The sequence below is a fragment of the Epilithonimonas hispanica genome (assembly GCF_003385395.1).
Taxonomy (GTDB): domain Bacteria; phylum Bacteroidota; class Bacteroidia; order Flavobacteriales; family Weeksellaceae; genus Epilithonimonas; species Epilithonimonas hispanica.
On sequence record NZ_QNUG01000024.1, the window covers coordinates 1 to 54,945 of the forward strand.

The 54,945-nt window shown below is 35.1% G+C and carries 41 protein-coding genes and 1 CRISPR repeat array; of the genes, 25 read left to right on the forward strand and 16 right to left on the reverse strand.

The genetic code is table 11. The annotated features are described in order from the left end of the window. Window positions 1-170: 170 nt before the first annotated feature. Together DRF58_RS11630 and DRF58_RS11635 are read left to right on the forward strand one after the other, a co-directional pair. Window positions 171-884, forward strand: a complete 714-nt coding sequence (locus DRF58_RS11630; RefSeq protein WP_116035621.1) for a 3-ketoacyl-ACP reductase — start codon at window positions 171-173, stop codon at window positions 882-884. Window positions 885-1,136: 252 nt separating this feature from the next. Beyond that, entirely contained in the window at window positions 1,137-2,705 is a 1,569-nt protein-coding gene (locus DRF58_RS11635; RefSeq protein ID WP_116035623.1) for a M20/M25/M40 family metallo-hydrolase, read from the forward strand. 99 nt (window positions 2,706-2,804) lie between these two features. Here DRF58_RS11635 and DRF58_RS11640 read toward each other — a convergent pair whose 3' ends face one another. Genes DRF58_RS11640 through DRF58_RS11650 form a run of 3 tightly spaced genes read right to left on the reverse strand, consistent with a single transcriptional unit; the run spans window position 2,805 to window position 6,757 of the window. Further along, entirely contained in the window at window positions 2,805-4,379 is a 1,575-nt protein-coding gene (locus DRF58_RS11640) for an MFS transporter (protein WP_123902402.1), read from the reverse strand. A 13-nt stretch (window positions 4,380-4,392) separates the two neighbouring features. Further along, complete coding sequence (locus DRF58_RS11645; RefSeq protein ID WP_116035627.1) at window positions 4,393-5,439, reverse strand: HlyD family secretion protein; 1,047 nt, start codon at window positions 5,437-5,439, stop codon at window positions 4,393-4,395. Between the two features lies 1 nt (window position 5,440). Beyond that, window positions 5,441-6,757, reverse strand: coding sequence for a TolC family protein (locus tag DRF58_RS11650; RefSeq protein WP_116035628.1), 1,317 nt, complete (start codon window positions 6,755-6,757; stop codon window positions 5,441-5,443). A 107-nt stretch (window positions 6,758-6,864) separates the two neighbouring features. Between DRF58_RS11650 and DRF58_RS11655 the strand changes: the two genes are divergently transcribed. After that, entirely contained in the window at window positions 6,865-7,650 is a 786-nt protein-coding gene (locus tag DRF58_RS11655; RefSeq protein WP_116035630.1) for an AraC family transcriptional regulator, read from the forward strand. Window positions 7,651-7,694: 44 nt separating this feature from the next. Here the strand turns inward: DRF58_RS11655 and DRF58_RS11660 are convergent, their stop codons facing one another. From DRF58_RS11660 to DRF58_RS18300, 3 genes are all read right to left on the reverse strand, one after another. Next, the gene (locus tag DRF58_RS11660; protein WP_116035631.1) at window positions 7,695-9,134 is read right to left on the reverse strand and encodes an FAD-dependent oxidoreductase; all 1,440 of its coding nucleotides are present in this window, start codon (window positions 9,132-9,134) and stop codon (window positions 7,695-7,697) included. Window positions 9,135-10,013: 879 nt separating this feature from the next. Beyond that, a complete protein-coding gene (locus DRF58_RS11665) occupies window positions 10,014-12,137 on the reverse strand; it encodes a Tex family protein (protein WP_116035633.1) in 2,124 nt (707 codons plus the stop codon). Between the two features lie 262 nt (window positions 12,138-12,399). After that, window positions 12,400-12,582: a hypothetical protein gene (locus DRF58_RS18300; RefSeq protein WP_123902403.1), complete on the reverse strand. Its 183-nt coding sequence runs from the start codon at window positions 12,580-12,582 to the stop codon at window positions 12,400-12,402. Between the two features lie 36 nt (window positions 12,583-12,618). Here DRF58_RS18300 and DRF58_RS11670 point away from each other — a divergent pair, with 36 nt between their 5' ends. The 5 genes from DRF58_RS11670 to cas2 all read left to right on the forward strand — a co-directional run bounded on the left by DRF58_RS11670 (window position 12,619) and on the right by cas2 (window position 20,719). After that, window positions 12,619-12,879 carry a helix-turn-helix domain-containing protein gene (locus DRF58_RS11670; protein WP_116035634.1) on the forward strand — a complete coding sequence of 87 codons (261 nt, stop codon included), beginning with the start codon at window positions 12,619-12,621 and terminating at the stop codon, window positions 12,877-12,879. 426 nt (window positions 12,880-13,305) lie between these two features. Then, window positions 13,306-13,947 (forward strand): DUF6266 family protein, encoded by a 642-nt coding sequence (locus tag DRF58_RS11675; protein ID WP_116035636.1) that lies wholly within the window; start codon window positions 13,306-13,308, stop codon window positions 13,945-13,947. 244 nt (window positions 13,948-14,191) lie between these two features. Then, complete coding sequence (gene cas9, locus DRF58_RS11680) at window positions 14,192-19,432, forward strand: type II CRISPR RNA-guided endonuclease Cas9 (RefSeq protein ID WP_116035638.1); 5,241 nt, start codon at window positions 14,192-14,194, stop codon at window positions 19,430-19,432. 3 nt (window positions 19,433-19,435) lie between these two features. Then, window positions 19,436-20,329: a type II CRISPR-associated endonuclease Cas1 gene (cas1, locus tag DRF58_RS11685; protein WP_116035639.1), complete on the forward strand. Its 894-nt coding sequence runs from the start codon at window positions 19,436-19,438 to the stop codon at window positions 20,327-20,329. A gap of 51 nt (window positions 20,330-20,380) precedes the next feature. Next, the gene (gene cas2, locus DRF58_RS11690; RefSeq protein WP_116035641.1) at window positions 20,381-20,719 is read left to right on the forward strand and encodes a CRISPR-associated endonuclease Cas2; all 339 of its coding nucleotides are present in this window, start codon (window positions 20,381-20,383) and stop codon (window positions 20,717-20,719) included. A 146-nt stretch (window positions 20,720-20,865) separates the two neighbouring features. Further along, window positions 20,866-28,535: a CRISPR direct-repeat array (repeat unit 47 nt; unit sequence GTTGTGTTGTATCTCAAAGATACTGAAAAATGAAAGCAATTCACAAC). A gap of 68 nt (window positions 28,536-28,603) precedes the next feature. Here cas2 and DRF58_RS11695 read toward each other — a convergent pair. Further along, a complete protein-coding gene (locus tag DRF58_RS11695) occupies window positions 28,604-29,503 on the reverse strand; it encodes an endonuclease/exonuclease/phosphatase family protein (protein WP_116035643.1) in 900 nt (299 codons plus the stop codon). A gap of 1 nt (window position 29,504) precedes the next feature. Beyond that, window positions 29,505-30,407 carry a magnesium transporter CorA family protein gene (locus DRF58_RS11700; RefSeq protein WP_116035644.1) on the reverse strand — a complete coding sequence of 301 codons (903 nt, stop codon included), beginning with the start codon at window positions 30,405-30,407 and terminating at the stop codon, window positions 29,505-29,507. A 330-nt stretch (window positions 30,408-30,737) separates the two neighbouring features. On the opposite strand from DRF58_RS11700, the gene DRF58_RS11705 reads away from it, so the two are divergent. After that, a complete protein-coding gene (locus DRF58_RS11705; protein WP_116035646.1) occupies window positions 30,738-31,031 on the forward strand; it encodes a GIY-YIG nuclease family protein in 294 nt (97 codons plus the stop codon). Between the two features lie 243 nt (window positions 31,032-31,274). Continuing rightward, on the forward strand, window positions 31,275-32,297 hold the full coding sequence (locus DRF58_RS11710) for a 3-oxoacyl-ACP synthase III family protein (protein WP_116035648.1): 1,023 nt from the start codon (window positions 31,275-31,277) through the stop codon (window positions 32,295-32,297). A gap of 199 nt (window positions 32,298-32,496) precedes the next feature. Here DRF58_RS11710 and DRF58_RS11715 read toward each other — a convergent pair whose 3' ends face one another. Genes DRF58_RS11715 through DRF58_RS11725 form a run of 3 tightly spaced genes read right to left on the reverse strand, consistent with a single transcriptional unit; the run spans window position 32,497 to window position 34,001 of the window. Continuing rightward, window positions 32,497-32,925: a MarR family winged helix-turn-helix transcriptional regulator gene (locus DRF58_RS11715; protein ID WP_116035649.1), complete on the reverse strand. Its 429-nt coding sequence runs from the start codon at window positions 32,923-32,925 to the stop codon at window positions 32,497-32,499. A gap of 8 nt (window positions 32,926-32,933) precedes the next feature. After that, window positions 32,934-33,569, reverse strand: coding sequence for a nitroreductase family protein (locus tag DRF58_RS11720; protein WP_116035651.1), 636 nt, complete (start codon window positions 33,567-33,569; stop codon window positions 32,934-32,936). A gap of 9 nt (window positions 33,570-33,578) precedes the next feature. Beyond that, on the reverse strand, window positions 33,579-34,001 hold the full coding sequence (locus tag DRF58_RS11725) for an organic hydroperoxide resistance protein (RefSeq protein ID WP_116035653.1): 423 nt from the start codon (window positions 33,999-34,001) through the stop codon (window positions 33,579-33,581). A 310-nt stretch (window positions 34,002-34,311) separates the two neighbouring features. On the opposite strand from DRF58_RS11725, the gene DRF58_RS11730 reads away from it, so the two are divergent. The 10 genes from DRF58_RS11730 (at window position 34,312) to DRF58_RS11775 (ending at window position 45,149) form a co-directional block, all read left to right on the forward strand. Further along, complete coding sequence (locus tag DRF58_RS11730) at window positions 34,312-34,884, forward strand: hypothetical protein (RefSeq protein ID WP_116035654.1); 573 nt, start codon at window positions 34,312-34,314, stop codon at window positions 34,882-34,884. A 169-nt stretch (window positions 34,885-35,053) separates the two neighbouring features. Beyond that, the gene (locus DRF58_RS11735) at window positions 35,054-35,620 is read left to right on the forward strand and encodes a YceI family protein (RefSeq protein WP_116035656.1); all 567 of its coding nucleotides are present in this window, start codon (window positions 35,054-35,056) and stop codon (window positions 35,618-35,620) included. A gap of 198 nt (window positions 35,621-35,818) precedes the next feature. Next, window positions 35,819-36,460: an alpha/beta hydrolase gene (locus DRF58_RS11740; RefSeq protein WP_116035658.1), complete on the forward strand. Its 642-nt coding sequence runs from the start codon at window positions 35,819-35,821 to the stop codon at window positions 36,458-36,460. A 359-nt stretch (window positions 36,461-36,819) separates the two neighbouring features. Beyond that, window positions 36,820-38,238, forward strand: coding sequence for an L-serine ammonia-lyase (locus tag DRF58_RS11745; RefSeq protein ID WP_116035659.1), 1,419 nt, complete (start codon window positions 36,820-36,822; stop codon window positions 38,236-38,238). Between the two features lie 249 nt (window positions 38,239-38,487). Next, a complete protein-coding gene (locus DRF58_RS11750; protein WP_116035661.1) occupies window positions 38,488-40,182 on the forward strand; it encodes a DEAD/DEAH box helicase in 1,695 nt (564 codons plus the stop codon). A gap of 153 nt (window positions 40,183-40,335) precedes the next feature. Beyond that, a complete protein-coding gene (locus tag DRF58_RS11755) occupies window positions 40,336-40,974 on the forward strand; it encodes a DUF47 domain-containing protein (RefSeq protein WP_116035663.1) in 639 nt (212 codons plus the stop codon). A 24-nt stretch (window positions 40,975-40,998) separates the two neighbouring features. Continuing rightward, entirely contained in the window at window positions 40,999-42,141 is a 1,143-nt protein-coding gene (locus DRF58_RS11760; protein ID WP_116035664.1) for an inorganic phosphate transporter, read from the forward strand. Between the two features lie 157 nt (window positions 42,142-42,298). Then, on the forward strand, window positions 42,299-43,270 hold the full coding sequence (locus tag DRF58_RS11765) for a polyprenyl synthetase family protein (RefSeq protein WP_116035666.1): 972 nt from the start codon (window positions 42,299-42,301) through the stop codon (window positions 43,268-43,270). Window positions 43,271-43,357: 87 nt separating this feature from the next. Continuing rightward, window positions 43,358-44,308, forward strand: coding sequence for a GSCFA domain-containing protein (locus DRF58_RS11770; protein WP_116035668.1), 951 nt, complete (start codon window positions 43,358-43,360; stop codon window positions 44,306-44,308). A 70-nt stretch (window positions 44,309-44,378) separates the two neighbouring features. Beyond that, complete coding sequence (locus tag DRF58_RS11775) at window positions 44,379-45,149, forward strand: TatD family hydrolase (RefSeq protein ID WP_116035669.1); 771 nt, start codon at window positions 44,379-44,381, stop codon at window positions 45,147-45,149. Between the two features lie 42 nt (window positions 45,150-45,191). On the opposite strand, the gene DRF58_RS11780 is transcribed toward DRF58_RS11775, so the two are convergent. The 5 genes from DRF58_RS11780 to hpt all read right to left on the reverse strand — a co-directional run bounded on the left by DRF58_RS11780 (window position 45,192) and on the right by hpt (window position 49,311). Next, on the reverse strand, window positions 45,192-46,442 hold the full coding sequence (locus DRF58_RS11780; RefSeq protein ID WP_116035686.1) for a DEAD/DEAH box helicase: 1,251 nt from the start codon (window positions 46,440-46,442) through the stop codon (window positions 45,192-45,194). A 91-nt stretch (window positions 46,443-46,533) separates the two neighbouring features. Continuing rightward, window positions 46,534-47,016: a DUF6438 domain-containing protein gene (locus DRF58_RS11785; RefSeq protein WP_123902404.1), complete on the reverse strand. Its 483-nt coding sequence runs from the start codon at window positions 47,014-47,016 to the stop codon at window positions 46,534-46,536. Between the two features lie 44 nt (window positions 47,017-47,060). After that, window positions 47,061-48,044, reverse strand: coding sequence for a GTPase ObgE (obgE, locus tag DRF58_RS11790; RefSeq protein ID WP_116035673.1), 984 nt, complete (start codon window positions 48,042-48,044; stop codon window positions 47,061-47,063). An 88-nt stretch (window positions 48,045-48,132) separates the two neighbouring features. After that, on the reverse strand, window positions 48,133-48,711 hold the full coding sequence (locus DRF58_RS11795) for an adenylate kinase (protein ID WP_116035674.1): 579 nt from the start codon (window positions 48,709-48,711) through the stop codon (window positions 48,133-48,135). Between the two features lie 45 nt (window positions 48,712-48,756). Then, on the reverse strand, window positions 48,757-49,311 hold the full coding sequence (gene hpt / locus DRF58_RS11800; RefSeq protein ID WP_116035676.1) for a hypoxanthine phosphoribosyltransferase: 555 nt from the start codon (window positions 49,309-49,311) through the stop codon (window positions 48,757-48,759). A 130-nt stretch (window positions 49,312-49,441) separates the two neighbouring features. On the opposite strand from hpt, the gene DRF58_RS11805 reads away from it, so the two are divergent. The 5 genes from DRF58_RS11805 (at window position 49,442) to murI (ending at window position 54,832) form a co-directional block, all read left to right on the forward strand. Next, a complete protein-coding gene (locus DRF58_RS11805) occupies window positions 49,442-50,488 on the forward strand; it encodes a PASTA domain-containing protein (RefSeq protein WP_116035677.1) in 1,047 nt (348 codons plus the stop codon). Between the two features lie 48 nt (window positions 50,489-50,536). Then, complete coding sequence (locus DRF58_RS11810) at window positions 50,537-51,604, forward strand: RluA family pseudouridine synthase (protein WP_116035679.1); 1,068 nt, start codon at window positions 50,537-50,539, stop codon at window positions 51,602-51,604. Window positions 51,605-51,656: 52 nt separating this feature from the next. Next, a complete protein-coding gene (locus DRF58_RS11815; protein ID WP_116035681.1) occupies window positions 51,657-52,592 on the forward strand; it encodes a PorP/SprF family type IX secretion system membrane protein in 936 nt (311 codons plus the stop codon). Between the two features lie 52 nt (window positions 52,593-52,644). Continuing rightward, entirely contained in the window at window positions 52,645-53,769 is a 1,125-nt protein-coding gene (hemW, locus tag DRF58_RS11820) for a radical SAM family heme chaperone HemW (RefSeq protein ID WP_116035682.1), read from the forward strand. Between the two features lie 232 nt (window positions 53,770-54,001). Next, window positions 54,002-54,832 (forward strand): glutamate racemase, encoded by an 831-nt coding sequence (murI, locus tag DRF58_RS11825; RefSeq protein ID WP_116035684.1) that lies wholly within the window; start codon window positions 54,002-54,004, stop codon window positions 54,830-54,832. Window positions 54,833-54,945 lie beyond the last annotated feature (113 nt).

The following is a 54,945-nucleotide window of genomic DNA, read 5'->3' on the forward strand; positions in this document are numbered from 1 at the left end:
TAATAATTCGTTAAATATTTGAATTTCAGAAACTTAAATATACGAATTATTACTTTTCATTGCAAATTTTATTTCATTTCTTATCCCGAACTCAGGTTATGTTAAATCATAACCTATAATATTGCTGTTAAACAATCCTTTGGTAAATTTGTGCCTCGAAATTAAAGAATATGAATTTAAAAGGTAAAAACGCCATCATCACAGGTGGTGGAAGAGGTCTTGGAAGAGCTGTTGCTCAGGCATTAGCGAATGAAGGCGTTAATATAGGGATCACAGGAAGAAACGAAAATTATCTCAAAATAGCAGTTAACGAACTGAGACAAACCGGGGTGAAAGTAGCTTACGCCGTTTTCAGCGTCGATAACGAATTAGAAGTAAAAGCAGGAATCGAATCTCTGGCAAACGAATTAGGCGGAATCGATATTTTGGTCAACAATGCAGGAATCGGTGACTTTGGAAGCATCGAGGAAATGGCTTCTGACGTTTGGGAACAAGTTATCAAAACCAATCTTTTCGGTGTTTATTACACAACCAAAGCGGTTTATCCCTATTTGAAAGAAAAAGGACAAGGTGACATTGTGAATGTCGCTTCCACAGCAGGATTGAAAGGCGGACCAAATATGTCGGCTTACGCAGCTTCCAAAGCGGCGGTTGTTTCTCTTTCGCAGTCGATGATGGCAGAATGGAGAAAGCAGAATATCCGCGTGATTACCTTGACTCCGAGCACGATTGCTTCCGATATGAGCATCAATGGCGGTTTGACAGACGGTAATCCGGATAAAGTTCTTCAGCCGGAAGATTTTGCAGAATGGGTGAGAGACATCCTGAAGATGAACAGACGCGCATTGATTGCGAACGGTTCTATTTTCTCGACTAATCCTTAGTTAGAATAAAGCAATTCTACATATCAACCCTTTCAGAGTTTCAAACTTTGAAAGGGTTTTGTTTTATATTAAGTTCTATTTAAGTATCTGTTATAAGGCTTCGACTCCGCTCAGCTTAACAACTTTCTCGATAGATATAAAGATGTCACCCTGAGCGGATTCGAAGGGTTTTTAGCTTAGGAATGGTTTCGTTATTTAATCTTTGCGTTTAAATACACTTATCCCTATCTTTATCGGAATCAAATAAAAGATATGAAGAGAAACTCAATTTTAGCAATGTCTGCTGTTTTCTTTGCAACGCAGATCACTTTAGTCAACGCTCAAAACAAATCCGAAGAAAAACTCAATCCAATCGTTCAAAGTTTTGTTAATGAAGCCAATGATAATTCCCAGTTGGAAAATATGGCTTTCGAACTTTTGGACGGCATCGGACCGCGTCTTGTTGGAACACCTGAGATGTTAGCTGCTAACAATTACACAGTAGATAAACTGAAATCTTGGGGAATCGATGCTAATCTTCAGCAATTCGGAACGTGGAAAGGTTGGCAGCGTGGAACTACACACGTAGATTTGGTTTATCCAAGAACCAAAACCTTGTCTGCAACACAATTGGCGTGGAGTCCAGCAACTAAAAAAGCAGTAGAAGCAGAAGCTCTAATCCTTCCAAAAGTATCTTCCAAAGCGGAGTTTGATAAATGGTTGCCTTCTGCAAAAGGAAAAATAGTTTTGATGGCACAATATCAGAAAATTGGTCGTTCTGATGAACAGATTAAAGAATTTGCAACACCAGAATTATATGAAAAACTAAAAGCTGAAAAAGTGCAGTCTAAAAAAGATTTCGCAAATTATATCAAAACAATCGGTTATGATAATACAACTTTGCCAGAAGCTCTGGAAAAAGCAGGAGCTGCTGGAATTGCCATTTCCAACTGGACAGGAATTCATAGTACCAACCGTGTTTTTGGAGCTAAGACCAAATCAATTCCAATGTTCGATATCGATTTAGAAGATTACGGAATGTTGTATAGAATGGCAGAAAAAGGTACAAAACCGAGAATTAAAGTAGATGCACAATCCAAAGTTCTACCAGAAGCTAAGTCTTTCAACACCATCGGAATGATAAAAGGCTCAGAAAAACCGAATGAATATGTGATTCTTTCTGCTCATCTCGATTCTTGGGATGGCGCGCAAGGTGCGACTGACAACGGAACGGGAACTTTGACAATGCTGGAAACAATGAGAATCCTTAAAAAATATTATCCAAATCCAAAACGTACCATTGTTGTTGGACTTTGGGGAAGTGAGGAACAAGGTCTGAATGGCTCAAGAGGTTTTGTTGCTGATAATCCGGAAATCATCAAAGGTGTGCAGGCGGTTTTCAATCAAGATAATGGAACGGGTAGAGTAGTAGATATCAGTGGACAGGGTTTCAAAGATTCTTATGCTTACATCGGAAGATGGCTGGATGCAGCACCTAAAAAAGTGAAAGACCAAATCAAAAGTACTTTTCCGGGAATGCCGGGAGGTGGCGGTTCCGACCACGCATCGTTTGTGGCAGCAGGAGTTCCAGGATTTTCTTTGAGTTCGCTTAACTGGGGTTACTTCGGTTACACTTGGCACACGACCAAAGATACTTATGACAAAATCGTTTTTGATGAGTTGAAAAATAATGTGATTCTGACCGCCACTTTAGCTTATATGGCTTCGGAAGACCCAGAGTTTGTAAGCAGAGAAAAGCGTGTGATGCCGAATGATGACAAAGGAACTGCTGTAAAATGGCCAGAAGCAAGAGAGCCGAAAAGAAGCAGTAAAGATTATTAATCTAAAAGAAAATTGATATTGGAGTTTAGAAATTAGATTTCAATCAAAAATAAATAAGAAAGCGACAAAATTTTTTGTCGCTTTTTTTGATTTTGAAATTTAGATAGGTAGTAATGGTCGGAAGTGTACATACACTTTTTTCTCTCGGATATAATAACAGACAAGCAAAAACAAAATCGCCATAGAAAACCAAATCATCAAAGAATAATAATCCATAATAGACCTTAGCAGAATCTGATTGTCCAGTTGTGCTTTGAATACTTTTTGTGTTACTAGTGGAACTGTTTTCTCCTCCAAACCATTATTTTCGAGATAAGCTTTAATTTGATTGATTTTATCCAGATAGTATTGATTGTTGTAATTGATATAATCCAAAAATCTGTTATAATGCAGATTGTAGTGGTAAACTGTAAAAAATTTAGTCAAAAAAGTGCTGGTTGTGTAGCCTAAGAATCTTATAACCAGCCCAAAAGCAGCGGCAGAAGGCGCAAGATAATAAGGAACAATACTGATGATAAACAAAATCGTAGGAACCATTATCAGTCCAACGCCCAATCCGTGTGCAAATAGCGGAATACTGTAGTAGCTTTCATTTCCTGCGTTATCCAGCATCTGTGTCATACAAATGTGATAAATCATCAATGAAACAAAACCGCACATCCAGAGCCAGATGACGTTCGATTGTTTGATTTGATGCCAAGCCGCCAAAGCCACACCAGCAATTATTCCGATGAGATTAAAGACAAACATATACGAGATATGCCTTGGGTCCATATGAAGCACATTTTTGTAAAAACTCCCGACATAGGTAAAAGAGAATCGCTCGATGTACATAAAGAACAAGAGCATTGCGCCCCACAGATATTGTTTTTGTTTAAAGATAGAAAGATCAATATAAGGTCTTTTTAAAGTTAACTGACGAACAGCAAATAACAATGTCGCCAAACCAACCATTACCGAAACCTGAATAATTTTAACACTTTCAAACCAATAATATTGTTGTCCATAGACACTCAGATAGCCCAATCCAATTAATATTACAGCCAGCAAAATAAAACTGCTCATATCCAACTGAATCAACGTGTGTCGATGAAATACTTTGGCAGAAGAGATGCAAACCAAAACAATGATTACGCTCACAGCAAACATCACCATCGATAGTTTATAGACAATGTCAAAATTATACTGGTCGATGAGGTCTGCGGTAATCAGGTTGTTAAAAGATGTCGTACAAAGCAACATCCCGAAGAACAAACTATAAGTAACTTCTTTTGCTCTGTAAGATTTCATAAATCTGATAGCCATCGACATATAGAGATTCACGGCACTCGCAAAAAGCATCCCTTGAACAAATCGGACAATGAAAACCACCAGCAGAATCTGAGAGGAAAACAGCAGATAACAACACAACAATTGGAACAACTGAAACTGGATAAAGTATTGCTTGGAAGTGAAGTAATTGTAGAATCTCCTTTCCAAACAATAGAATGATGCAAAGCCTGCATAGTAAAGCGAAATCGTAAACTGGATGTCATTGGGTTCTATACCGTAATAACCCGCAGCAACGTCTTCGTTCGCCATTGGTAAGAAAAACATAATCATGTTGGGTAGCAGCAATGTGAAAAGTATCATTTTTGCCAGCCAGTTCGGAACCCATTCTTTGAATAAAGTCATCTTTTATGTTGGATTAATGATGAGGGATGGTGACAGTCACATTCATCCCGGAAAGTATTTTGGAACGCCATTCTTTGCTGAGGTTAATGATTTCTATCTTAACAGGAATACGCTGGACTATTTTCACAAAGTTCCCAGTAGCGTTATCCGGAGGAAGTAAAGAAAAACTAGAACCAGTTGCCGGAGAGAAAGCCAATATCTTTCCTTCGAATTTCTCATCAGGATAAGCATCTACCGTGATAGAAACCTTGTCACCAATTCCAAAATGTGAAATCTGAGTTTCTTTAAAATTGGCCATAATCCATTTAGGGTTTTCATCGTTCACAATGTAGCAAAGGTGTTCTTCGTCGTCAATCATTTGTCCTTTTTCTATTTTACGCTTACCTAATCGCCCGTTATATGGCGCAGTAATTACGGTATAACTCACGTCCAGATTTTTACGTTGTTTTACTTCATTCAATCGTGATTTTTCTGCGCCAATGATGGCTTTTTCCTGATTAAGGTCTTCCGCTTTTTCTTTTGCAACTCTGTAATGTTGTTCTGCTTGTGATAAGTCACTTTTATAGATATTAAGGCTGGCTTCTATCTGTTCCAGTTTTTGTGCTGTGGCAGATTTTTCTTTGTACAGTTGCTTGTATCTTTCATATTCCAGATTTTCTTTCCACACTTTTACTTTGGCCGCTTCTATGGCTTGGTAAGCTTCTTGAGCTTCTGCTTCCAAGGTTTGTTTTTGTTGGTTCAAGACTTGGGTATTGGCATTTTGTTTTTGGAGTTCTGCACCTACTTGGTTGGCATCCAGCTTATATTCTCGGCTATCGATGATGAATAATGTGTCGCCTGCTTTTACGTTGTCATAATCAGTAAACCGTACTTCTCTTACATAACCACTCACTCTTGCAATCACAGGATTGATATATTCCACCACCTGAGCATCATTTGTGGTTTCATTATGTAAGAAATAATAGATAGAGATGGAGGCTTTTATCATAACAAAAAGCACAAAAATCCACGCGATAGCAGAGGTGAATTTGACTAGGGTTTTACGATGAGATACTTTCATTTTATAGGGTTCCGGTTTCGTATTTTAGAGAGTAGTAGCTTTTCAGGATGTTCATTTTGGATTGTTCAAGTTCAAATTGGGCTTGCACTTGTAAGAGGTTGGCATCCAAAAGGTCTGTGATAAGCGCGGTCTGGTTGAAATAAGCGTTTTTCAAAATCCTCGCATTTTCATTAGCATATTGCAGATTTTGTTCAAAGACTTTTTCGTGTTTTAGGGCTTCGTCGTATTCGTAATAAGCTTTGTAGATTCGGGTTCGGATGTTATCATTGGTGAATTGATGATGCAGTTGGGCAGAACTCAATTCTATTTTAGCTTCTTGCACTTGATGCTTGTTGTGGTAGATACTGCTGATGTCATAAGACGCTTGCAGACCTACGAGCCCCAAACTGTACCAATTGGGGTTGTAGTTATAGAGGAACACTTGCGGATTGGCAAATTGGAAAGAACCTATCAGACCTATTTTAGGATAGTAATTGCCTTTGTCTAGTTTTAATTTGGTTTCTGCCACTTGGGTGTGTTGTTCAGATAATTCTGCATCGTAGCCTTTTTCCAGAGCTATTTCGATGTAGTCATCTACTGATAAAGCTGTTGTTTCTTCTTCAATAGGCGCTATTTCTGGTTCAATGATGGTTTTGTCATCTTCACCGGTTAAGACATTGATCTGTTGTTGCAAAACGATGATGCTATTCTCAATCTCGGTGAGGGTCATTTTTCTTTTACTAAGTTCCAGCTCGGTGCGCAGAACATCACTTTCCAGGATAATTCCGGCTTTGTAGATGTTTTTTATTTCGGAAAGCTGATGTTCTTTTTCTGCAATATCGTTTTGCATTGTGGTTTTCCATTGGTATTGCAAATGCAGGTCTATAAAAAGATTGGTGGCTTTCAGCTTGGTAAGGCTGATGAGTTTTTCTTTATCGGTTACCGAAATATCAGAAAGAATCTTCGCCAGTTTGATTTCATTTTTTAGTTTGAAACCATCAAAGAGATTCATATACAGATTGGTCTCTGTGTTGTAAAGCGTGTGGATGATGTCGTGCTGGGCAGGTTTGTGAAGAATCCCGTTGACATAGACAGGCATATTGGTGGCGTGTCTTATAGAGGCAGAAAAGCTTAATGTTGGAAGTTGGTTAGATTTAGCTTGTTTAATTTTGGTTTCAGCCAATTGTAGTTTCAGTTGTTCCAAAGCAATTTCTTTGCTATGGGTTTCAACTTTGCTAAAGAGCTGAGGAAGCGTTAGTTGTTGTTCTTGGGCTTTAAGAGAAAGCTGGTATAGACAGGCTGATAGTGCTAGAATAAGCCTGTATTTTTTACAAAACATTTTGCGTTTAATTTTAAAGTGCAAAACTAAAGGCTTTTATGTGATGTAATTTTATACAAAATAGACTAATTTTTGTTGATTCCTGCCATTTTTATTTACCTTTGAGTATGAAATTATTGGATATCCTTCAAGAGATAGATGACTCACCCAAAGATGTTTATCTGGTGCACGAGCGGTTTGAGAGGCATTATGATATGCATACCCACAAGCGTGACCAGTTGAGTTTTGTAGAAGGCGGTGTGGCGTATGTCACGATAGAGAATGAGTATCTAGTGGTTCCGGCAATGCACTTTTTATGGATTCCTGCAGGGGTGCCTCATAAGCTGGATGTGTCGCATCACGCCACTCAGTTGCATTCTTTTTATTTCAAAAGTTCAGAGAAGGCCTTTTACAAAGATTTGGGAATCTATCCCGCCAATCGACTCATTACAGAACTGATTAATTTTTCCCAACGCTGGTCTCATCAGTTTGTGGACTATAATGAGCCTTACGCTGCTGCACTTTTTTCTTTGTATGATGTTCTTCCTTTGATGACAGAGCAGCAAATCAAGCTACAGCTTCCTACTTCCGAACATCCCAAGATAGAGCAGGTCTTGCAGTATATCCATCAGAACTTCCATACGCCATTGACCTTGAGTGAGATGACCGATCAGTTTCATATGAGTGAGCGGAGTTTTTGCAGATTATTCAAAAAAGAACTTCATATTTCTTTTATTCAGTATCTCAAGACATATCGGATTATCCAGTCGATTAGTTTTTTACAGAAGCGGAAAGATTACTCTATCGAGCAGATTGCCAATGCAACGGGTTACGAATCTCTCGCGGCTTTCAGCAATGCTTTTTACGAATATACAGGGATGCGACCGTCACAGATGCGGAAGATGATTACTTAATCAAAATTATTTAATTAATGATTAAAACCAGATAGACCTTAGTTTCAAAGCTTTCCTTTCCGCTTCAAAACCTTACCTCGCGGTTCATTACCTTCATACAGTGCAATCTCAGAATGCAGAAACTGAGCAGCTAAGGCAGAGTCTTGTACTTTTACAGAACTTCTTTCTATCATTTCAGATTCGAATGCGGTTAACACACTTTCTCTGATGCCTTTTTCTCGCCAGTTGGATGGTGGTCTGCAGGCTTTGAAAATGGTACGAGCCAGAGATAAGGCATCCAGTAGAGCCTGATTGGCACCTTGTCCTTTGAAAGGGCTCATTGGGTGGGCAGCATCACCAATTAAGGTTGCTTTTCCCGAGTTTTCCAACCATTCTGACCTCAGCAATGCACGGTCATAAACGGGATAGCCCGAGATTTGAGTTTCAAGGGTGGCGGATAATATCTCTGGAATGGGAGAATGCCATTGTGTACGTTGGATAGCTTCTTCTTTGAGCGCTTTTTTACCTTTGGTGCTCAGGGTTTTGGCATCTTCTTCTGTCATTGGGAAACTCAGTTGCCACATTATGGAATCTGAATCATAAGGCATCATATAGATACGCTCATTCCCATTAGCCGTCTGAAATACCGTTGCCGAATCCAACAAATGGCTATTCATATTTTCAAGCGCGCTCAAAGGGCAAATCCCTAATATTACAATACAACCCAAGTAACGCAATGGTGATCGTTTTTCGCTAATCAGTAAGCTACGGACTGCACTTCGGATACCATCTGCGCCTACGATGAGGTCCGCTTTATCCGTTTTTACTTTGCCATTGACTTGGAAATTAAGGTCAATTCCACCGTCTTTGTTGTCTTTAAAATCTAGGAGCTGATGTCCCCATTGTATGGTAGTATCACTACCAAGTTGTTGGATTAATGCTTGTCGCAGAGACTGTCGGGCGATATGGATATTAGTTTTTTTTGGAGAAGTTTTAGTGCTGCCTTGCATCCATTTTCTCATTCCCCATTCAGCGACTACTTTTCCATCTGGGTTATGGACAAGGTGTCTTGTAGAAACCACGCCTTTGTCCAAATCAAAAATCCCAAATCCCTCCATTGCTTTACTCGCTTGTTGCAGAGTCAACCCATAGCCTTGGGAACGCTCATCAAAAGCCTTATCCCGTTCATACAGCGTAAAAGGAATCCCACGGTGCAGACAAGCCACAGCTAATGCTGTACCGCCAATCCCACCTCCAATAATGGCGACGTGAGGATAATTCTCTTTATCAGGTTTTGGAAAGTCTAGTGAAGATACCAGTCCAGAACCAGCGCAAGTAGGGCAGATGTACAAAGAGGCTTCTGGACGGATAGGTGGTGTGCCTTCTCCATTGGCTTTTTCAAACTGCTCCAGTTCCAGCAAATAACGAAGCCGTAGACTCTTCTTGATTCTGCGCTTTTGTTTGCCGAGTCCCATACAATCGGGACAACTGGTGAAGCTGGTCATTTTGGAAAACAAATTTTTGGATTAATGTAAAACTAAAATAGAATCTTCAAAAATAGTGAAAACCACATAGGCACATAGAAAATCATAGTATTTAAGCTAAAACAATTGAAAATAGAAAGTTATACGAGATTATTTTCTCTTAATATTTTACAACCACAAAAGTCACAAAAGGTTTATAAGGTATAAAGTACAGTAAATCTAATTCCCTTAAAATTAAAATAAGACAATATGATAACTCTTTTTTGAACATTGATAAATAACTTGAGCTTGGGTTAAGAAAATGATGCAACATCAATAGGAATGGGCTTTAGCCCATTCTAATATGAAAAAGAATGTAAGGCTTTAGCCAAAATTGAAATGATATTTTGGCTAAACCCTTTTTTTAATTACAATTCTATACATCGGGCTAAAGCCCGACGCTATTGATAATAATTTTATAATGATTCTCAATAAGCTTAATGTAAATTGTTAATCCGAACCAAGTTAAATATATAAATTACTGCATTTAAAAGCTTTTGTGACTTTTGTGGTAGAATAGATTTTTTTTATTAAATACTCATCATAAAAAGAATTAATACAACATCAGAAAACCATCTTCAAAAATAGTAAAAACCACATAGGCACATAGAAAAAACAAAATGTTTAACTCTCAAAAGAGAAAATAGAACTAAGCAGGCTCCTATTTCATCTTAAATCTATACAAAACTATGTGTCTATGTGGTTAAAAGAGTTTCAATTTAAATCTGGAGAGGTACTATAAAACAAGGGAAAATAGAAATCCATTAGGGACTATTTTCTCTAAATGTTTATAAAAAACCTATGTGCCTATGTGGTTAAAAAAATGAGACTGCTTTTGTATTTAATAACTATGTCATAGAATCAGAAAACCATCGTCAGCTGAATTCTCTTTCTGGCTTCATCCACTTCCGTTACTTTGATTTGCACGTGTTGGTGGAGTTTCACAACCTCATTCACATCCGAGACAAAACCATCTTTCAGTTGAGAGATGTGTACCAGTCCACTTTCTTTGATTCCTAAATCTACGAAACATCCAAAAGCCGTAATGTTATTCACAATGCCAGGAAGTACCATCCCGATTTTGACGTCTTTGATGGATTTGACATTCGGGTCAAATTCAAACACCTTGGCGGCTTTTCTTGGGTCTAGTCCTGGCTTTTCTAATTCCTTCAAAATATCCTTGATACCGAGAATTCCAATATCATTGGTGACGTATTTTTCTGGATTCACCAAGGCGATTTTCTCTTTATTGGAAATCAAATCCTCTGTTTTCAATTCCAAATCTTTTGCCATTTTTTCTACCAGCTTATACGCTTCAGGATGTACAGCAGAGTTATCCAAAGGATTTTTAGCGTTCTTGATTCTCACAAAAGCAGCCGCCTGTTGATAAGCTTTTTCGCCCAGTCTTGGTACTTTTTTCAAATCCTTTCTTTCAGAGAAAGCGCCATTTTCTGAGCGGTAAGCCACAATGTTCTCAGCCATCTTTTCTCCAATTCCGGAAACATAGCTTAGGAGCGATTTACTGGCTGTATTCAGATTAATCCCTACGGAGTTTACGGAACGGATGACTGTGTTGTCCAATTCTTCTTTCAGTTTGGTCTGGTCCACATCGTGCTGGTATTGTCCAACACCAATGGATTTAGCATCTATCTTTACAAGCTCTGCCAAAGGGTCTGCTAATCTTCGTCCGATAGAGACAGCACCACGAACAGTCACGTCATAACTTGGGAACTCATCTCTGGCAATCTTACTGGCTGAATACACCGAAGCACCGGCTTCTGAAACCACAAAAACCTGAATTGGTTTGTCAAAGGCGATTTTCTTGATAAAGAACTCCGTTTCTCGGCTGGCAGTTCCGTTTCCGATGGAGATGGCTTCGATATTATAAGCATTCACCATCGAGCGGATTTTCTTCATCGCCATTCCACTTTCGTTTTGGGGTGCGTGGGGGTAGATATTCTCGTTGTGCAGGAGGTCGCCTTTTTCATCCAGACAAACTACCTTGCAACCTGTTCTGTAACCAGGGTCAATGGCCAAGATTCTTTTCTCTCCCAGAGGAGAGGCCAGAAGCAGCTGTTGCAGATTATCAGAGAAAACCTCAATAGCTTTCTGGTCTGCCTTTTCTTTAGCTTCTTGCAGGGCTTCGTTGGAAAGTGCAGGTTCTAATAGTCGTTTGTAAGAATCTGTAATGGCGAGTTCTATCTGTTTGGCAGAGGCGTTATTACTTTTAATAATAGCTTTGTCGATGAGGTCTAATGCTTCATCTTTATCTACATCCACAGATGCTTTTACAAAACCTTCGTTTTCTGCGCGGAGCATGGCTAATAATCTATGGCTTGGGATTCTGTTGAGCACTTCCTGCCATTCAAAATACTGACTGAATTTCTGAGCTGCTTCCTCATCTTTTTTAGCTTTCACCACTTTGGAAGAGATGATGGCTTTTCTCTGGAAAAGTCTTCTCAGGTTTTTTCGGACATAGAGATTTTCATTCACCCATTCGGCAATAATGTCTCTTGCACCTTGCAAAGCTTCGTCTTCGTTGGCAACATCGTTATTCACATATTTGGAAGCCAAGAAATCTATATCGTCATTTCTCTGGCTCATGATGATTTTTGCCAGCGGTTCCAGTCCTTTTTCTCTGGCAGAGTCAGCTTTGGTTTTCTTACGTTTTTTATAAGGCAGGTAGAAGTCTTCTAGCTCCTGCAGGTCAAAGCTTTGTTCTATTTTTTGCTTCAGTTCGGGTGTCAAAGCATGTTGTTCCTCGATAGATCTCAGGATGCTGTCTTTCCTTTTGATGATCTCTAGGAAAAGTTTGTTGAGTTTAGCAATATTTTCAATCGCTACCTCATCCAGATTGCCAGTTTTATCTTTTCTGTATCGTGCAATGAAGGGGATGGTACAGTCTTCTGAGAGAAGTTGCAGAGTTGCGTCAATACTTTTGGTAGGAAGATTAAGTTGCTGTTGTATGTAGGCAGAAGTTGTCATTTCGGTAGTTTGAACAGCGAAAATAGTGTTTTTGAACCGAAAGTACAGACTGCAATTACTTTCCTTTAGGTCTTTTTTCTCGCAGCAGAAATATGAAAAGTCCTATAAACAAAATAATAGGTCCCAGTAGTTCTAATCCGAATGAACCAAGAATCAATAGTGTCATCATAACAGAAATATTTTGGTTAAAATTATCACTTATGAAGAAGTTATCTTATAGTAGAAATACTGATTTTTAAGTTTTTGAATCGCGTTGGGACATTTACCAATAGGTCGCACCTTCGGCGCTCTTTGTGATTTTGAGAATCATGGGAATAGCAGGACTAGATCTTCCAAAAGATGTGCTTGGAAATAAACCAATATTAAAAAAATATTCAGGATTACGGAAAGCCGTAAAAAAGTCTGGATAATTTATCTTATTTTCGGGATATATTAATCTAACCATACTGGTGAGCTTATTTTAACTAAAAACATAAACCCCATGAAAAACCCCAAAAAAAATCTGTCCTCTTACGTAGAACTATTTTTTGAAATGCTTGCAGAAGTAATTATACTGCTTAGACAACTAGCGGATCAAAAAGTAGAAGCCGAAAAATCCTATGACAGTGCCGATGTCAAGATTCTTTTGAAAATAAGCGACAGCACCTTCTACCGATGGTGCAAACAAGGGAAACTGCATAGCAAAAAAGTAGGAGGCAAGATCTATGTCTCCAAAGCTTCGGTAGATAATCTGTTGAAGTAGAGCTGTAGCATCTGTCTTTTTTGAAATTATTTGTTCTCACAGATTTTGCTGACTGAGCAGGTAGATTTGTGTTAATACTTTTCTAAATATCGTATTCTCAGAAATTAAAAATCGGGCTAATCCACAAAATCTGCGAGAACCATTATTCTTTTCATCTTTTACGTTTTTAAACAATCAGTTATCTGAGATCCAAGATTCAGCCAGTTTCTTCTGATTTTCTTCGGGTATGCTTTAGGCTTTATTCGGAAAAAACATCTTTTTTCCGAACAAGACCCGAACCAATGTGCTACTTGACCCGAAGGATTGTAGAAACAATCAGTCAATTGCAGTCAACAATAGTCAAAGGCAGTCAATACCGGTCAGGGGTGTACAAGGGATGCTTTTCTGTTATATCTTCGTCCTACCAAATCAATAAAAACAATAGAGATGGGAAAATTTGAAAAAGGAATCCTAGGTGGATTCTCCGGGATTGTAGGCCCGGTAGTAGGCGCCACATGGCGTGGTATGGATATCTTGCGTAGCCGCCCAAAACGTACACATCGTGTACCAACTGCTGATCAACTGTTGCAACAGCAGAAGTTCAAATTAGCAGTACAGTTTTTGCAACCTGTCAGAACCATCCAATCCAAGTATTTTGGTACTGGGAGTGGGGTGAAGTCCAGGGCAAATCTTGCCGTCTCTTACACCATTGCCGAGGCAATACAAGTGGTAGCAGAGGTGCCAGAGCTGATTTTCAACAAGGTGCTGATTACCAGAGGGGAGCTTGCAGGCTTTCAAAATGCAACACTGGCAACGCAAGTGGGTGCCGTACTGGAAATGAGCTGGCAAGACAACAGTACGCAAGGCAACGCAAAATCCAATGATGCAGTCTCTCTCGTCTGCTACTGTAAGGAGCTGAAAGCGTTTGAGATCTTTGAAGGCATCGTTCTACGCTCAGATCTGGAAGCTATCGTAACCCTCCCCAACTATTGCATTGGCAAAACAATGGAGGTCTACGCCTTCCTGAACAACGAGAAAGAAACCATGGCAAGCACCAGTTTCTATCTTGGAGAACACACGGTCATCTAGACTGTGGTAAACGAGCCACCCGAGAGGGTGGTTTTTTTGTGCAATATAGTTGGATACTTAAAATCTGGGCATAAAAAAAGGCGAGTTGCCCCACCTTGAATGTTTTCACAACGGAATAATCCTTATTGTGAATTGCTTTCAGTTACAAATCTAAAACTATTTTTTGTTATACAACTAAGAAAAAGCATTTTGTGGAGATTTTTTTTCTTGTTAATTTTAAAGGATTTCAAAAAACAAAATAATTATGAGCAAAAATATACTTGGATTGGACTTGGGAACGAACTCTATTGGATGGGCGTTGATAGAGATAGATCATGAAAATAAAATTGTTAAAATATTAGGTATTGGTTCTCGTATTTTAACCATGGATGCAGCTGAGATTGCAAAGTTTGAAAGTGGAGCCAAAACAGAAAGTGGAGCAGCAAAAAGAACAACTCAACGTTCTCCTCGAAAACTTAATGAAAGATTTTTATTAAGAAGAGATAGACTGCATTGTGTTTTAAATCTTTTAAATTCTCTTCCAGAACATTATAAACTTTCGATAGAGTTTGAGAATGAGAAAGGTAAACGTAGCGGTAAATTCAAAAAAGGAAGTGAAGAAAAACTAGCTTATTACAAAAATGATAACGGAAAGTATCAGTTTCTATTTATGGACGCTTACTTTCAAATGGAAAATGATTTTAGAAAACTTTATCCAGAACTGTTTTATAAGAGAAAAAATAGTAATGAAACTAGAATTCCGTTTGATTGGACCTTGTATTTTTTGCGGCATAAAGCAGTTACAGATAAAGATTTTGAACTTACAAAAGAACAGTTAGCATGGATTACATTAAGCTTTAACCAAAAAAGAGGTTATGAAAAAGTTATAGGTCAGGATGAAAAAGTTCAGAAAGATGGAGAGTTATCTGATTCGTTTATTGGTAAAGTGAAAGAAGTTAGTAAGATTGATAATGAAGATGCCTATCAAATAACTTTGGTTGACAATAACAATGAAGATATCGAGCTTTTTAAATATAAAGAAGAATCAAAAATTTTAATTACAGAAATAGGAGATTTAAAGGAGGTGGAAATTGTTTCGAAATATGATGATGAGGGTACAATTGATTCGAAAAAGACAGAATATATAATAAATGAAGTTAGAGAGTTTTTTATAAACGATGTTCGGAATACTGGCAGAAAAATGAAAGAAAATTTCATTTTTGAAGTGGAGCTAGAAACAGGTTGGATAAAAGAACAGCAGAGTAAATTTACTCCAAAATGGAAAGATACGACGCGAGATTTTATCATTAGAACAAAGTATGATGAAAACGGAATTAGAATACCGAAAGGTGCAGATAAAGGTAGAAACATTAATATCCCAAAAGAAGAAGACTGGACTTTAATGAAATTAAAAACTGAAACTTCTTTGACTTCATTCAATACAAAAAATAATACAAAAGGAGTTGCTTCTTTTGTTTATTATAACCTTTTACAAAACCCCAAGCAAAAAATTAAGGCTGATTTAATTACGGTTATTGAAAGAGATTATTATCGTGAAGAACTAGATAAAATCTATAAAAATCAAGAAAAGTTTCATCCTGAACTAAGAAATAGAAATTTGTACGAGCAAGCTGTTCAACTTTTGTATCCTAATAACATAAGTCACCAGAAAACAATTAAAGAGTTAGATTTTAATCACTTGATTAAAGAAGATATTTTGCTATATCAAAGAGATTTAAAGTCAAAAAAATCTTTGATTGCCAATTGTGTTTACGAGAAAGAGAACTACGAACGTACAGATGAAAAAAGTGGAAATAAATACAAAAATCCGCTAAAAGTAATTCATAAAGCAAATCCTATTTATCAAGAGTTTAGGCTGTGGCAATTTATCAAAAGATTAAAAATAATAAAGAAAAGCGAAACGATTAATGAAGAGATTAAAATTAATCTTGATGTTACGTCTCAATTATTAACAAATAAGGTAAAGGAAGAATTGTATGCATTTTTAAATGATAAAGAAAGTGTAACAGAGAAAGATATTCTTAGTTTTTTAAACAAAAAATATAAAGATTTAAACATTTCTTCAGAGAACTATAAATGGAATTTTGCCTCTGAAAAAGAACCTTGCAATCCAACGAGATATAATTTCATTTTAAGGACTAAAAGAATCAAAGGATTCAATTATAAAACATTTTTGACTCCTGAAAATGAATATAGTCTTTGGCATTTCTTTTATTCGGTAAAGAAAAAAGAAGAATTTAATAAAGGATTGAGTAATATTCTTTCTCGCTTATTAGATAAATCAGGTCTTTCTAAAGAGTTTCATGCAGAGTTGACTAAAAATTTTAGCTCTTTTGCAGGATATACTAATGATTATGGAACGTATTCTGAAAAAGCAATCAAGAAAATGTTACCGTTTCTAAGGCTTGGACAATATTGGAATGAAAAGGATGTTGAGAATATTTTATCAAAAGCAAATCAAGAGGTAAAACAAAAAGTTCTAGATAAAGAAGAAATCCATGGCGAGTTAAAAGATTTCCAAGGCCTTTGGGTCTCGAGTGCTTGTTATCTAGTTTATGGACGATATTCAGAAGTTGGAGAAATTCAATTTTGGCAATCGCCTTATGATATTGAAAATTATTTAAAGAACGAGTTTAAGCAGCATTCATTAAATAATCCAACTGTTGAAAAAATATTGGTAGAAACGCTTCATGTTGTAAAAGATATCTGGAAATATTACGGAGAAGAAATAGGTACAGATGAAGATGGACGAGTTATTTATGCTAAATTATTCGACAGAATTCACATTGAGCTAGGTCGGGAAATGAAGAAAAATAATAAGCAAAAAGAAAAAGACGACAAACAAAATAAAGAAAATAGAAAAGCTAATGAGCGGATTGTTGAGCTCTTAAAAGAATTAAAAAAAACAAATCCTACGCTTCAAGAAAAATCTCCATTTCAACAAGAAAAACTAAGAATATTAGAAGAAAGTCTTCTGTCATCAATAGAATATGATAAAGACACAACTGAATATCAACTTGCTAATGGAAAAATAACCAAAAAAGATATAAAAGAAGTAACCACAAAAGAACTATCAAAAATTAGAAGGTCTGATTTTGAACGATATAAACTATGGCTCGATCAAAGATATCAATCTCCATATACAGGAAAATTCATTAAATTATCTGACTTGTTTGATAGAAAAAAATATGAAATTGAACATATCTTTCCACAAGAACGTGTTACGCTAAATGCACTCTACAATAAAATAATTTGTGAAACAGAAATCAATAAAGAGAAGAAAGCTTCTACTGGATACGGTTTTATACTCAATGCAAAATCCAAAAAGGTTTTTTGCAGTGCGCACGATTCAGATACTGAGATTATCGATATAAAAGATTATGAAGATTTAGTGAATAACAATTTCTCTGGAAGAAAAAGAGAAATACTTCTAAGTAAAGAAATACCAGAGGAATTTACCAACAGCCAACTCAACAATAGTCAATATATCTCTAAAATGGCAATGAAGCTTTTAAGCAATATAGTCCGTGAAAAAGATGAAAAGACCTTTCGTTCAAAAAATGTTTTGGCAACAAATGGTACAATTACCTCCACATTAAAAAGACATTGGCAACTGAATGATGCCTGGAATGAAATTATTTCTCCAAGATTTAAAAGACTAAATGAATTAACAAATACCAATTTATTTGGAGATTATCGGGAAATAAATGGGCATAAAGTTTTTATCAATAGTGTTCCTGAAGAAACGAGTAAGAATTTTGATCTTAAAAGAATAGACCATCGTCATCATGCTTTGGACGCATTAATAATTGCCTTAACAACAGAGAATCACGTTCAATATCTCAACAACATTTCTTCACAAGAAAAAAATGATGAAGAAAAGTTGAAAACTAGAAAGGGAATAAAGTTTCAATTAACAAACTCAAGAAAAGGATTTAATGATGAAAAGGAATGGTACTTTTTGCCACCCGCACAAATAAAAACAAAGGAAGGTATTGATAAGTTTGAGTATCAATATAAAGATACGAAAAGCAGAATTTTTAAGGATATTGCTAAAATGGCATTAGAAAAAACTGTTGCAAGTTTTAAACAGAAAAACCGTGTTATTCGTCAACGTTGGAATAAGTATTTAAAATCTGAAGACGGAAAACTAAATACCATAAAACAAGAAGGTTTAAAGGAAATTGTAAATTATAACATTAGAAAACGCCTTCATGAAGATACTTTTTATGGAAAAGTTAAATTATCCCATAAAACAATATCAGTTTCCATGGAAAAAGCATTGGTTGAATCTTTTGCATTTGTTGATACTGAAATAAACAAAGAGATTGATAATTTAAGTAACATTGAAAATAGATCTCAACAGGAAATTATAAAATTGCTTGGAGACAAATATCCTAAAGTTATGGTCTATGAGAAATATGTTGCAACGAGATTTGGAAATAATTTAGAGTCTTTTGCTTCAATACCATCAGATAAAATTATTAAAACTATTGAAAGTATTACTGATACCGGTATTCAAAAAATTCTGAAAAAACACTTACACAAATACGATACTGTAAGTATGAAAATTGTAGAAGTAACTGAATATGTTAACTACATCGTAGATGATGTGCAACGAACTGTTATAAAGGATTTGTTGAAGAATAATACAACAATAGAATACATTACGATTGAAAAAAAGGACATTAAAGAAACAGAAGTATTTATAAGTAGTTTAGGTGAAGGATATGATAGAAAAGGAGTCAAGCAGAATCCGCAATTAGCTTTTTCATATGATGGAGTGAAAGAGTTAAATAAAAATATTATTGAGCTAAATGATGGGAAATTTCATCATCCAATTTATAAAGTAAGAACAAGTGATGCAATGGGAACAAAGTTCCCTGTATCAGAAGAAGGACAAAAAAGCACTAAATTTGTTGTAACGGCAGCAGGAAGTAATTCGTTCTGTGGTTTTTATAAAAGCGGTACTGAAAGAAAATTCTATATTCCAACTTTGCGAGAGTCTGTTGAGAGTTTGAAGCAAGGGTTGGAGCCATGTCCCATTGTACATCCTGAAGATTCTAAGTTTGAATTAATGTTTGTACTACATCCAAGTGATTTAGTATATGTTCCTACGGAAGAGGAGATTGAGAACTCAAATCTAGTTGATTTTAAAAATTTAGACAAACAACAGTTTGAACGGATTTACAAATTCACCGACGGAAGCGGTAATACAATGAATTTTGTACCAACAAATCTTGCAAGTCCGATAATTGATGTTAAAGCAGAGGAGCATAAAAAGATAATAGATAATTTATTGTTTTGGGAAGAAGTAAATGAAACGAAAAAAGGAATTGTAAAAAAAACAAAGCCGCTATTTAATGAAGTTGGATTAGGTTCGGAAAATAAAACAAAAAGCCAAAATACTTTCGATAGGGAGCAGATTAAATCAATTTGTTGGAAGTTGAAAGTAGATAGATTAGGGAATATTTCGAAAGCATAAAATATGATTACACGCTCTATCTACATCGGCAATCCCGCCTACCTCAAGCTAAAAGACGAACAAATGTACATCCTGGATGCATCGTCTAATGAGGTAAAAGGTAAAGTACCTGTTGAAGATCTCGGTTTTCTAATGTTGGATCATTTTCAGATTACGCTTTCGCATCAGCTGATTCAGAAGATGATGGGGAATAATGTGGTGGTAGTAAGCTGTGATGCACATCATTTACCCCACGGGATTATGTTACCTTTGTATGGTCATACAGAACATTCGAATAGGGTGAAAGACCAGTTGGAGGCCAGCGAGCCGTTGAAAAAACAGCTTTGGAAGCAGACGGTAGAGTGCAAGATTGAAAATCAAAAAGAGGTTTTGCTGAGGTTGGGCAATTATTATGAGCCGATGATCGAGTATCAAAACAATGTGAAAAGCGGTGACATTACCAATATGGAAGGTATCGCCGCACAGCATTATTGGAAATATCTCATCAGTCTTGATTTTCTGAGACAGCGTTTTGGAGACTCACCCAACCTGTTTTTTAATTTTGGCTATGCCGTTTTACGGAGTATTGTAGCGAGAGCGATTGTAGAAACCGGACTATTGCCTGTGTTGGGGATTTTCCATAAAAATAAATACAATCCGTACTGTCTTGCTGATGACCTGATGGAACCATACCGACCGTTTGTAGATCTTCTGGTGATGCAATGGCTGGAATTGCACCCGAGTACCGAAGAACTGACTAAAGATTTTAAAGCACACATTCTGCAGATTGCTACTAAAGATGTAAGAATCGACGGAAAAACCCGCCCCTTGCTGGTTGCGGTAAAAACAACCGCGTCATCGCTGTACAAATGCTATACAGGAGAAAAAAGACTCATCTCTTATCCCGAATTGATATGAGTCGGTGAAAGACATTTTACTTTTTATATTGTACCTATTACAATCAAAAATATGGATGCCGAAAGGTTTAACTCTTATCGAATTATGTGGGTTTTAGTATTGTATGATCTTCCTACCGAAACCAAAGCCAATATGCGGGATGCTACAAAGTTCCGTAAAGGGCTGATAGATGATGGGTTTACGCTTTTTCAGTTCTCGATGTATGTACGCCACTGCCCGAGTCGGGAGAATGCTGAAGTGCATATTAAAAGAGTGAAATTTATGCTTCCCAAAGCCGGAAAAGTCGCTATTATGTGCATCACCGACAAACAATTTGGAGATATTGAAATCTTTTTTGCGCGAAACAAAGAAGAACCGCCACCGACTTTCCAACAGCTCGAACTTTTTTAATAACCTGTCACTGCGAGGAACGAAGCAGTCTGATCTTTAGAAAATAAAAACCTGCGTTGTATTAATATAGAAGTTTCAAAAACTAATATTTTCATAATTCTAGAACAATAATAAACCCTCTGGTAAACAGAGGGTTAAGTTTTGAGGTTGTGTTGTATCTCAAAGATACTGAAAAATGAAAGCAATTCACAACGAACTTGAACTTCTTTATGAATCGAATCAAGTTGTGTTGTATCTCAAAGATACTGAAAAATGAAAGCAATTCACAACAAAAATAAACTTCATTTGAAATTTGAATGAGTTGTGTTGTATCTCAAAGATACTGAAAAATGAAAGCAATTCACAACAACGGTCAAAACGAAGAAGTTGTTTTGAAAGTTGTGTTGTATCTCAAAGATACTGAAAAATGAAAGCAATTCACAACTTTTCATCAACTCGGGAAAGGATTTTAATTGTTGTGTTGTATCTCAAAGATACTGAAAAATGAAAGCAATTCACAACCGGTTTGATAATTGGGAATTCTTGTTCCCAGTTGTGTTGTATCTCAAAGATACTGAAAAATGAAAGCAATTCACAACATATTTCATTCTTAAATAATAGAATATCAAGTTGTGTTGTATCTCAAAGATACTGAAAAATGAAAGCAATTCACAACTGCATCTTCTGCTGTAAACCAATGTTTCATGTTGTGTTGTATCTCAAAGATACTGAAAAATGAAAGCAATTCACAACACGCAAATAAAATGCATTTTCGCCATTCCAGTTGTGTTGTATCTCAAAGATACTGAAAAATGAAAGCAATTCACAACTGCCAGTTGGTGCCAATGTTGACGAGATCGGTTGTGTTGTATCTCAAAGATACTGAAAAATGAAAGCAATTCACAACTAATATTATAACCAGAAAAACCATCATAAAGTTGTGTTGTATCTCAAAGATACTGAAAAATGAAAGCAATTCACAACGGCTCTTTGACCGCCTGTTAAAACCAGTATGTTGTGTTGTATCTCAAAGATACTGAAAAATGAAAGCAATTCACAACTATGCACCATCTGGACTTTGGTCAGTTAACGTTGTGTTGTATCTCAAAGATACTGAAAAATGAAAGCAATTCACAACAACGCTTGCCAATTATAGAATTTTGGATTAGTTGTGTTGTATCTCAAAGATACTGAAAAATGAAAGCAATTCACAACCAATCGGTCTTATTTCTCCCCAATATTCTTGTTGTGTTGTATCTCAAAGATACTGAAAAATGAAAGCAATTCACAACGCGCTAACTTCTTGCCCTGTTTAGTTCCCCGTTGTGTTGTATCTCAAAGATACTGAAAAATGAAAGCAATTCACAACAATTTCACGGACTCTCCAGATAGAAGTTTCGTTGTGTTGTATCTCAAAGATACTGAAAAATGAAAGCAATTCACAACGAAGATGATAATGATGATGATTTTCAAAATGTTGTGTTGTATCTCAAAGATACTGAAAAATGAAAGCAATTCACAACATGTTATATCGGTATTGATAATAATGTTTCGTTGTGTTGTATCTCAAAGATACTGAAAAATGAAAGCAATTCACAACCAAAGCAACGAAAGTATTCCGGGAAATTCTGTTGTGTTGTATCTCAAAGATACTGAAAAATGAAAGCAATTCACAACCTGTACATCAAGAAAACATTAAAGAAGATTGTTGTGTTGTATCTCAAAGATACTGAAAAATGAAAGCAATTCACAACGGGGTAGGTGAGTTCGGTGCGCCCATTTAGGTTGTGTTGTATCTCAAAGATACTGAAAAATGAAAGCAATTCACAACCACGCAAACTGAGTATAATATCCTTTTTTAGTTGTGTTGTATCTCAAAGATACTGAAAAATGAAAGCAATTCACAACAATCCTTAAAAATGATTATTCAATTCTCCAGTTGTGTTGTATCTCAAAGATACTGAAAAATGAAAGCAATTCACAACCTTTAAAGGCTGGTAACCCCATATTTGAAGGTTGTGTTGTATCTCAAAGATACTGAAAAATGAAAGCAATTCACAACACGTCATCAGATGTTCCTAAATGAACATGAGTTGTGTTGTATCTCAAAGATACTGAAAAATGAAAGCAATTCACAACTTTTAAGCTCCTTTAATAAGAATGCGTAATGTTGTGTTGTATCTCAAAGATACTGAAAAATGAAAGCAATTCACAACAACTACCCTTTTTTATGTAAGGGTTTTTAAGTTGTGTTGTATCTCAAAGATACTGAAAAATGAAAGCAATTCACAACTGACACCAAAAGAAAAAGCAAAAGAACTTGGTTGTGTTGTATCTCAAAGATACTGAAAAATGAAAGCAATTCACAACAATCTTTGAATGCATCAACCAATGTGGAAGGTTGTGTTGTATCTCAAAGATACTGAAAAATGAAAGCAATTCACAACTCACAACGAACATCAAAATATATTATTGTTGTTGTGTTGTATCTCAAAGATACTGAAAAATGAAAGCAATTCACAACTAAATTGATGTTTTTAGCGTCTAATCCAGAGTTGTGTTGTATCTCAAAGATACTGAAAAATGAAAGCAATTCACAACTATATCACAGAATTATAATCAGCGGGGTAAGTTGTGTTGTATCTCAAAGATACTGAAAAATGAAAGCAATTCACAACCATTCTCAATATTTGAATCGAATTCGTCAAGTTGTGTTGTATCTCAAAGATACTGAAAAATGAAAGCAATTCACAACGGTCAGAAGTTATCGACCGAAAAATGTCAGGTTGTGTTGTATCTCAAAGATACTGAAAAATGAAAGCAATTCACAACGTAACGGGAGCGATTAACCAATTGGAATTTGTTGTGTTGTATCTCAAAGATACTGAAAAATGAAAGCAATTCACAACATACATATGTTTTGCCCGTTTATATAGCCAGTTGTGTTGTATCTCAAAGATACTGAAAAATGAAAGCAATTCACAACTGACGGTTTGTTGGAAAATGAACAAAATCCGTTGTGTTGTATCTCAAAGATACTGAAAAATGAAAGCAATTCACAACGAGTTCTATCATTCGTTTTCGGTAATAGGTGTTGTGTTGTATCTCAAAGATACTGAAAAATGAAAGCAATTCACAACACACCTTTATAGCAATGAGGGAGAAGTTGTGTTGTGTTGTATCTCAAAGATACTGAAAAATGAAAGCAATTCACAACCTCCTTTAATGTGTTCCATACGTTTTATTTGTTGTGTTGTATCTCAAAGATACTGAAAAATGAAAGCAATTCACAACGTCGTATAAATCATATAAGAGTGCATTATGGTTGTGTTGTATCTCAAAGATACTGAAAAATGAAAGCAATTCACAACATTCTTCATTTAATGTTGAAGTGGTTAAATGTTGTGTTGTATCTCAAAGATACTGAAAAATGAAAGCAATTCACAACAAGCTTTATCGCATTCAAGTTCCCAACAATGTTGTGTTGTATCTCAAAGATACTGAAAAATGAAAGCAATTCACAACACTCATTATCTGGCTTAGTGAAATATTTCAGTTGTGTTGTATCTCAAAGATACTGAAAAATGAAAGCAATTCACAACTGCCGAACTCTGAATCTGACTTGTCGGCAAGTTGTGTTGTATCTCAAAGATACTGAAAAATGAAAGCAATTCACAACAAACTGAAACAACTGAAAAATCAGAATCGAGTTGTGTTGTATCTCAAAGATACTGAAAAATGAAAGCAATTCACAACAATAAAATATTCGCTACTAAAGATGATTTGGTTGTGTTGTATCTCAAAGATACTGAAAAATGAAAGCAATTCACAACTTCAGAACAATATTCGTAGAAAATAGTTTTGTTGTGTTGTATCTCAAAGATACTGAAAAATGAAAGCAATTCACAACACGACTTCCCCTAATGCTGATGTTCGAGATGTTGTGTTGTATCTCAAAGATACTGAAAAATGAAAGCAATTCACAACAGCAGAAAGCGGTGCGGTAGCTTCTAAGACGTTGTGTTGTATCTCAAAGATACTGAAAAATGAAAGCAATTCACAACTCTTTATCTGCTCTTTCCGCTGGCGTTAATGTTGTGTTGTATCTCAAAGATACTGAAAAATGAAAGCAATTCACAACACGCTTTTTGTCGGTATTGGCAAACAAAAAGTTGTGTTGTATCTCAAAGATACTGAAAAATGAAAGCAATTCACAACGAAATATTTGCAACAGAAAATTTTGATAATGTTGTGTTGTATCTCAAAGATACTGAAAAATGAAAGCAATTCACAACCACCTTTTAAATCATTGTCGGTGGCTATTAGTTGTGTTGTATCTCAAAGATACTGAAAAATGAAAGCAATTCACAACCTAACATCTCAATTTCCTGTCTAAGCATAAGTTGTGTTGTATCTCAAAGATACTGAAAAATGAAAGCAATTCACAACATATCAGAAACTCTATCAGCATTTCTCATAGTTGTGTTGTATCTCAAAGATACTGAAAAATGAAAGCAATTCACAACTTGAATGCCAAATAGAAGTAATGCACGATTGTTGTGTTGTATCTCAAAGATACTGAAAAATGAAAGCAATTCACAACGTAGTAGAGATTTCATTAGGAGCATCGCCAGTTGTGTTGTATCTCAAAGATACTGAAAAATGAAAGCAATTCACAACCAGCTTCTTTCTGGGCTTGTTTCTGTTTCTGTTGTGTTGTATCTCAAAGATACTGAAAAATGAAAGCAATTCACAACAGGCTACCTCTTTACAATTAGAGTTTGATAGTTGTGTTGTATCTCAAAGATACTGAAAAATGAAAGCAATTCACAACCAGCATCTCTTTTTAAATCAAAAACAGCTCGTTGTGTTGTATCTCAAAGATACTGAAAAATGAAAGCAATTCACAACAGGCGATGCCAGGGGCTTATTTCGCGTTTGGTTGTGTTGTATCTCAAAGATACTGAAAAATGAAAGCAATTCACAACCCAAACGTAAACTCCTACCACAACTGAGACGTTGTGTTGTATCTCAAAGATACTGAAAAATGAAAGCAATTCACAACGTAATAATTTCTACTAATTTAGGATAAATAGTTGTGTTGTATCTCAAAGATACTGAAAAATGAAAGCAATTCACAACTATAAAAATTTTCGTTATGTTCTTTTTTAAGTTGTGTTGTATCTCAAAGATACTGAAAAATGAAAGCAATTCACAACAATTGTTATCGATATGCATATCTGAATGGCGTTGTGTTGTATCTCAAAGATACTGAAAAATGAAAGCAATTCACAACTCGGTATAATTCTCTAAATTAATCCATCCTGTTGTGTTGTATCTCAAAGATACTGAAAAATGAAAGCAATTCACAACTTAAGTCTAAATTGTGTTGCTGTTATTTTTGTTGTGTTGTATCTCAAAGATACTGAAAAATGAAAGCAATTCACAACCATATACTGAGAAGTCACCGACAAGGAATGGTTGTGTTGTATCTCAAAGATACTGAAAAATGAAAGCAATTCACAACTGATGACGATGACGATTTACAATTCTAACCGTTGTGTTGTATCTCAAAGATACTGAAAAATGAAAGCAATTCACAACTAAACTTACTCTACTATCGCCACTATTATTGTTGTGTTGTATCTCAAAGATACTGAAAAATGAAAGCAATTCACAACTGTGATATCCTCGTAGGCTTTTACCTGAGCGTTGTGTTGTATCTCAAAGATACTGAAAAATGAAAGCAATTCACAACTTACCAACGAAGGAAGAACTTTCCGAAGAGGTTGTGTTGTATCTCAAAGATACTGAAAAATGAAAGCAATTCACAACTAACCCGAGTGCGTCGAGTTTGAGACGACGGTTGTGTTGTATCTCAAAGATACTGAAAAATGAAAGCAATTCACAACTATTCTCATTATTTTCTTGCAAAAGTAACGGTTGTGTTGTATCTCAAAGATACTGAAAAATGAAAGCAATTCACAACGAAGTTCTCCAGTTCCCTGACTATCTTTTGGTTGTGTTGTATCTCAAAGATACTGAAAAATGAAAGCAATTCACAACCATCCGTCAACGGACACAGGATAGATATTGGTTGTGTTGTATCTCAAAGATACTGAAAAATGAAAGCAATTCACAACTATGCGCCATCTGGACTTTGGTCAGTTAACGTTGTGTTGTATCTCAAAGATACTGAAAAATGAAAGCAATTCACAACATATAATTGGATTATTGTTTTTGGCTGCTAGTTGTGTTGTATCTCAAAGATACTGAAAAATGAAAGCAATTCACAACCGATTGAGGGGTATCAAAAAACAATTGATAGTTGTGTTGTATCTCAAAGATACTGAAAAATGAAAGCAATTCACAACATAATGTAGAAACTCAGGATTTCATTACTTGTTGTGTTGTATCTCAAAGATACTGAAAAATGAAAGCAATTCACAACTCCTTTTAAACAATCTTCTAATAATTTCTTGTTGTGTTGTATCTCAAAGATACTGAAAAATGAAAGCAATTCACAACTTAGTACCCAGAATTTCGGGGCGAAATGCGGTTGTGTTGTATCTCAAAGATACTGAAAAATGAAAGCAATTCACAACTGCTGTTGGTGCTGGGCAATCACCGAGGGGGTTGTGTTGTATCTCAAAGATACTGAAAAATGAAAGCAATTCACAACTCAGCTCTTTCTCATCTGGTGGAAACATTTGTTGTGTTGTATCTCAAAGATACTGAAAAATGAAAGCAATTCACAACTTTAATTGTGACTTGCCCTGCCTGCGTGGTGTTGTGTTGTATCTCAAAGATACTGAAAAATGAAAGCAATTCACAACGATAAAATAGATCGGGATATGAAAAAAAATGTTGTGTTGTATCTCAAAGATACTGAAAAATGAAAGCAATTCACAACCAATCTCATCACGCACCGCGAAGAAGGTGCGTTGTGTTGTATCTCAAAGATACTGAAAAATGAAAGCAATTCACAACTAATTACAATGCTGGAACTGTAAGTTTCGAGTTGTGTTGTATCTCAAAGATACTGAAAAATGAAAGCAATTCACAACAGTAAATCAAATGGTACCATTCAATAATAAGTTGTGTTGTATCTCAAAGATACTGAAAAATGAAAGCAATTCACAACACAGCTATGTAATAAAACTTTTAGATCATCGTTGTGTTGTATCTCAAAGATACTGAAAAATGAAAGCAATTCACAACGACTGTCCGGCTTGCAACTTTACCAGAATCGTTGTGTTGTATCTCAAAGATACTGAAAAATGAAAGCAATTCACAACAGCATAAGCGACAAACACTTTTTGTCCTTTGTTGTGTTGTATCTCAAAGATACTGAAAAATGAAAGCAATTCACAACAAAGTCCTCCGTAGCGTTAATCCAAGTAAGGTTGTGTTGTATCTCAAAGATACTGAAAAATGAAAGCAATTCACAACCCTTTTGTAATAGCATCTAATGCAACAGTCGTTGTGTTGTATCTCAAAGATACTGAAAAATGAAAGCAATTCACAACGAGAAACTCTTTTTCAAGATGAGAAATTATGTTGTGTTGTATCTCAAAGATACTGAAAAATGAAAGCAATTCACAACAGGCAAAACAAATAGGAGAAGTTCGCAGTTGTTGTGTTGTATCTCAAAGATACTGAAAAATGAAAGCAATTCACAACGGCAATTGCTTTGTTTGTATCATCCGTGCTGTTGTGTTGTATCTCAAAGATACTGAAAAATGAAAGCAATTCACAACAAACTATACACCAATCAATATTCGGCAGATGTTGTGTTGTATCTCAAAGATACTGAAAAATGAAAGCGAATATTGAAACATGCTTTTTTGAACTTTATTTTGAATAAAATAGAAAAATAGATGACTCTAAGACAACCCCAAAACATCATTTTTCTAACCTCAAAACTACCGGAAAATGATCACTATATCCACCCATGTACCGTGAGCCGGAGTAGGTGCGATGAGGATATTTGTTATTCTTTTGGTCTTTATTTCTAAGTCGGGGACAGTTGTAGATTTCTGCTTGGATATTGCTTAATTTGAACTGTTCTATCAGCGATTGTTCAGTGTAAATAATCTGGTCAAAACAAACCCCTTTCTTACCGTGATAAGTAGAGAATTGATTGTTTTTGAAGAATGTTTCAAAAGGATTACTCAGGATTTTCTCTCCGTTATTCTTGTAAAGCAGTCCTTGCAAAGCTTCATTATCAGGATTTTCATTGAAGTCGCCCATTAGAATTACACTTTCATTTTTATCGGATAATTTTTGAATTGTTTCTTTCAACTTATCGATGATATAATCTCGTTGTGCTTTTTTAGCATCTTGATTTCTTTTGGAGGGTAGATGAACAACCAAAATATGTAGCTTTTTTCCTTGATATAAAAACTCTGTGTGTAATATATCTCTCGTATCAAATTCCTTCTCTTCATCCACCTGAAACTTCAAAGTTTGATAGCTTTCTAAAATCAATTTCGTCTTATCAAAAAGCAAAGCCACACTTAAGTTTCGAGAATCATTGGATGGTTCATAGATGATTTCGTAATCATTAATAGGAGAATCTTCTTTAATCAAATCCTCTAATACAGACCTCGCGCCAATCTCAGCCAAACCAATGACAGAAGGCAATTGTCCAAAATCTTCCTCAACAAAACGAAAGACATTAGTAATCTTTTTGATTTTCAGATAGTATTTGTAATCGTCCCAATTATTAAATCCGACTGTTTCTTGATTAGGTGGATAAAAGTTCTCGACATTATAGAAAAGAAATAACTCTTGGTTTGTCATTTTACCACTTCTTTCTTCGGGTGTAGATAAAAGTGCAAACCACAATCAGGAGCATCAGTCCCAAAGTATAAAAATAACCGTGTTTATGATGCAGTTCCGGCATATTATCGAAGTTCATTCCATATATTCCGGCAATGAAAGTAATCGGTAAAAAGTAAACCGAATAGATGGCCAAAAGTTTCATCACCTGATTTGCCTTCTGGTCAGACAAAGCCAAAAACATAGAAATAAGGTTGACTGTTTGAGCATTCACGTGGTCAAAGTCGGCAATAACGTCTTTCTGTTTATCCAGTAAATCCATCACTTCGACATCATCAAGCTCCAGGTTTTTGAACTTCGAAATCCATTCTCCCGAGATATTCAGGATTCTGGTATTGAGACCCGATTTTCTTTTCAGTTTGTAAAGTCTTCGGATTTGGTTGGTTTGATTGGTGTTTTTAAGAAAGATTTCGTTTTCCATAGCGTCCATCACTTCCAACAGCGTCTGACTCTCATCATCAAAGGTTTTCATCACCTTCAAAGCCAATCGAAGCGCCAACTTGTCACGCGAAATATTCTCAGGATTATCTTTTTTCAGTTCCTCACAAACTTCATTGATGCTTTTACTTTTCACCCTATGAGTCGTGATAATCAACTTCGGTAACAGAAAAATCCCCAATTTACTGCTGATATCACTGATGCTGTTGAGATTACGCCTTTCGAGGTCTGTAGATTCTCTGGTCAGGAAAAACTTCACGTTGTCCACTTCTTCGTATTTGGGAAGGTGGTTGGGGTCTATCGTGTCCTCCAGCAAAAGGTAATTGATATGATAACGCTCGTGCAAAAACTGAAGGTCTTCTTCCGTCGGCGCAGTCACATCAATCCATTCCCAGTTGGCGGTTTTGTATTTCTGTTCTATCGGCATTTAACAAAACTAAATAAAATCTCAGTAATAATAATCATTTTTATTAGGGCAACTTAATCCGCCTGAGTTTATCCTGAGCTTGTCGAAGGGCTCCCAATCTTTTCACTCCACTGCGTTGTGTAAAAAGGAGTTCCGCTCAAACCTAACGAAGTGGTCTATCGATTCCAATAAAAATAAATAAGAAATTAGAGATAAGTCGGGTTGCGAGCGATTCAATGTTTTATATCTCGTCAGTTCGAGTAAAAAATGATTTGCAATGAAATGGAAAATCATTTTTGTATCGAGAATTTATTTTCATAAACCAATCCTTAAATATCTTATATTTAAGTTATGCAAAATTCTTACGTTTATATTTTACATTGTTCAGACGATACATATTATACAGGAGTTACAGGAAATGTCTACAAACGATTTGACGAACATCAGGATGGGAAATATTTTGGTTCCTACACATTTGATAGAAGACCAGTTCAATTAGTTTATTACTCTCATTTTACTGATATTGAGTTAGCAATAGTTTTCGAGAAAAAAATTAAGAAATGGTCAAGAGCAAAAAAGCTGGCTTTGATAGAAGGGAGATATGAAGACCTTCCTAATCTTGCTAAAAAAAATTTCAAGAAGTAATTTTAGGTTAGAATTTCGTCAGTTCGAGTAAAAAATAATTTGTAATGAAATGGAAAATTATTTTTGTATCGAGAACTATATATTAAAGGCTTCTCGATACGCTTCGCTGTACTACGCTACTCGAAGTGACGAATTTCAAAGGTTTATTGTACGCTAAAATATGATAGAAAAAATCTGTCAATCTGAAACTTATGTATTAAATAAAATATCTATTTTTGCGGATATTTTTATCAAATTCTAAAAATGTTTAAAAGCGTAATAACCGGAGTAGGACACTACGTTCCGGAAAATATAGTAACAAACGACGACCTTTCTAAGTTGATGACTACCAATGATGAATGGATTACGGAAAGAACAGGAATCAAAGAAAGAAGACATCGTGCCAACCGAGTAGATTCTGAAGAAACCACATCTTTTTACGGTTTCAAAGCTTCAGAAATCGCTCTTAAAAATGCGAATCTCACAGCAAAAGACATTGATTATATTGTTTTCGCAACATTGTCACCTGATTATTTCTTTCCGGGTTCCGGAGTTCTTTTGCAAGAAATGTTGGGTTGCGACACGATTGGAGCTTTGGATGTAAGAAATCAATGTTCTGGTTTTGTCTATGCAATGAGCGTTGCAGATGCATTTATCAAGTCTGGACTTTATAAAAATGTTTTGGTTGTAGGCGCGGAGATTCATTCATTTGGTTTGGATATGAGTGATAGAGGACGTGGCGTTTCTGTTATCTTCGGAGATGGAGCAGGAGCCGTAGTTTTATCAGCAAGCGAAGATGAAAATGCAAAAGGAATCTTATCTGTTAATATGCATTCCGAAGGAAAATATGCCGAAGAACTAGCCGTGAAATTCCCTGGAACCAAATTAGGCTGGAGCGATGTTTTATTGAATAATCCAGATTCTTTGACAGCAGAAGATATTTATCCTGTGATGAACGGAAACTTTGTTTTCAAACACGCGGTTACAAGATTTCCGGAAACGATTTTGGAGGCTCTTGAAAAAGCTGGGAAAAAGATTGAAGATTTAGATTTATTAATTCCTCACCAAGCAAATATCAGAATTGCACAATATGTTCAGCAATTATTGCATTTACCAGACGAAAAAGTATTTGTGAATATTCAAAAATATGGCAATACAACCGCCGCATCTATTCCTATTGCTTTGAGCGAAGCCATCTTGGAAGGGAGAATGAAACGTGGAGATTTGGTTTGTCTTTCAGCCTTTGGAAGTGGTTTCACTTGGGGAAGTGTTTTGTTTGAATATTAAGTCAATTCAATTTAAGATATGAAATAGAAAAACCACAAAAGTCACAAAAGATTCTTAATGATTAAAGTAATTCAAAAGTTTTAAAAAAGTATTAATTATGAGCATTTAACTTATTTGCTCTTTAAAGTAAAATTTACTTTTGTGACTTTTGTGGTGAAAAAACAAAAAGAGCTATTCGGATTTCCAAATAGCTCTTTTTTTATTGACTGATTTTGTTGATAACTTTATCGGATAATGATTTCAATTGTTGCATATCCTCCGGACTCAGTTGAAGCGATTCCAAAATCTGCATTGGTACACAACTGGCTTTTTCCTTCAATTGATGACCTTTTTCTGTAAGTTGGATTTTGACAACACGTTCGTCATCTTTGCTTCGGGTGCGTGAGAGATAAGATTTGCTTTCTAATCTTTTGAGCAAAGGCGTCAAAGTACCGTTGTCCAATTGCAGTATTTCTCCCAACTGATTGACGGTCAAATCGTCTTTTTCCCAAAGCGCCATCATCGTGATATATTGTGGATAGGTAAGACCAATCTCGTTTAAAATCGGACGATACGCCTGCATAATCTCACGATGCAAAACATAGACGGAAAAGCACAGTTGCTTGTCCAATTTTAATAAGTCTTCCATATCTCTAATTATTTATATTCTAAAACGAATTCCTCTTTCGGAACTCTCACTTTTTTCATCGGTGCAATCCAGTCACGTGATGGGTCAGAAACGCCAACGTACATTAGCGAAACGCTTCTCAATCCGTGTTTTTCTAATTCCAAAACCTTGTCGATAACCGCATTGTCAAAACCTTCAACTGGTGTAGAATCTACCTTAAGTTCTGCTGCTTGTGCCAATGCTAGACCTAGTGCAATGTAAGTTTGACGTGCTGTATGCGCAAAGTTTTTTTCTGCTTCCTCTTCAAGATAGATCGATTTTAACTTATCAGTATAACTTCCGAAACGGCCTCTTGGCAATTCTCTCTCATCCGTTGTGAAGTCATAGACTTTATCAATTCTTTCTGCTGTATATCTATCCCAAGCCGCGAAGATGATAATGTGAGAAGCTTCTCTCATACATTCTGGATTAAGAGCACCTTCTGATAATTGGTCTTTCAAATCCTGATTCTCAACCACCAATATTTTGAAAGGCTGAAGACCTGATGAAGTAGGCGCTAATCTTGCTGCTTCAACAATTTTATCGATATTTTCCTGACTTACTTTTTCTGATGGATTATATGCTTTTACAGCGTGTCTCCATTTTAGATTTTCTATTAATGACATTTTATATTTTTAGTTGTTAGAAACGGTTAATTTAACTTCGATATTTCCTCTTGTAGCATTAGAGTAAGGACATATTTGATGAGCCTTTTCAATCAATTCCTGAGCTTGTTCCAAAGAAACTCCCGGGATGTTGGCGTGTAATTCAGCTTCCAAACCAAATCCTCCATTTTCGATTTGTCCAATTCCTACTTTTGCAGTTACAGTAGTTTCACCAGTTTCGATTTTGCTTTGTTTGATAATAAGGTTCAAAGCGCTGTCAAAACAAGCTGAATAACCTGCAGCAAAAAGCATTTCTGGATTAGCATAATCGTCATTTGCGCCACCTAAACCTTTTGGCATTCTAACTTCTAAATCCAGAACTCCGTTGTCACTTTTAACGTTTCCGTTTCTTCCTCCTTTGGCAGTTGCGCCAATGCTATACAATGTTTTCATTTTTATTAAATTAATAATTTGATGACACAAATGTATGGCGGAAAATTATATTGTGCACAATATAAAATAAAGTTTATATCAAAATCTATTATTGACGAAAACTATATAGAATTATTTCTACAGAACTAGCCTTTTTACGTCTCTTTCAGAATATGAAAATAATTGTCTACCATCAATTTGATTTCTTGCAGTGTTTTAAGGTATTGATTATTAGTTGTTTGTTTCTTGTTTTGTTAGGTTTATCAAACAAAAAACCATTTTGGCACGGAATTTACAATTATGTCCCTTGTAAAATTTAAAATTTAAAAATATGAAATCTTTAAAGCAGTTAATATTAGGAGCAGGAATTTTGGCAGGAGGATTAATGTCTGCACAGAGTTCTGATATGACCAATATGTTAAAAGTTGGTCTTAACACAGGTATTTCAACAGGTGGTAATACTGCCGCAAACGTAGGAGTAGATTTATCTTATCAAAATCTGATCACACCTGGTTTTGGTCTAGGTATTGCGACAGGTTACAATCAATATTTCGGAAAGAATAGAACCATTAACGGCGTAAATGTCGAGAACAATGATTTTGGAGTTATTCCTGTTGCTGCACTTTTCAGAGTATATCCAAAACAAACAGGGTTTTATTTTGGTGCTGACTTAGGTTACGGTTTCATCGTTGGAGATGATAAGGTAGCAAGTAATGTAAATGTGGATAGACCAGATGGTGGTTTCTACATTAGACCAGAGATTGGTTACCATAACCGCGACTGGAACTTCTTTGCTCAGTATAACAAAACATTTACTGGAGACAAAGGTCAAATTGGAGATCAAAAATACAATGCAGGAGCAATCGGTGTAGGTGTTGCTTATAACATTCCTCTTGGTAAATAATCAGAATTTTTTGGTTTTCTAAGAAAATCTAAAAATATTAATCAAACTATGACACATATTATCGCCTTCATTTTTATGAGGGCGTTAATTTTTTTTTAAAACTTATCATACATCAATTTTTATTTTGAATCATTCTAAGTAGATTTGCGCTATTAAAATTATTCAAGAAATGAAAAAAGTATTATTACTAGCTGTATTGGTAAGCGGATTAGCTTTCGGTCAAACTAAAAAATTAACAAGTTCCGACGTACACTGGTGGGGTTATAAAATTGCAAAAACAGAAGCATCTTCTCACGATGGAACTGTGAATGTGAAATCTGGAAACTTAGTTCTTAAAAATGGAGCAGTTGTAGGTGGAGATTTCGTGTTGGATATGACTTCTATCAACGCAACAGACCTTTCTGGAGAATACCAAGGGAAATTGAACGGTCACTTGAAAAACGGTGATTTCTTCGAAGTGGAAAAATTCCCAACTGCGACTTACAAAATCACTTCTGTAAAGAAAAACTCAAACAAAGATTACAATTTTGTAGTTAACGGAAACTTGACTGTAAAAGGTAAGACTAACCCAGTTTCTTTCCCTGCAAAAATCACTTCTTCAAACGGCGTTGTGACTTTGGAATCTGATAAATTTTCTTTCGACAGACAAAAATTTGATGTAGCTTACAAATCTACAATGCAAGACGTTTTGGTAAAAGACGATGTTGATTTGAAAGTTAAAATCAGCGTAAAATAATTTTTCACAAAATATATATTTTCAAGGGCAGAATTTTTTCTGCTCTTTTTTTGTTGTTAAATTTGAAAATTATCTTTGAAATCTTTGTTAAGTTTGAAGTTTATGCTGAGAGAAGTCGAAGTGCCTTTGTGAACCTTAAAATATTTTCAATAATTTCAAAAAAAAGATTTGTGGACTTTGTGTTCAAAAAATAAATTGATGAAACTATACATAATAAGCGGTCTCGGTGCAGATGAAAAAGTTTTAGAAAAACTCACTTTCAATCCAGAAATTGAAGTCATTCACATTCCGTGGCTCATTCCAAATCTTAATGAAGAATTTTCCGATTATGTTCACAGAATGGCAGAATCGATAGATGATTCCGAAGATTTTTATTTAATGGGATATTCTTTTGGAGGGATTTTGGTTCAGGAAATTCAGAAACTGAAACCGGCAAATAAAATTGTGATTTTGGGAAGTATTCGTTGCGATGCAGAGAAATCAAAATTTATCAAGCTTGGTGAAAAAACTAATGCTATAAAGTACATTCCCAAACCTTTTTTTGGAAATAGCAGTTCGGTTTTATATATGTTTCTGAAAAAAATATTTGATTCCAAAAACGCCAATCTTTTAGAATACTTCCGAGTAAAAGACCCATATTATCTAAAATGGTCAATGGACAAAGTTGCGAAATGGAAATTTGATAAGATTCCGGATGTCATTCAGATTTTGGCAGATAAGGACATAGTTTTTCCGATTAAAAACTCGCAGCCCGATTTTGTAATAAAGAACGCAACCCATCTTTTTCCATTAACCAAAGCAAAACAAGTTTCAGAAATTCTCAAGACCATTTTTGTGTAATTTTAATTTGGGCAGCTTAATCCGCCTTCCACTCCCAATCTTTTTTGCTCACGTTTTCATATTAAATAGAACTCGAAGACTACGCAAAAAAGGATTTCCGTTCAAGTCGGGCTGCAGATTCAGCGTAAAATAGAAAGTTAACTTAAAAACTCAATATTGTTAAAAATCTGCAAAATCAGCTTAATCAGCGAGAAACTCAAAACCTTTTTTGAGCAAAGCGCCTTTGCGAACCTCAAAATATTTTCAATAATTTCAAAAAAAATCTTTGAACTCTTTGCGGTAAAAAACTATACTTAACATAAAGTTGCGCCGATTTCAAAAATCAATTACATTTACAATCGATAATTTTTTACAATTTAATGGAATCTATCAGTGTTTTTGACATCATAAAAATCGGAATTGGACCATCATCTTCCCACACAATGGGACCTTGGAATGCAGCCAAGATGTTTCTGGATTTGATCAAAAGAAATCATGCTTTACAAGATGTGCAAGAAGTTTTCGTAGAATTCTTTGGTTCTTTGGCGAAAACAGGCGTTGGCCACGGAACCGATATTGCAGGAATGCTAGGTTTAAGTGGAGAAAACTTCCGAACAATTGATACTAATAAGATAGATGAAAAAATTGAAAAAATAAAATCAGATCAAAAAATCAATCTTGGTGGAGAGGTTTGGTTGCCTTTTGTTTACGGACATCATTTGATCCTTAATAAAGAAAAATCCCTAGATTTTCACCCAAATGGGATGATTTTCAAAGTTATATTCCAAAATGGGGAAGAATTAAGTCAGGATTACTATTCCGTTGGAGGCGGATTTGTAGCAACCCAAGAAGATAATTCGATGGGAGATCGTTGTGTTCGCACACTTTATCCTTGCCATAAGGGCAGCGACATTCTTAAGTACATCGATAAACTTAAACTCGATAAAATCTCAGATTTGGTTTTCCTTAACGAAGAATCTTGGAGAACGCAGGTGGAAACGCGTCAAAAAGCTCTTGAGATTTGGGATAACATCAAAGATTGCGTTTATAAAAGTATTAATAAAAAAGGCGTTCTTCCAGGTGGTTTAAATGTTACAAGACGTGCTTCTGAGATGAATGAGAAGCTCCTCGGAACACAGATTTATAAAAACAAAAATCAATGGTTCGAAATGGTAAAAAACGAGCAAAAAACTTTTAGCTCTGTTACCAAATGGGTTTCCTGTTTTGCGCTTGCTGTTAACGAAGAAAATGCTTCTTTCGGAAGAATCATTACAGCGCCAACCAACGGTGCAAGCGGCGTAATTCCCGCAGTTTTGATGTACGCACAAAGTTTCACCGAATTTAATTCTGAAGAAGATATTATTAGATTTCTTTTGGTTGCAGGAGAAATTGGAACTATTTTCAAGAAAAATGCAACTATTTCTGCAGCAATGGGTGGTTGTCAAGCAGAAGTAGGCGTTTCGTCTGCAATGGCAGCGGCAGGATTGACAGAAATTTCTGGCGGAACACCAGGGCAGGTTTTGATGGCTGCAGAAATTGCAATGGAACATCATCTTGGATTAACCTGTGATCCTATTGGCGGATTGGTACAAATCCCTTGTATCGAGCGTAATTCTATGGGCGCAATGAAAGCTATAACTGCTGCTTCTCTTGCTTTGGATGGAGATCCCACCAAGGCAAAAGTTTCTTTAGATAGTGTTATCAAATCTATGTGGGAAACAGCTTTGGATATGAATTCAAAATATAAAGAAACTTCTGAAGGCGGTTTAGCAGTTGCGGTAAATGTTGCGGAGTGCTAATTTTGTAATGAACGCCTTATAGATTGTCAGTCTGAGGTTCTCGAAGATATCTAAATACTTAAGCGAAGCTTTCCAAATAAAAATTAATATAAATATTGAAAGATGATTTTAGTTCTAATTTTCTAAAGTCTAATTTCTAATCAATATTTCCCAATATTAAATTTTCATAATAAAGAATTGTTAAAAAAGAAGTCATTTTGTTAGCAAAAATAAAATTCGTATCTTTGCAGCAAATTAGACGATCTTTAAATGAATTTATTTACGGAATCCAATCTTAGCGCTGAAGTTCTTCAGGCGATTGGCGACCTCGGCTTCGTAGAGCCGACAGAAATCCAAAAACAGACTATTCCTTTTATCTCTACAGATACTCGCGATCTTATCGCACTTGCGGCAACAGGAACAGGCAAAACAGCAGCATTTTCGCTTCCGATTTTGGATATGATAGACGACAACAGTCGTAAAATCCAATTATTGGTGCTTTGCCCTACTCGTGAACTTTGCCTTCAGATTACCAAAGACATCAAAAATTATACTAAATACCTAAAAGACATCAAGACTACTGCAGTTTATGGTGGTAGCAGTATTATGGATCAAATACGATCTTTGAGAGACAAACCGCAAATTATTGTGGGAACTCCGGGTCGTGTGATCGATATGATCGGAAGAAAAGCACTTGACTTTTCTGAAGTACAATGGGTAGTTTTGGATGAAGCTGATGAAATGTTATCAATGGGTTTCAAAGACGATTTGGAAACAATCCTTAGCGAAACGCCTGAAACTAAGCAAACTTTCTTGTTCTCTGCAACGATGAACAAAGAAGTGGAGCGTATTTCTAAAAACTATTTGACCAATCCTCACAGAATTTCTGTTGGATCGATCAATGCAGTTAAGAAAAACATCAAGCACGAATATTATGTGGTTGGTTACAGACAGAAAAAAGAAGCTTTGAAGAGATTGATCGATGCAAATCCGAATCAATATTCAATCATTTTCTGTAGAACAAGAATGGAAACTCAGGAAATTGCAGATTTCTTGATGCAAAATGGTTACGCAGCAGATGCACTTCATGGTGATCTTTCTCAAGCACAGAGAGATACAGTGATGAAGAAATTCAGACTGAAAAACATCGATATTTTGGTGGCAACAGATGTTGCGGCTAGAGGTTTGGATGTGGATTCTTTGACTCACGTTATCCATTTCTCTTTACCAGATGATCCAGAAGTTTTCGTACACAGAAGCGGAAGAACAGGACGTGCAGGTAAAGACGGAATTTCTATGGCTCTTATCAAACCAGAAGAAAGCAGAAAATTGAAGCAAATCAAGTCTGAGACTAAAATCGAAATGACTGAGAAGCAAGTTCCATCAGGAAAAGATATTATCAAAGCTCAGGTTGCTGGTGTTTTCGAAAAATTATTGACAGAGCACGAGGATTTCTTCGAGTTTGATGATTCTTTGATTCCAGACCTTTCCAACTTCACAAAAGAAGAATTGGTTCATCAGTTACTACAATTCCAATTGAAAGATCTTGCGACTTATTATAAGGATAGAAATGATCTTCAAAAACAAGAAATAAATAGTAGAGGGGATGACAGAGGAAGCAGAAGAGAAAGAGGAAGAGAGCGTGAAAGAAACGGCGAACCGAGAGAAAGAAGAGAGCGTGGCGATAGAAACGACAGAGGTGGAAAACCAAGAAGAAAAAATGAAGATATGGTAAGATTCTTCTTCAACCTTGGAAAAAGAGACCAACTGAAGAAAGTGGATATGCTTGACATCATCAATAAAGCGACTTCTAAATCTAAAAAAAGAGCAGATATCGGTAATATCGAAATCTTGGATAAGTTCAGCTTTTTCGAAATCGAAAAGTCTTTCAAAAATGAAGTGATGAATGGATTGACTGAGATGAAATTTCGGGGAAAAGAAATGCGCGCCGAAGTTGCAAATTAATCATAAAACATTAATAGATATCTAAAACAATATTTGTAAAAACCTGCTAATCAGCAGGTTTTTGTTGTTTTTAATCTTAATGATAATTTAACATAAAAATTTTCATCGCCTTTTGTTTTTTATCATATTTGCAAGACTTAAATAAGAACTAAAATGGGAATAGGAAATCTTTTCAGAGCATTTCAACCAAAAGATAAAATTTTTTTTGATCTGTTTCTAAAGGTAGCAGACAACTTAGTAGAAATGTCGAAGACTTTTCACGACGGTTTACTAGATTTTGATATCAATGATGAAACATTATTGAATCAAATGAGTGATTATGAGCATAAGCTGGATGATCTTACTCACGAGATTTTTGTACAACTGGGCGAGAATTTTATCACACCTTTTGATAGAGAAGATATCAGTTATTTGACATCTGGTTTGGATGATATTGCAGATTATATCTATGCTTCTGCAAAATATATTTATCTTTACAAAAGTCCGGATAACAAAGTTTACTCCGAGTTTTCTTTGTTGATCTACAAATCTTGTATAGAGATTAAGAAAGCTTTAGAAAACTTAAAAGATTTTAGAAATCCTAATGAAGTTAGAGAGTCTTGCATCAAGATTAATTCTTACGAGAACATTGCAGATGACGTTCTAAGTCAAGCGATCGTTAAATTGTTCGAAACCAATGATGCAATCTTGATTATCAAGCAAAAATCAATCTTAGATTATCTGGAGGTTGTTACAGACAAAGCAGAAGATGTTGCCAATACAATGGAGAGCATAGTTATCAAATACGCTTAAAAAGCAGTATCAAAAAATAAACGAATGGATTTTCCAATTCTACTCATTATCATTATCGCGCTTGCGCTGATATTTGATTATATCAATGGTTTTCACGATGCTGCCAATTCTATCGCAACCATTGTTTCTACAAAAGTACTTACACCTTTTCAAGCTGTTCTTTGGGCAGCGTTTTGGAATTTTGCAGCATTTTTCCTTGCGGCATACGTTGTAGGTGAATTTAAAATTGGTAATACGATTGCTAAAACAGTAGATGAAAACTTCATCACACTGGAAGTGATTTTTGCAGGACTTATTGCAGCTATTGCTTGGAATCTATTGACCTGGTGGTTTGGGATTCCATCTTCATCATCGCATACTTTGATTGGAGGTTTTATCGGAGCCGCATTGATGCACGCTTTGATTACAGACTATCATTTAATTGCAATTACTCACCCAGATTATTCTTTCTTCGAAAAAGTGTATCAATCATTTGTACAGCTCTTTTCGCAGAATGTAGTTAAGTATAAAGTAGTTATTCCTATTTTCTTGTTCATTTTTATGGCTCCGCTTATTGGAATGGCAATTTCAATTGTTATTACATTGATTATTGTTAATATCTGTAAAAGAGCCAATCCGCACAAAGCTGAACGTGTTTTCAAAAAATTACAATTGGTTTCTTCTGCATTATTTAGTCTTGGACACGGGACCAATGATGCACAAAAAGTAATGGGTATTATTGGAGCAGCTATGATCTATTTTCACGTGAATATGATGAAAGATCCTATGTATCTTAATATTGCAGAAGCAGATCGTTTCAACTTCTTTGCTGAACATTATCTTTGGGTTCCTATCGTGTCGTTCTTAGCAATTGCATTAGGAACAATGAGTGGAGGATGGAAGATCATCAAAACAATGGGAACTAGAATTACGAAAGTAACGCCATTGGAAGGTGTAGCAGCAGAAACTGCAGGTGCAATTACACTTTTTATCACAGAACAACTAAGAATACCTGTTTCTACAACACATACAGTGACAGGGTCTATTATTGGAGTTGGTTTGACTAAGAGAGTCTCTGCGGTAAGATGGGGTGTAACAGTTAGTTTACTTTGGGCTTGGATTCTTACGATTCCTATTAGTGCTATTGTTGCAGGGATTACCTATCTTTTGGTAGCATTAATTTTTTAGAATTAATATTAAACTTAATAATATTTAAAAACTTTCCAATAATACTTTGGAAAGTTTTTTTATGTTAAAAAATCACTTAATAATCGACAAAAACAAGTTTCAAAATCTTGGAAAAACATCTATAAAAATTGTACTTTTGTCATAAACAAAATCTCGAATGGAATTTTTAGATCACTACCAAAAGATCGTCGCTGAAGCTGTAGATAAATACACATTTACAGAAAAACCTTCAGAACTTTATGAACCGATGAATTACATCATTTCGCATGGCGGAAAAAGACTTCGTCCAATAATGGTTCTAATGGGCAACGAGTTATTTGATGGTGATATGGAAAAAGCGATTAAGCCAGCTTTAGCCATCGAGTTTTTTCATAATTTTACATTGATTCATGATGATATTATGGACGAAGCGCCTATTCGTAGAAATAAGCCTACAATCCATACGCTTCACGGGATTAATGTTGGGATTCTCTCTGGAGATGCATTATTGATAAAAGCTTATCAATTCTTCGAAGATCTAGAACCAGAATTATTCAAAAAATGTATCAAAATATTTTCTGAAACAGGTGCTGTTCTTTGCGAAGGCCAGCAGAATGATGTCAATTTTGAAACACAAAAACATGTTTCATATGACGAGTACATCAATATGATTACAAGTAAAACAGGTGTTTTGAGTGCTGCTTCTTTCCAAATAGGTGCTCTGATTGCCGGGGCTTCTGAAGAAGATGCTGAATTAATTTACAATTTTGGGAAACACATAGGAATTGCTTTCCAAATAATGGATGATTACTTAGACGTCTTTGGAGATATGGAACAGTTTGGGAAAAAACATGCGGGTGATATCTACGAAAACAAAAAAACCATTCTTTATCTTTTGGCTCTAGAACATGCGAATGAAGAAGAATTATCAGAGCTTAATTATTGGTTTTCTAAAAAAACAGATAATGTTGATAAGGTTTATAGCGTAGAAAAAATCTTCCGTAGAACAAAAGTAGATGACAAAGTTCTAAGATTGATCCAAAAACATAATGAGATTGGACAATCTTATCTGGATAAAATCAATCTTCCTGACGAGAAAAAATTACCTTTCCGAGAACTGGCAAATTACCTTTTGAGAAGAGAATCCTAATATGATAATGTAGAAATTTACCAATCTAGCAATGATTTCAGATATTGGTAAATTTCTACATTGATTAAATTGTTACATTTTAAAATAATGAAATTCCGGACAGAAGTAGATATCAATGTAAGTGAAAAGAAAATAGGAATCGAGGATTGCGTATTCTCTATTGGATCGTGTTTTGCGACAGAGATGCACGAGAAATTTTCTGAAGGGCAGATTCAATCTTTGAACAATCCTTTCGGAACTATTTTTAATCCATATTCTATTAATAATGCGATTCAGCAGATTTATGATGCAAAAGAATATCAGGAAAATGATTTGATCTTAGCTAATGAAAATTACATCAGTCTCGATCACCATTCGTCTTTTGACTCCAGATTTTCTCACAAATCATTAGAGAATATTAATAAAAATATTGAAGAAGCCAACCAGTTTTTACAGAATACCGGTTTTGTGATTATTACATTCGGGACGTCTTATATTTATGAGTTTCTTCCAAAAAATAAGTTGGTTGCCAATTGTCATAAGCTTCCACAGAAATTTTTTGCCAAGAGATTTTTATCGCATCAAGAACTTACAGGATCTATTAATAAAACTATTGACTTTCTGAAAGATATCTGTAAAAATGATGTTCAGATATTGTTCACAGTTTCTCCCGTTCGTCATACAAAAGATGGTATTATTGAAAATCAATTGAGTAAATCAAAATTAATAACAGCAATCCACGAATCTATTTTAGGAAAAGAAAATTGCTATTATTTACCAATCTACGAATTGATGATGGATGATTTGCGAGATTATCGTTTTTACAAAGATGATTTGATTCATCCTAATTCTCAAGCGGTTCAGTACATTTGGGAAAAGTTTGGAAATGCTTATTTTTTTGATGAGACCAAAGTTTTCATTAATGAAAATAATAAAATCATCACGGCGCTCAATCACAAAACTGAAGACGATAAGAATCCAAAATATCAAGAATTCTTGGATAAAATCAATCAAAGGATTGTTGAGCAACAAAAAAAAGTTAAGCATAAAATCTTTTAATAATTATTAATTGTCAATGGTTAATTATAAGTTTGATTAATCATTAAAAATTAACAATTCATAATTAATTATGATAGACACTCACACACATTTATATTCCGAACAATTTGAAGATGATTTTTCTGAAATGTTTTATCGTGCATTAGATAAAGGGGTAGAAAAATTTTTTCTGCCGGCAATTGATTCAGAGACTCATCGCAAAATGATTGATTTAGAGGAGCAATATCCAGACAAAGTTTATGCTATGATGGGATTGCATCCTTGTTCTGTTCAGCCGGAATCTTGGGAAAAGGAATTACAATTAGTCAAAAATTATCTTGATCAAAGAGATTTTGTTGCGATTGGAGAAATTGGAATTGATTTATATTGGGACAAATCTACACTTGATATTCAAGTAAAAGCATTTGAGCAACAAATTGATTGGGCTATTGAAAGAGATTTACCAATCGTAATCCATACAAGAGAAAGCTTCGAAGAAACTTTTGAGGTCTTGGAAAGAAAGAAACATCCAAAACTTCGTGGGATTTTCCATTGTTTTTCGGGAAATCTTGAGCAAGCCAATCACGCTATTGATCTTCAATTTATTCTTGGAATCGGTGGAGTAGTGACCTTCAAAAATGGAAAAATCGACCAATTTCTGAATGAAATTCCACTTGATAAAATAGTTCTGGAAACGGATTCTCCTTACCTTGCACCAGTTCCTTTCCGCGGAAAAAGAAATGAAAGTGCTTATGTAGAATTGGTTGCAGGAAAATTAGTTGATATTTACGGAAAAGATTTCTCAGAAATTGATAGAATTACAACTGAGAATGCTCTGAAGTTATTTGGATTAACTCAATAATTTTAAATATAAAAACCGGAAATTTACTTCCGGTTTTCTTTTTTATTTCTTTCTGAAAAATCCTTTGTTCTTCGGTTTTTTGAATCCAATTTCACTTTTTTGCTGTGGTTTTGGTCTCGGCGTAAAAGGTTTGTTATTACTTTCTCTCTTTTGCTCTACCAAATCATCGGTATGATAAGGATGATTTTTCACAACAGGGATTTTCTTACCAATCAGTTTTTCCGTACTTCTTAGATTGGCTAAATCTAAGCCGTCAACAAACGAGAAAGAAGTGCCTTCCGAGCCTGCTCTTCCAGTTCTTCCAATTCTATGAACATAAGTTTCAGAAACATCTGATAATTCATAATTCACAACATATTTCAACTCATCGATATCAATTCCTCTTGCAGCAATGTCTGTCGCAACCAGAACTCTTGTTTTTTTCGATTTGAAATTGTTAAGTGCATTTTGTCTTGCATTTTGAGATTTGTTTCCGTGGATGGCTTCTGCAGAGATTTTGGATGCTTGCAATTTTCTTGCAATTTTATCTGCACCGTGTTTGGTTCTAGAAAATACCAAAACTTGATCCAATTTCTGATCTTGCAAAAGGTGAATTAATAGGTCTGTCTTATTATCTTTTTCAACAAAATAGATACTTTGCTGAATTGTATCAGCTGTAGAAGAAACCGGTGCAACTTCTACTTTTATAGGATTTACAAGGATTTCTGAAGCTAAATTTGCAATTTCTTTCGGCATTGTTGCAGAGAAGAAAAGATTCTGTCTTTTGGCAGGAATTATTTTAAGGATTCTCTTCACATCGTGTACGAATCCCATGTCTAACATTCTGTCAGCTTCGTCCAAAACGAAAATTTCCAGATGATGAAGTTTGATAATCCCTTGTGAAATAAAATCCAGTAATCTTCCTGGCGTAGCGATAAGAATATCAACGCCTTTTTTCAGTTGTTGCTCTTGTGCATGTTGTTTTACTCCGCCAAAGATGACAAGAGATTTCAGCTTAAGATTTTTACTGTAAGCTTTGAAATTTTCTTCTATTTGGATTGCCAATTCTCTGGTTGGTGTCAGAATCAAAGCTTTGATTTGATTTCTGTTTTGTTCTTTTTCGGAAAGGTTTTGTAGAATTGGTATAGCAAAAGCTGCTGTTTTTCCAGTTCCTGTTTGTGCGCTTCCCAACAGATCTCTTTTTTGAAGGATTGATGGGATTGCTTTTTCTTGTATTGGTGTCGGTTGTTCGTAACCTTGTACTTTTAGTGCGTCTAATATTGGTTTGATTAAACCTAATTGTTCGAAATTCAAATGAAATGTTTTTTTAATGTAAATAAAAAAAATTCCTTCCGCTGAGAAGGAATTTATGTTTTGCAAAGGTAACTTATTTAAAATAAAGTTTTTAGTTCACCTTTTCCCATTTTTGTTTTTCTTTAAGCTCAGAAAGATAATTTTGAAGAGTCGTTAGAACTGCAGGTTTTTCACCAGCGGATAGTTTAATTTCTTTTTTACTTCCATCTGAGAAATAGATTCTTAGATTATTTTTAGAAGCGTCCATTATTCTTTTATCTTCGTAACTGTCCTTCAACGTTTTTACGTTGGCTGCATCTGTAATAGAAATCAGTTTATCAAAATCTTCTTTGTTGATTGTAGATTTGAAAGTCCCTTCTCTCGGTGTTTCCAATTGTCCACGTTCTCCTTCTGTGAAATTATAATGTTCAGCCTCTAGAATTGCAGTTCTGTCAGAATTAATGATGATTTTATAAATAGGACAAAATCCAAAACATGGACCCGCTTCATATTCGATTTTAGAATATTGAGAAGTTTGTGAAGTTGTGCAAGACATTAATCCTAGAAAAATTAAAAGACTGAATAGATATTTCATAGCAATTTTTTTTGATTTAAGCTTTCAATAATTGTTCCGAAATTTTATCCGTGCAGTTTTTTCCAAATCGCATCTTTCAATTCCTGAAGGCCTTCGCCTGTAACGCCAGAGAAAAATAATGGTTGTCTATTTTCTGGAAATTCTGCAGCTATTTCAGCCTTCAATTCATCGTCCAAAAGATCCGCTTTGGAAACTGATAAGATGAAATCTTTATCCACCAATTCCGGATTATATTCTTTCAACTCATTTTCCAAGATTTTGAATTCTTGGAAATGATCTTCAGAATCTGCAGGAATCAAAAATAATAGAATCGAGTTTCTTTCAATATGTCTCAAGAATCTGTGTCCAAGACCTTTTCCTTCTGCAGCACCCTCAATAATTCCAGGAATGTCAGCCATTACAAAAGATTTGTAATTTCTCCATTCCACGATTCCAAGATTGGGTGTTAACGTTGTAAAAGCGTAATCCGCAATCTTTGGTCTGGCTGCAGAAACTGAGGATAAAAGTGTAGATTTACCAGCATTTGGAAAACCAACTAAACCAACATCGGCCAAAAGTTTTAATTCGAAGATGACATAACCTTCTTGTCCTTCCATTCCAGGTTGCGCATATCTTGGTGTTTGGTTGGTAGAAGACTTGAAATGCTCATTTCCTTTTCCTCCTTTTCCGCCTTCCATTAAGATGATTTCTTGTCCGTCTTCTAAGATTTCTGCGATGATTTCGCCATCTTCATTTCTAGCAATCGTACCCAAAGGAACGTTGATGTAAACATCCGCACCAAAAGCTCCAGTCAATTGGTTTTTTTGACCATTTTGTCCACGTTCGGCTTTCACGTGTCTTGTATATCTTAATGGTAAAAGAGTCCATTCGTGGGCATTTCCTTTCATTATTACGTGACCTCCGCGTCCACCGTCACCCCCATCTGGACCTCCTTTCGGGATGTATTTTTCTCTACGAAGGTGAGCTGATCCAGCACCGCCGTGACCACTTGTACAATGGATTTTCACGTAATCTACGAAATTTGACATATTACTAGGTATTATAGACAAATAGAGAATAGATGATAGACTTTTCAAAATTGGTCTATAATCTATTCTCTAAAAATGTAAGTTTCTTTTATTTAATTTTTTCTACTTCTGCAAATAGTTTTTCAGAGATTTCGGAGATGTCGCCAATTCCGTTAACTTCCGCATATTTGCCTTGTTTTTTATACAGTTCTGCAACTTCTGCAGTCTTTGTATAATATTCGGTAATTCTATTTCTGATGATATCTTCGTTAGAATCATCTGTTCTTCCGCTAGTTTCTCCTCTTTTCAAAAGTCTTTCTACCAAAACTTCATCATCAACGATTAATGAAAGACAAACACTGATTTCAGAATTTAATTCCTCTTTCACAATTGTTTCCAACGCTTCCGTTTGAGTAGCAGTTCTAGGAAATCCATCGAAAATGAATCCATTGGTTTCTGTTGGCTTTTTCAACTCGTCAATTAGCATATCAATCGTAACCTGATCTGGAACCAATTCTCCTTTGTCGATGTAAGATTTTGCTAATTTTCCAAGTTCAGTATCATTTTTGATATTGTAACGAAAAAGATCTCCTGTCGAGATTTGTTTCAGATTGAATTTCTCGATAAGATGCTGAGCTTGGGTTCCTTTTCCGCTTCCTGGAGGGCCAAAGAGAACGATATTGATCATATTTTCTTTAATTTTAGATTTATTTCTTTTTATCTTGAGTAGAAATTAGTGATTGATTCTACCTTCTTCCAATTGATATAAGTCTGGTAAGTTTCTTCCCAATTCATCATAATCCAGTCCATAACCTAGAACAAACTTATTTGGGATTTCTTTAGCAACATAATCTACTTTGAAATCTTTTTTGAAAACGTCTGGTTTCAAAAGTAAAGAAGCAACTTTCAAAGATTTTGGACGTTGCGTGTTTTTGAAATATTCGAAAAGATTTTCCAATGTATTCCCTGTATCTACAATGTCCTCCATCAAGATAATATGACGATCCATAACATCTTTTGTGAGTTCCATTTTTTTATAAACAATTCCGGTAGATTGTGTTCCAGAATAAGAACTTACTTGTAAAAAAGCAATTTCACATTTCCCGGGATAATATTTTAAAAAATCTGAGAAAAACATAATTACACCATTCAAAACGCCAATGAAAATTGGTGTTTCGTCTTTGTAATCTTCGTAAACTTTAAGTGCTAATTCTTTAATAATCTCCTGAATTTCATCGTGTTTCAGGTATGGTACGAAACTTTTGTCGTGAACTTGTATAGACTCCATATATATTTCAAAGTACAAAAATAAGGTTTTTATGCCAAATGACCGATTTTCTTTTTTTGAAGCTTTTTCATCGGGGACTAATACAATTTAATTATCTATATTTGCGTTACGTTTCTGAAAAAGAATAATTATGTTCAAATCGCTTTTCCATTGGAAAGTATTACTTAATATCGTTATTGCAATGGCATTGTTTGCCGGATTGGTTTGGCTTACATTCCGTTGGTTGGAGTTTCATACCAATCACGGAGATGAAGTTCCTGTGCCTAATGTGATGAATATGAAAGTGCACGATGCTATCAAAATTTTAGATGACTCTGGACTAGAGTATGAGGTCGATAGTTTCAAATATGACCCAAAATTCCGTCCTCTTCAAGTTTTAGCAGTTTTCCCTTCTCCAGGTTCTAATGTGAAGAATGGAAGGTCTATTGTGTTGAAAGTCAATCCAAAAACTTGGGCAAAAGTGGCTGTTCCAGATATTATTGATCGATACAAAGGTTTAGCTTTTAATCAATTAAATCTTGTTGGGTTGAAAGTGGGAGATACGCTTTATGAGCCTAGTATCCAAAGAGATGCAGTTCTTAGAATTATTTTCAATGGTTCAAGTATAAAACCAGGAACTTTGTTGCCTAAGTTTTCTACGGTTGACTTAGTTATTGGTTCTGGTCCCTTAAGAAATGTTCAAGTTCCTAATGTTGTGGGAAGAACGGTTCAAGAGGCTAAAAAGATTATTGCCCAAGCTTTATTCGAAGTTGGAATTGTAGAACACGAAGATGGAGGAAAAGATGAATCTGATATTATTTACTACCAAGATCCAGAATTTGGCGCACTAAGAGATCAAGGAATGCAGATTGATCTTTGGGCAAGTAAGAAAACACCTGCTGAATTACAAAGTAAGATTCAACAATTGGATGATATGTACCGCCCAAAAATAGATACTACATTGGCTCCGATTCAATATAATGAAGTTCCACCACCAACTGTTGAACAAAAACCTGTAGTTCAGAAAGCTCCTGTTTCTGCTAGTCAAACAACTGGAGCTACAACAAGTTCTGCGAAACCAAAACCTACGACAACGCAGCCTGCAAATAATAATGCAGCTGTAAAAACAAATAGTACAACGCCACAAACTACAAAACCTGTAGATAAGCCAAAGCCTAAAAAAGTGGTAATTGAATAAAAAAACAAAAGGCTTCGACAAAATGTTGAAGCCTTTTAAAATTATAATATGCTGGACGAAACCGAAGATTTTCTGGAAGATGAATTAAGTAATCAAGACATTTCCACTGATGATGAAAACAGTGGACTTTTTGAACATTTTAATATCAAAGTGGATGGAAATCAAGAACCACTTAGAATAGATAAATTTTTATTGAGTTTTCGTCAGAATTCTTCTCGTAATAAAATTTCAGAAGCTTGTAAAGCAGGTAGTATTGTAGTCAATGGTAAGCCTGTAAAACAAAACTACAAAGTTAAGCCTAGAGATGAAATCAGCATTCTTCTAGCACATCCGCCAAGAGAAAATGTTATCATTCCACAAGATATTCCTATAAATATTGTTTATGAAGATAATGATCTAATTGTTGTGGACAAAGATGCGGGGATGGTAGTTCATCCAGGACATGGAAACTGGGACGGAACATTAATCAATGCTTTGGCATTTCATTTTGCAAAAGATCCTAATTATAATTCGGATCTAGATAGAGTAGGATTGGTTCATAGGATTGATAAAGATACTTCTGGGTTATTAGTAATTGCTAAAACCGAATTTGCACTCAGTTTTTTGGCAAAACAGTTTTTTGATAGAACAACTAAGCGTTTGTATTGGGCATTTGTTTGGGGTAATGTAAAAGATGATGCTGGAACTGTGACTGGACATATTGGAAGACATCCAAAGAATAGAATGCAAATGTACACTTACGAAGATGGTAGCCACGGGAAACATGCAGTCACACATTACAAAGTTTTGGAACGTTTTCGCTATATGACCTGGATAGAGTGTAAATTGGAAACGGGTAGAACACATCAGATTCGCGCACATATGAAACATATTGGACATACTTTGTTTAATGATGAAAGATATGAAGGCAACGTGATTCTAAGAGGTGTTAATCTTCCAAAGTATAAGCAGTTTGTAAATAATGTTTTTGAAGTTCTACCAAGACACGCTTTGCACGCTCATACATTAGGATTTGTACACCCAACAACAAAGGAAGAAATGTATTTTGAAAGCCCAATGCCAAAAGATATGCAAGAAGCGTCTGAACGTTGGAGAAAATATTTAGAAAGTAACTAGAGTTTTATATATTTGTATTGTGAAGAAAAATTACCCATTTTATAAAATATTAATGCTGTTTGTAACAGTTTCTTTTATTAATGTCAAAGCTCAGGAAACTTTGCCTTTTTATCAGCAATATCTTGTTGATGGAGACTTCTTGTTTAACCCGGCATTATTGGGAAAAACAGATGATGTTGCTTTGAACTTAAATTATCAAAAACAATTCTCTCAACTGGACGAATCTCCTAATGTACAATCTATAGGGATACATGCCAATGTTTTTGACCGAGTTGGTGCAGGAATTGCTTTTTTCAGAGATCAAAATGGTCCTATTTCATCTAATGGATTGATGTTGGGAGCTTCTTATTTTGTTCCACTTTCCGATGAGGAAGATCGCCAGGATCAATTCTCTTTTGGTGTTGGTACCAATCTTTACAATATGAATATTGATTATACAAAGATTAATGCAGCGCAATCAGGAGATCAAGTTTTAGGCGAAAATACGAATGATATTTTCATGGCTTACGCCAATTTAGGTGCCGCTGTTAAGTATCGATATTTTTTTGCAGGTATTTCGGTTACAGATATTCCGATTAGTAATAATATTCCAATTGTTAATGGGATAGAGCCTTCTCCAACTAAGTTTTATGCCAATTTAGGTTACGACTGGCACTTTACAGAGGGGTTATTTTTAACGCCATCTTTTATGATGAATCTTAATACCAATTCCTCCAGAATAATGGATTATAACTTGATAGCAACCGCTGCTGATGAAACAAATAGCATTTCTGCTGGAATTAGCTTTCGAAGTGCAAAAACCTCTGTTGGGAGCCAAAATCTTGGCTTGTCACCTGTTATCAAAGGTAGGCTTGGTGGCGTTACCTTCGGTGCCGTTTATAACTTTGGCGTTTCGGAATTGACGGAGAATTTCGGTAACAGTTTTATGCTATCTTTAGGATTTAATATCGATAACTTTATCAATTCTAGAGGTTTCCGATACAGATAAAATTAAATTTAATTTGAATAACTTTGAGCTCTGATTTTTCAGGGCTTTTTTGATGATTTACCTTCATATTCCTTTTTGCAAGCAGAAATGCAGCTACTGTAATTTTCATTTTTCAACTTCTCTTGGTTTGAAAGATGAGATGTTATCTGCGATTAAAAAAGAAATACAGCTCAGACGTAACGAACTTGAGAATAAATCCTTAAAATCACTTTATTTCGGTGGAGGAACGCCTTCTGTTTTGAGTGTTGATGAAATCAAATCTTTGATTGATGAAATTCAAAAATATTTCAGTTTTAATAATAATATTGAAATCACTTTGGAATCCAATCCTGATGATTTGAATAAAAATTTTCTCAAAGAATTATCTCAGACAGAAATCAACCGTTTATCTATCGGAACACAAAGTTTTTTTGATGAAGATTTGAAATTAATGAATCGAGCGCACAACGCTTCCGAAGCTGAGAGTTCTATTAAAATGGCTCAGGATTTTGGATTAGAAAATATCAGCATTGATTTAATTTACGGTTCACCAACATCCAATTTTGAGATTTGGAAAGAAAATCTCAATAAAACAATTGAATTACAAGTTCCTCACGTTTCGTCTTATGCTCTGACTGTTGAACCAAAAACAGCTTTAGAAAAATGGATTGAAAATGGAAAAGTGAGTTCTCCCGAAGAGGGAGAACAGAATCAGGAATTCTATTATATGAAGGATTTTTTGAAAGATAATGGATTCGACCATTACGAGATTTCTAATTTTGGAAAACCAAACTTTCACTCCAGACATAATTCTGCATACTGGAAATCTGAGCCATATTTAGGAATTGGACCTTCTGCACATTCTTATAATGGGAGTTTAGAAAGAAGTTGGAATATTGCTAATAATCCAATTTATATCAAGAATCTAAACCAAAATATTCTTCCAAAAGAAACCGAAATCCTTTCTGAAAAAGACAGATTCAACGAGATGATGATGATTGGACTCAGAACAATTTGGGGTGTTGATTTGGATAAAATCAATCAAAATTTTTCTTCAGAAATAATCGATTATCTCAATCAAGAAATCAAATATAAATTAGAATCCGGAATTCTAATAATCGAAAATAATTACCTCAAAATTTCAGAAAAACATTGGTTTTTAGCTGATGGAGTTGCAAGCGATTTATTTATAGTTTAAAGACTTCTAAAAGCTCAGGCAGACAATGCACAATTACTATCAAAGTTGTCACATTGAGCTTGTCGAAATGTTTTTCAGAATAAAAATTTCACTATTTTTGTAAAGCTAAATCTTTGCTGAGTTTTAAGTTTATGCTGAGCTTGTCGAAGTACCTTTGCGAACTTAAAAACATTGTAATGGTCAAAAAAAAATGCAAGATTTACGTTCAAAATAACAGATAAAAGATTATCTCTTGAAAAAGAAAAAAACCGACTACACGCATCTTTCAGCCAATCAGCCAATCGGGATTTTTGATTCCGGAGTTGGGGGATTAACGGTTGCAAAAGAAATCAAAAGATTGTTGCCTAATGAAGATTTGATTTATTTTGGTGACACAAAACATCTTCCTTACGGTGAAAAATCTCGTGAAGCTATTGTCGGTTATTCAACAAAAATTACCAATTTTCTTCTGGAGAAAAATTGTAAAGCGATTGTAATTGCCTGCAATTCTGCGACAGCTAATGCCTTGCAGGAAGTTCAAGAATTGGTTGCCGATAGAGTTCCTGTAATTGATGTGATTAATCCGGTTGCAGAAAAAGTTTCTTACGAAATTCACAATAATGTTGGTGTAATTGCAACCAAAGCAACGGTTAATTCCGGACTTTATAAAAAATCAATCCGTAAACATAATAAGTTCATTAAGGTTGATGAATTAGCGACACCGCTTTTGGTTCCTGCAATTGAAGAAGGTTTTAAAAATCATCCGATTACCCATTCAATTATTTATAATTATCTGAGCAATAGTAAATTAAAAAATATTGAAACTTTGATTCTCGGTTGTACACATTATCCGCTTTTGATTGATGAAATCAAGCAATATTACGGAAACCGTGTTCGCGTGATTGATTCTCCGAATATCGTTGCCAACCAATTGAAAATGATTTTGGATAAACATCATCTTTTGAATGAAGAAAATCATCAATCAACCTATGAATTCTTCTTGTCAGATATTACCAAAAATTTCGAAAAAATCTCTAAAAAATTCTTCGGAAAATCAATTGATTTGGAATTGAAAGTTCTTTAAAGAGTTTTAAATTTATGAATATCCGTAATTACACATAATTTCGTATATTTACTTATAATTTAATTAGTTAGATGAATATATTTAGTTTTACAACGCATTTTGGGACAGAGGAA

Coding starts and splice junctions, on each gene's coding strand:
- DRF58_RS11725 (WP_116035653.1), bottom strand. CDS start 34,001: ATGAAAACATTGTATAGCATTGGCGCAACTGCCAAAGGAGGAAGAAAC.
- DRF58_RS11760 (WP_116035664.1), top strand. CDS start 40,999: ATGGATTTTCCAATTCTACTCATTATCATTATCGCGCTTGCGCTGATA.
- cas1 (WP_116035639.1), top strand. CDS start 19,436: ATGATTACACGCTCTATCTACATCGGCAATCCCGCCTACCTCAAGCTA.
- DRF58_RS11675 (WP_116035636.1), top strand. CDS start 13,306: ATGGGAAAATTTGAAAAAGGAATCCTAGGTGGATTCTCCGGGATTGTA.
- DRF58_RS11730 (WP_116035654.1), top strand. CDS start 34,312: ATGAAATCTTTAAAGCAGTTAATATTAGGAGCAGGAATTTTGGCAGGA.
- obgE (WP_116035673.1), bottom strand. CDS start 48,044: ATGTCAAATTTCGTAGATTACGTGAAAATCCATTGTACAAGTGGTCAC.
- DRF58_RS11710 (WP_116035648.1), top strand. CDS start 31,275: ATGTTTAAAAGCGTAATAACCGGAGTAGGACACTACGTTCCGGAAAAT.
- DRF58_RS11735 (WP_116035656.1), top strand. CDS start 35,054: ATGAAAAAAGTATTATTACTAGCTGTATTGGTAAGCGGATTAGCTTTC.
- DRF58_RS11695 (WP_116035643.1), bottom strand. CDS start 29,503: ATGACAAACCAAGAGTTATTTCTTTTCTATAATGTCGAGAACTTTTAT.
- DRF58_RS11755 (WP_116035663.1), top strand. CDS start 40,336: ATGGGAATAGGAAATCTTTTCAGAGCATTTCAACCAAAAGATAAAATT.
- DRF58_RS11665 (WP_116035633.1), bottom strand. CDS start 12,137: ATGACAACTTCTGCCTACATACAACAGCAACTTAATCTTCCTACCAAA.
- cas9 (WP_116035638.1), top strand. CDS start 14,192: ATGAGCAAAAATATACTTGGATTGGACTTGGGAACGAACTCTATTGGA.
- DRF58_RS11640 (WP_123902402.1), bottom strand. CDS start 4,379: ATGACTTTATTCAAAGAATGGGTTCCGAACTGGCTGGCAAAAATGATA.
- DRF58_RS11670 (WP_116035634.1), top strand. CDS start 12,619: ATGAAAAACCCCAAAAAAAATCTGTCCTCTTACGTAGAACTATTTTTT.
- DRF58_RS11645 (WP_116035627.1), bottom strand. CDS start 5,439: ATGAAAGTATCTCATCGTAAAACCCTAGTCAAATTCACCTCTGCTATC.
- cas2 (WP_116035641.1), top strand. CDS start 20,381: ATGGATGCCGAAAGGTTTAACTCTTATCGAATTATGTGGGTTTTAGTA.
- DRF58_RS11630 (WP_116035621.1), top strand. CDS start 171: ATGAATTTAAAAGGTAAAAACGCCATCATCACAGGTGGTGGAAGAGGT.
- DRF58_RS11750 (WP_116035661.1), top strand. CDS start 38,488: ATGAATTTATTTACGGAATCCAATCTTAGCGCTGAAGTTCTTCAGGCG.
- DRF58_RS11765 (WP_116035666.1), top strand. CDS start 42,299: ATGGAATTTTTAGATCACTACCAAAAGATCGTCGCTGAAGCTGTAGAT.
- DRF58_RS11810 (WP_116035679.1), top strand. CDS start 50,537: ATGCTGGACGAAACCGAAGATTTTCTGGAAGATGAATTAAGTAATCAA.
- DRF58_RS18300 (WP_123902403.1), bottom strand. CDS start 12,582: ATGGTTAGATTAATATATCCCGAAAATAAGATAAATTATCCAGACTTT.
- DRF58_RS11715 (WP_116035649.1), bottom strand. CDS start 32,925: ATGGAAGACTTATTAAAATTGGACAAGCAACTGTGCTTTTCCGTCTAT.
- DRF58_RS11700 (WP_116035644.1), bottom strand. CDS start 30,407: ATGCCGATAGAACAGAAATACAAAACCGCCAACTGGGAATGGATTGAT.
- DRF58_RS11815 (WP_116035681.1), top strand. CDS start 51,657: ATGCTGTTTGTAACAGTTTCTTTTATTAATGTCAAAGCTCAGGAAACT.
- DRF58_RS11705 (WP_116035646.1), top strand. CDS start 30,738: ATGCAAAATTCTTACGTTTATATTTTACATTGTTCAGACGATACATAT.
- DRF58_RS11795 (WP_116035674.1), bottom strand. CDS start 48,711: ATGATCAATATCGTTCTCTTTGGCCCTCCAGGAAGCGGAAAAGGAACC.
- DRF58_RS11785 (WP_123902404.1), bottom strand. CDS start 47,016: ATGAAATATCTATTCAGTCTTTTAATTTTTCTAGGATTAATGTCTTGC.
- DRF58_RS11745 (WP_116035659.1), top strand. CDS start 36,820: ATGGAATCTATCAGTGTTTTTGACATCATAAAAATCGGAATTGGACCA.
- DRF58_RS11650 (WP_116035628.1), bottom strand. CDS start 6,757: ATGTTTTGTAAAAAATACAGGCTTATTCTAGCACTATCAGCCTGTCTA.
- DRF58_RS11660 (WP_116035631.1), bottom strand. CDS start 9,134: ATGACCAGCTTCACCAGTTGTCCCGATTGTATGGGACTCGGCAAACAA.
- hpt (WP_116035676.1), bottom strand. CDS start 49,311: ATGGAGTCTATACAAGTTCACGACAAAAGTTTCGTACCATACCTGAAA.
- DRF58_RS11720 (WP_116035651.1), bottom strand. CDS start 33,569: ATGTCATTAATAGAAAATCTAAAATGGAGACACGCTGTAAAAGCATAT.
- DRF58_RS11635 (WP_116035623.1), top strand. CDS start 1,137: ATGAAGAGAAACTCAATTTTAGCAATGTCTGCTGTTTTCTTTGCAACG.
- hemW (WP_116035682.1), top strand. CDS start 52,645: ATGATTTACCTTCATATTCCTTTTTGCAAGCAGAAATGCAGCTACTGT.
- DRF58_RS11655 (WP_116035630.1), top strand. CDS start 6,865: ATGAAATTATTGGATATCCTTCAAGAGATAGATGACTCACCCAAAGAT.
- DRF58_RS11740 (WP_116035658.1), top strand. CDS start 35,819: ATGAAACTATACATAATAAGCGGTCTCGGTGCAGATGAAAAAGTTTTA.
- DRF58_RS11775 (WP_116035669.1), top strand. CDS start 44,379: ATGATAGACACTCACACACATTTATATTCCGAACAATTTGAAGATGAT.
- DRF58_RS11770 (WP_116035668.1), top strand. CDS start 43,358: ATGAAATTCCGGACAGAAGTAGATATCAATGTAAGTGAAAAGAAAATA.
- DRF58_RS11805 (WP_116035677.1), top strand. CDS start 49,442: ATGTTCAAATCGCTTTTCCATTGGAAAGTATTACTTAATATCGTTATT.